We start from the raw sequence: 56564 nt of genomic DNA, 5'->3' as shown, positions 1-56564 counted from the left end.
GCCGAGGGCCATCGGCACCACCTCGTCGAGGTCGATCTCGCGGATCAGCGGGGTGACCGTGCCGGTCTGCAGGCGGGACATGTCCAGCAGATTGCCGACCAGGTGGTCGAGGCGGTCGGCGCCGTCCTCGATGCCTTCGAGGAGCTCCGCCCGGTCCTCCTCGGACCATTCGACGTCCTCGGAGCGCAGCGAGGAGACCGCGGCCTTGATCCCGGCCAGCGGGGTCCGCAGGTCGTGGCTGACGGCGGCCAGCAGCGCGGTGCGGATGCGGTTGCCCTCGGCCAGTTCCTTGGCCTGGGCCGCCTCGTGCTGGAGCCGCTGGCGGTCCAGGACCACCGCGGCCTGCGCGGCGAACGCGGCGAGCACCCGGCGGTCCGAGGCCGGCAGGACGCGTCCGGACAGGGCCAGCGCCATGTGGTCGCCGACCGGCATGTCCACGTCCGCGTCCTCGGGCCGGGTGGAGGGCTCGGGTCCCACGCTGCCCGCGCAGGTCCACGGGTCGACGTCGCTCTCCCGCTCCAGCAGGGCGACGGACTCCATCGAGAAGGTCTCCCGGACCCGCTCCAGGAGGGCCTCCAGACTCGTCTCGCCGCGGAGCACACTGCCCGCGAGGAAGGACAGGATCTCCGACTCGGCCCGCAGCCGGGCCGCCTGGTGCGTGCGGCGGGCCGCCAGGTCCACGACCGACGCCACCGAGACGGCGACGCCGACGAAGATCGCGATGGCGACGATGTTCTTGGGGTCCGCGATGGTCAGCCGGTGCAGGGGCGGCGTGTAGTAGTAGTTCAGCAGGAGGGTGCCGAAGGCCGCGGAGGCCAGTGCCGGGTAGAGGCCGCCGAGGAGCGCCGCCGCGACGGTCACCGTCAGGAACAGCAGCATGTCGTTGGCGAGGCCGAGGTCGACGGTGTTCAGCAGCAGGGCGAGGACGACCGGTCCGAGCACGCCGACCAGCCAGCCCCAGATGATCCGGGAGCGGCCGAGCCGTGCCCCGCGCGCCACCGGAAGGCCGCGCCCCTTGGCGACCTCTTCGTGGGTGACGATGTGGACGTCCAGGTCGGGGCCCGACTCGCGGGCGACGGTGGCGCCGACCCCCGGCCCGAAGACGTACTGCCAGGTCTTGCGGCGGGAGGAGCCGAGCACGATCTGGGTGGCGTTGACGCCCCGCGCGAAGTCCAGGAGCGAGGCGGGGATGTCGTCGCCGACGACGTGGTGGAAGGTGCCGCCGAGGTCCTCGACGAGGGTGCGCTGGACGGCCAGTTCCTTGGGCGAGGCGGAGGTCAGTCCGTCGCTGCGCGCGATGTAGACGGCCATCACCTCGCCGCCCGCGCCCTTCTCCGCGAGCCGGGCCGCGCGCCGGATCAGCGTGCGCCCCTCCGGTCCGCCGGTCAGGCCCACCACGATGCGTTCCCGCGATCCCCAGATCTTGGAGACCCGGTGCTCGCTGCGGTACTCGGTGAGGTATTCGTCGACCCGGTCGGCGACCCAGAGCAGGGCGAGCTCGCGCAGGGCGGTGAGGTTGCCGGGCCGGAAGTAGTTCGACAGGGCGGCGTCGACCTTGTCGGACTTGTAGATGTTGCCGTGTGCCATCCGCCGCCGCAGCGCCTGTGGCGACATGTCGACGAGCTCGATCTGGTCTGCCCTGCGCACCACCTCGTCCGGCACGGTCTCCCGCTGCCGTACGCCCGTTATGGACTCGACGACGTCGCCGAGTGACTCCAGGTGCTGGATGTTGACGGTCGAGACGACGTCGATGCCGGCCGCGAGGAGTTCCGCCACGTCCTGCCAGCGCTTGTCGTTGCGCGAGCCGGGCACATTGGTGTGGGCGAGTTCGTCCACCAGGGCGACGGCGGGGGCGCGCTCCAGCACGGCGTCCACGTCCATCTCGGTGAAGACGGAGCCGCGGTGTTGCAGTTCCCTGCGTGGCACCTGCTCCAGGCCGTGCAGCATCACCTCGGTGCGCGGCCGGTCGTGGTGCTCCACGAAGGCGACCACGCAGTCGGTACCGCGTTCGACGCGCCGGTGCGCCTCGGAGAGCATGGCGTACGTCTTGCCGACGCCCGGTGCCGCACCGAGGTAGATCCGAAGCTTGCCGCGTGCCATGAGCCCTATTGTCTTCCTGTCACTGCCGTGTACGCAGCGTCGACCTTACGGCCATGAATTCCGGCAAAGGGGGCGTCGGGGCAGGCGGGGGGCGTCTTTGACGCAACTCTGACGCGATCCGCGACGGCGCGCGGAGGTGGTGCGGGCGTGTGCCACCCTCCGCCCGGTGCCGGAGCGGCAGTCGCGGGGCCGGCGGTGACCCGCCGTGGAGGACGGTGCGCGCCCGTGGCGCGACGCGGCGGCGCCGTCAGTGTTCGACGATCTCGCCGTCGCTCAGCTCCAGCACCCGGTCGGCGAGGTCGAGCAGGGCCGCGTCGTGCGTGGCGACGAGGGCGGTGACGCGCTCGCTGCGGACGACGGCGCGCAGCAGTTCCATCACGGCGATGCCGGTCTCCGCGTCGAGCTGCCCGGTGGGCTCGTCGGCGATCAGGAGAGCGGGGTTGTTGGCCAGGGCGCGGGCGATGGCCACGCGCTGCTGCTGGCCGCCGGACAGCTCGCCGGGCCGCTGCGCCGCGTGGTCGGCGAGGCCGACGAGCGAGAGCAGCAGGTCCACGCGCTCCTCGCGCTCGCGCGGGTCGGCCCGGCGCAGCCGCAGCGGCACGCCGACGTTCTCGGCGGCGGTGAGGATGGGGATGAGTCCGAAGGACTGGAAGACGAAGCCGATGCGGTCGCGGCGCAGTCCCAGCAGTCCGTTCTCGTCGAGGCCCGACAGGTCGAGGCCGTCCACGGTGATGCGGCCCTCGTCCGGCTCGTCGAGACCGCCCACGAGGTTGAGCAGGGTGGTCTTGCCGGATCCGGAGCGGCCCTTGAGGGCGACGAGCTCGCCGCGCGGCACGTCGAAGGAGACCCCGCGCAGCGCGTGCACGGCAGCGGCTCCGGTGCCGTAGGAACGATGGACGTTCTCGACCCGCAGCATGGTGTCGGTGGCGACCTGACTCATGTTCCTCCCCCGTCGGCCGGGCGCCAGTATGTCCAGCGGGCGCCCGGCCGGGCAATGGGTCAGGCGAGGTTGTCACCGTGGGTCAGCGTCTCCCAGGCCACGAACAGGTTGTTGCTGCCGGCCGGGCGGTTCTGCTCGGTCAGCCGCTGGGTGTTGGTCATCGCGATGCCCAGGCGGTTGTGCAGGCCGTTGTAGCCGACCTCGGTGACCGGTCCGAGCCCGAGGTTCAGGGACCCGCCGCACAGCCAGCTCGGTGCGGCTTCGCCCAGCTGGTACTTGGACTGGAAGCCGAGTGCCTGTCGCAGCCGCTCGCCGACGTCGGTGCCGTACAGGTCCTGGCCCTGGATGCGGCTGGTCTCGGCGATGTGCGAGATGGCGGAGATGCCGTAGCCGGTGTGCGTGAAGTCGCGGCAGGTCTCCTGGGTGAGTCCGGTGACGAAGGTGGACTGCCCCTGCCAGTAGTTGACGATCTTCGCCCTGGTGTCGAGGTTCTGGCTCGGCACGGTCTTCGGCAGGTCGCCGTCCGAGGCGAGGTAGACGTAGGCGGCGGTACGCGTCCGGAACTTCGCCATGGCCTTGTCGTACGACGTCCTGTCCTCCAGGAAGACGGATATGCCGACGGCGGCCTCCATCATCGACAGCTCCCAGTTCCCGTTGGAGTTCGAGCCGTTGATGATCTCGGGCAGGTAGACGTCGCGCAGCATGGTCGCGAAGCGGCCGGAGTTGGCCCACGTCCCGGTGTACGTGTACTTGATGATCTCGGCGGCCTTCGGCCAGGAGGAGCCGGCCCAGCCGGTCTGCAGGGGCGCGTTGCTGTTGGTGTGGTCCTTGATCACCGCCGACCAGGCGTCCATCAGCTCGATGGCCTTCTTGGCGTACCGGTCGTCGCGCGTGATGTACCAGGCGAGCGCGTCGGTGTACGCGGCGATCGCGTCCTCGCGCTCGTCGGTGCACCCGTAGTTGGGGTTGGAGTACGAGCCGCACTCGACGGTCGCGCGGGGCTTGGCGGTGCGGCTCAGTGAGGCGTACTTGCTCGCCGTCATCTGGTCGAAGGCGCCCTTCCAGGGCTGGGCGCCCGCGTTGACCTTGGTGCGTGCGAAGTCCAGCTGGCTCTTGGAGACGGTGACTCCGGGGTGCGCGAAGACGGCGGGCGCGGCCTCGGCCCGATGGGCACCGGGCCAGGAGACGAGAGTGCCCACGAGCGCCGCGGTCGCGGCGGCGACGGTGGCGAGGACGAGGGGGCGCCGTCTGCGGTGGTGCCGTGTGGGGGTGTCGGGCATGTGGGGGCCATCCATTCTCGTATGTGAACGACACATGGAATGCTGAACACGCGCGTTGGCCGGTGACCATAGGTATGGACCAGGCTTCCGTCAAGGCCTGAAGTAAGACCCGCAGCTCAACTGCCGTTCATGGATGGGAACTTGGCCGGGGCCCGGACATGCGAAAGGGCCGTACCTCCCCTGGGGAGGTACGGCCCGAGCTCGTGTGCGTCCCTCGGCCGGCGGCGGCCCGGTGGTCCCGGGTCCGTCGGTCTCGGAGAACCCAGGTCAGCGGACCTCGGTGATCTCCGGCCCACGCTGGAGCTGTCCCATGCCGCCGGAGAAGCGGGAACCGCCCTGCTCCTCCTGCTGGACACCCTCGGGGACCATCTGCGCGTCGTTCGGCAGCTTCAGGACGATCGGGTCGCGGGGGGCCATCGGACCCTCGCCGCGGACGACGACCGTGTCCCGGAAGATCTGCTCCAGCAGACCCGCGGCCTGCGGCTGCACCGCGCCCTGCCCGGAGATCACTCCGCGCAGGAACCAGCGGGGACCGTCCACGCCGACGAACCGCACGACCTGGAAACCGCCCGTGCCGTCCGGCAGCTGCACCGGAACCTGCGCACGCAGCTCCCAGCCCAGCGGGCCCTCGACCTCGTCGATGACACCGCCCTGCTGGGTGATGCCGGAGGCGATCTCCTCGCGCACCTCGCCCCAGATGCCCTCGCGCTTGGGAGCGGCGAAGGCCTGCAACTGGACGGCACTGTCCTTGAGGACCACGGTCGCCGCGACGATCGCGTCACCCGCGACCTCGACCCGCAGTTCCATGCCGTCGACCCCGGGCACGAAAAGACCGCCCAGGTCCACCCGGCCCTCGGCCGGCTCACGGACCTCGGAGCTGTCCCAGGGTCCGTCGGGGCGGGGCTCGGGCTCGAGCCTCACGCGCTCCCGCTCCTCCGCCTCGTCCGCCTCAGTGTCGACGCCGTCGACGACCTGCTCGGCCTCGCCCGCCGCGTCCTCGGCGGCACTGCCCTTCTTGCGACGTCCGAACACGTCACTGTCCTTCCCGGTCGGATACGACCGAAGCGTATCGATTCCCACCCGTTGTGCTGCCCACGGCGGCATGACCGCCGGTGGACCCGAAGCCCCCTGCGGCCCGCGCCGTGTCGGGAAGCTCCGCCACCTCCTCGAAGCGGACCCTCTCGACCTGCTGGACGACCAGTTGAGCAATCCGGTCGAAGCGCTCGAACCGCACGGACTCGCGCGGGTCGAGATTCACCACGATCACCTTGATCTCCCCACGGTACCCGGCATCCACCGTCCCCGGGGCATTCACGAGGGCGACACCGCAGCGGGCGGCGAGCCCGGAACGGGGGTGCACGAAGGCCGCGTACCCCTCGGGCAGCGCGATGGACACCCCGGTGGGGAGCACGGCCCGCTCACCGGGCGCCAGTTCGCAGCTCTCGGTGGTGCGCAGATCGGCTCCCGCGTCACCCGGGTGTGCGTACTCGGGGAGCGGTACGTCGGGGTCCACGCGCCTGATCAGTACGGGGAGTTGTCCGCCGGGGTCACGGGTCACGGGTTCACCTCGAAGGCACGGGCCCGCCGGATCTGGTCCGGGTCGTTCATCGCCGCGTGGATCTCCTCAGGGCGGCCGTTCTCGATGAAGTGGTCGACCTTCACCTCGACGAACAGGGCGTCCGCGCGGACGGCCACGGGCCCGTCGGGGCCGCCGATCCGCCCGGTGGCGGTGGAGTAGATCTTCCGGCCGGCCACCGCGGTGACCTCGGCCTCCAGGTGGAGCACGGTGCCGACGGGCACCGGGCGCCGGAAGTCGGTCTCCAGCCGCCCCGTCACGGCGATGGTGCGCAGCAGCCAGTTCAGCGAGCCGAGCGTCTCGTCCAGCGCGGTGGCGAGGACGCCGCCGTGCGCGAGGCCCGGGGCGCCCTGATGGGCGGGCCGCACGGTGAACTCCGCGCTGATCCGGACACCTTCGCCGGCTCGGGCCTCCAGATGCAGCCCGTGCGGCTGCTCACCGCCACAACCGAAACACTGTTCGTAGTGGGCACCGAGGAGTTCCCCGGGGGCGGGCGCGTCGGGGTGCCGCACCGGCGCGACGGCGTCGGCGGGAGGCGTCAGAGCTGCGGAAGTACCACTCACAGGCGCAGACCTTACCCGCGAGTCGGCCCACCGTACGCACCGTGTCAAGCTTGGCTTCATGCAGCTCTCCGCCTCGCCGTACGAAGAACGCCTCACCGCACCCCGCTCCTGGTGGCTGGTGTGCTTCATGGTCGGGGTCGCGATGGCCCTGATCCTGCTTCCGTTCGGCACGCTCCCGTTGCTGGGCGGCCTGGTCGGCGGAACCGCGGTCTCGGCGGTCGTGGCCAGTTCGTACGGCTCGATCCGCATCCGGGTCGTCGGCGACTCGCTGATCGCGGGCGAGGCGAAGATCCCTCTCGCGGCCCTCGGCGACGCCGAGATCATGGACCAGGAGGAGGCGCGCGCCTGGCGCACCTACAAGGCCGATCCCCGCGCCTTCATGCTCCTGCGCGCCTACATCCCCACGGGCCTGCGTGTTCAGGTCACGGACCCCGAGGACCCGACGCCGTACCTGTACCTGTCGACCCGGGAGCCGGAGCGACTGGCGGCGGCCCTGAAGTCGTCTCGCGCCGAGGCGTAGCCCCCTCTTCCGCACCGTCGGCGGCGGCCGCGTACACGCGGCACGGCGGCCTGCTCCGTCGCGCCGGGCCCGGCGCACGCACGCGTGCCCTGAGGCGGCTCCAGGGGCCCCGGGACCGCGCAGTGCACGTCTTCCCGGCCCGATCGGCCGGGGCGCGCGGAGCGGACGTGCCTCAGCGGCCCAGCTCTCTGGGGATCTCGCCGAGGCGCAGGGGGTCCGCCGGCTTCTCCAGCGGCGGCAGTTCGGGCAGCGCGTCCCACGGCACCTGCATCTTCCGCAGGTCCTTGCGGATGCGGGACGCCAGGCGTCTGGTGTCGCGGCGGTTCATGAGCGCGCCGACCGCCGCCCCGACCATGAACGGCATCAGGTTGGGCAGGTCCCGCACCGTCCGCTTCATGATCTGCTGGCGCATCTCGCGCTTCATCTGGCCGCCCAACGCGGCGTTGACCGTCGACGGCTTCGTCACGTCGATACCGCGCTCCCCCGACCAGGAGTTCAGGTACGCCGTGCTGCGCTCCTTGAGGTTGCCGGGCGGTCGCAGACCGTAGACCTCGTGGAGCTCGGCGATCATCTTGAGCTCGATCGCGGCCACGCCGGTGATCTCGGCGGCGAGCTCGGTGGGCATCGCCGGTGGCACCGGCAGCATGGCGGCGGCACCGATCCCGGCGCCGACCGTGGACGTCGCGGCGGCCGCGCCCGCGACGAGCTTGTCCGCGAGCTCCTCGGGCCCGAGGCCCGGGAATTGCCTGCGGAGGGTCGCGAGGTCCCGTACGGGCACACGCGGGGCGTTCTCGATGATCCGGTCGGCGACATAGGCCAGCCCCGCCTTGGCGCGGCTGCTGCCCTTCTGGACGCCTTTCAGGACCCCGTCCCTGACAGCCGCCGCGCGGCGCCTGGCCGTGCGCGCGGGAGGACTCTGAGGAGCCTCCAGGGCGCCGCCTGAGGGCGGCTCGTCGAGCGAGGCTGATCCTGGTGCGGAAGAGCCTCGCTCGTCGTCACGTACGCCTTCAGAGCCGCCGTACGGCCCTTCGTCCGCTCCCCGCCGGGAGGAGCGGCGCTTCCAAGGAGGGGTCGAGCCAGTCACGGCCGACCCTGCCTCAGTCGCAGTCGCGGCAGATCGGCTGGCCGTTCTTCTCGCGGGCCAGCTGGCTGCGGTGGTGCACCAGGAAGCAGCTCATGCAGGTGAACTCGTCCTGCTGCTTGGGCAGGACCCGGACGGCGAGCTCCTCGTTCGAGAGGTCCGCACCGGGCAGTTCCAGGCCTTCGGCGGCCTCGAACTCATCTACGTCGACGGACGAGGTCGACTTGTCGTTCCGGCGTGCCTTCAGCTCTTCAAGGCTGTCCGAGTCGACGTCGTCGTCGGTCTTGCGTGGGGTGTCGTAATCCGTTGCCATGTCGCTCTCCCCCTCTGGGTGTCTGCGGTGTCTCCAGCGCACGTAACGCGTGAGAGGCCGGACTTGTGCCCGACCCGAGGCGGAGATTTTGCCTCACATCAAGGTCTGTTACTCAATCGACACCCAACCGGACTCCTCAAGAGTGATCGGCTTGGATGGCGATGCGGACCGTACACGGTCCTGATGGCGCACTTCAAAGGCGTCTCACCGTGTACTTCCCGTGATCAAGACCCCCGAAAACCCGGATTTTCCCGGCTTTCCGACAGCCTGCATGATCACGGAGAGTAGATGGCTTGAAAATCGCCCTTGTGATCGATCACACACGACCCTCCCGGACGAGTGACCGGAAAATTCCGCGCAAAGCGAACATCGCCGCGTGTGCGGGACATGCTCTCAGATCGGAAGGGTGACGCGCATCACGAGCCCACCTCCGTCACGCGGCTCCGCGGCGATGTGCCCGCCGTGCGCGCGGGCCACCGACCGGACGATCGACAGGCCGAGGCCCACGCCCTTGTCGCTGCCCGTGCGCTCGGTGCGCAGCCGTCTGAAGGGTTCGAAGAGGTTGTCGATCTCGTACGCCGGCACCACTGGACCCGTGTTCGACACGACCAGGACCGCCTGTCCGTGCTCGGCCGCCGTGGTGACCTCGACCCAGCCGCCCTCGGGCACGTTGTACCGGACGGCGTTCTGCACGAGGTTCAGGGCGACCCGCTCCAGCAGGACGCCGTTGCCCTGGACGACGGCGGGCTTCCGCTCGCCCCGGATCTCCACGCCCTTGGCCTCCGCCTCGGCGTGCACCTGGTCGACGGCCTGCTCGGCGACCTCGGCGAGGTCCACCGGCTTGCGCTCGACGATCTGGTTGTCGCTGCGGGCGAGCAGCAGCAGACCCTCGACGAGCTGTTCGCTGCGCTCGTTGGTGGCGAGGAGCGTCTTGCCGAGCTGCTGGAGCTCGACCGGCGCCCCCGGGTCCGAGAGGTGCACCTCCAGGAGCGTGCGGTTGATCGCGAGCGGGGTGCGCAGCTCGTGCGAGGCGTTCCCGACGAACCGCTGCTGTGCGGTGAAGGCACGCTGGAGCCGTTCCAGCATGTCGTCGAAGGTGTCCGCCAGCTCCTTCAGCTCGTCGTCCGGCCCGTCCAGTTCGATCCGCCGGGACAGGTCCGAGCCGGCCACCGCGCGCGCGGTGCGGGTGATCCGCCCGAGCGGCGAGAGCACCCGGCCGGCCATCGCGTAGCCGAAGGCGAAGGCGATGATGGCGAGGCCGAGCAGGGCGAGCAGCGAGCGGCTGAGCAGGTTGTCCAGGGCGGCCTGGCGCTGCTGGTCGATGCAGTGGCTGATCGCGGCGTTGAAGGCGTCGAGCGACAGGCCCGAGTTCACCGCGGGGCAGTTGTCGCTGGTGACCTTGATGTCGGTGCCGCCGGCGATCCTGAAGAGCGGCTCGTTGCCGGTGTTCAGCGCCTGCGCCGCGAGCAAGTAGATGATCGACAGCAGCATGATGCCGGCGATCAGGAACATGCCGCCGTAGAGCAGCGTGAGCCGTATGCGGATGGTCGGGCGCAGCCAGGGGAACGGGGGTTCCGGCCTTCTGGGTTCCCAGGTGGGCTTGGGGGGCGCCGCAGGGGGCGCCGGGGTCGCGGCCACGGCGGATCAGATCCTGTAGCCGGAGCCGGGCACGGTGACGATGACCGGGGGCTCGCCGAGCTTGCGGCGCAGGGTCATCACGGTCACGCGTACGACGTTGGTGAAGGGGTCCGTGTTCTCGTCCCAAGCCTTCTCCAGCAGCTGCTCGGCGGAGACGACGGCGCCCTCGCTGCGCAGCAGCACCTCCAGGACGGCGAACTCCTTGGGCGCCAGCTGGACCTCCTTGCCGTCGCGGAAGACCTCCCGGCGGTTGGGGTCGAGCTTGATCCCGGCACGCTCCAGGACGGGCGGCAGCGGCACGCTCGTGCGCCGCCCGAGGGCACGCACGCGTGCCGTCAGCTCGCTGAACGCGAACGGCTTGGGCAGATAGTCGTCGGCGCCGATCTCCAGCCCCTCCACGCGGTCGCTGACGTCACCGGACGCGGTGAGCATCAGCACACGCGTGGGCATCCCGAGCTCGACGATCTTCCGGCAGACGTCGTCGCCGTGCACGAGCGGGAGGTCGCGGTCGAGGACGACCACGTCGTAGTCGTTGACGCCGATGCGCTCCAGGGCGGCCGCACCGTCGTACACGACGTCGACGGCCATGGCCTCCCGGCGCAGTCCGGTGGCCACCGCATCGGCGAGCAGCTGCTCGTCCTCGACGACGAGTACGCGCACGTCGCTAGTCCTTCCTCTGTCCACCCGCGCGACGGCACTTGGGCGCACGCGGGCAGGGCTTGTCACGGGTGAGGGCTCCATCCTGCCCTTTTCGGCCGTAAACCGGCTGTAAGACAGTGGGAGGGGGGACGGGGCTCCGGTCCCGGTGCCCGGGAATGCCAGATTTTCTCGTCGGGTTGAGGTTTCCACGGAAGGAAGCGGGGGGAGGACGGCTTTACACCCCGCGATCACGCTCTGCACAGGGCAAGCCACCTTGTGGTACGTCCAACCGCTTCCGCAGAGCGGGCGTGGATGTCCGGCACCGTCGCCGCCCGGCCTGGGCAGCGCTGGGCACCCATCTGGAGACGTGATCGCCCCTTCCGAACGGCACACCCCCGTGCCACCCGACCCACGACCCAGGACGAGGGGGCGCAGCATGGACGCATTCACCGCAGGACTTCTGCAGCGCATAAGGGCGACCGAGTCCGACCTGACGCGGGCTCGCGAAACAGGCGACGACTTCCTCGCGGAGGTCGAGCAGGGCGAGCTCGACGACCTGCACCGCCTCGCCGCCGAGCACGGTGTGGAGGTCGGCGCGTCGCGCGTCTGAGCAGTTCGTAAGAGAGCGGGGCCCCGGTATCGATCCAGTGCCGGGGCCCCGCTCCTTTGTGCTCCCGCGTGCTGTCGGCACCGCTCGTGGTGCCGTGCGCGCGGCCGGGCTCAGTCGTGCCAGGCGCCGAAGTCCTCCAGGAGCCGCTGGAGGGGCTCGAAGACGCCGGGGGAGGCGGCGACCGCGAGATCGCGTGCGGGGCGCTCTCCGGGGCGTCCACCGGTCAGCGCGCCCGACTCCCTGGCGATCAGGTCGCCCGCGGCGAGGTCCCAGGGGTGCAGTCCGCGTTCGTAGTAGCCGTCGAGCCGGCCCGCGGCGACGTCGCACAGGTCGACCGCCGCGGAGCCGGAGCGCCGGATGTCCCGCAGCAGCGGGATCAACTGCTGGGCGACGTCGGCCTGGTGGGCCCGGACCTCGGCCACGTAGTTGAAGCCGGTCGAGACCAAGGCCTGGTCGAGGGGCGGCGCGGGACGGCAGGCCAGCCTGCGCTGCCCGGCCCAGGCGCCGACGGCGTAGGCGCCCCGGCCGCGCACCGCGTGATACGTCTCACCGCGCATCGGCACCGCCACCACCCCGACGACGGTCTCCCCGTCCTGCTCGGCGGCGACGGACACGGCCCAGGTCGGCAGTCCGTACAGGTAGTTGACCGTGCCGTCGAGCGGGTCGACGACCCAGCGGATGCCGCTCGTGCCGTCGCTGGAGGCGCCCTCCTCGCCGAGGAGACCGTCGTCCGGCCGGTGTTCGGCGATGAGGTCGGTGATCAGCTTCTCGGCGGCGATGTCCATCTCGGTGACGACGTCGATCGGGCTGGACTTGGTGGCGGCGACCGCGAGGTCCGCCGGACGGCCGTCCCTCAGCAGCTCGCCGGCGCGCCGCGCCGCTTCCTGGGCGAGCTGCAGCAGTTCGGTGTGCAGGGGCTCGGTCACGGGGCTCCTCACGCGTACGGGCTGTCGGCGCCCGCGGCGGCGGGCTTGGGGGTACGGGCCGGGCAGCAGCCCACCGGGCACACGTCGTGGCTCGCGCCCAGCGTGCCGAGCGCGCAGGGGGCGACGTGCCGCCCGCTCTCCGTCGCGGCGCGCTCCAGGACGAGGTCGCGGATCGCCGCCGCGAACCGCGGGTCGGCGCCCACGGTGGCGGAGCGGCGCACCGGCAGTCCGAGCTCCGCCGCCTTCGCCGTCGCCTCCGTGTCCAGGTCGTACAGGACCTCCATGTGGTCGGAGACGAACCCGATGGGGGCCATCACGACGGCCGGGACGCCGGCGCCGTGCAGCTCCTCCAGGTGGTCGCAGATGTCCGGCTCCAGCCACGGGATGTGCGGGGCACCGGAGCGCGACTGGTAGACGAGCCGCCAGGGGTGCTCGATGCCGGTCTGCTCGCGCACCGCGTCGGCGATGAGCCGCGCGACGTCCAGGTGCTGCCGGACGTAGGCGCCTCCGTCGCCGTGCCCCTCGACGGGGCCGGAGGTGTCCGCCGCCGTGTCCGGGATGGAGTGCGTGGTGAAGGCGAGGTGGGCACCGGCGCGCACGTCCTCGGGCAGGTCGGCGAGCGCCTTCAGGACGCCTTCGAGCATGGGCTCGACGAATCCGGGGTGGTTGAAGTAGTGCCGCAGCTTGTCGATCCTCGGCGGCTCCAGCCCCTCCGCCTCCAGGGTGGCCAGCGCCGCGGCGAGGTCCTCGCGGTACTGACGGCAGCCGGAGTAGGAGGCGTAGGCGCTGGTGGCGAGGACGAGGACGCGGCGGCGGCCGTCGGCGGTCATCTCACGCAGGGTGTCGGTCACGTACGGCGCCCAGTTGCGGTTGCCCCAGTACACCGGCAGGTCGAGGCCGTGGTCGGCGAAGTCCTTGCGCAGGGCGTCCAGCAGGGCGCGGTTCTGGTCGTTGATGGGGCTGATCCCGTCGAACAGGAAGTAGTGCTGCCCCACCTCCTTGAGCCGTTCCTTGGGGATGCCTCGCCCTCGCGTCACGTTCTCCAGGAACGGAACCACGTCGTCCGGGCCTTCCGGGCCGCCGAACGAGAGCAGGAGCAGGGCGTCGTAAGGGGTGGCATCGAGCGCATCTGGCATGCGTCCGATCCTGCCACCCGTCACTGACGGGCGGGAAACGGCGGGGCGGCGGGAGAGCAGGTGGCGGGCGTGAAGAGGGTCCGGACGGGCGCCCGGAGGGGGACGCGTGCAGGGGGCGTGCGTAAGGGTGACCTCACCCGTAAGCTGTATCGGCCACCTTCACGCCTTACAGAGTTCGCGTCGCCCGTGATGACCGGGCAGCCGAGCCGAGCCGACCGGAGACCCCCGTGCCCAGCCCGTACCGTGCCCTGTTCGCCGCCCCCGGCTCCAAGGGTTTCTCCGCCGCGGGCTTCCTCGGCCGGATGCCGCTGTCGATGATGGGCATCGGCGTCGTCACGATGATCTCCCAGCTGACCGGGCGGTACGGGCTCGCCGGTGCGCTGTCGGCGACCATGGCGCTGGCCGCGGCCGTCCTCGGCCCGCAGGTCTCGCGCCTCGTGGACCGGCACGGACAGCGGCGGGTGCTGCGGCCCGTGACGCTGTTCGCCCTCGTGGCGGCCGCCGGGCTGCTGTGCGCCGCCCGCTTCGAGTGGCCGGACTGGGTGCTGTTCGTGTGCGCGGCGGGCATCGGCTGCGTCCCGAGCGTCGGCGCGATGGTCAGGGCCCGCTGGGCCGCCCTGTACGGGGGCACCCCTCAGCTGCACACCGCGTACTCCTTCGAGTCCGTGGTGGACGAGGTCTGCTTCATCTTCGGGCCGATCATCTCCATCGGCCTGTCCACGGTGTGGTTCCCGGAGGCGGGGCCGCTGCTCGCCGCCTGCTTCCTCGCGGCCGGCGTCTTCTGGCTGACCTCCCAGCGCGCGACCGAGCCCGTGCCGCACCCGCGCGAGCACCACGCCGGCGGCTCCGCGCTGCGCTCGGCCGGGCTCCAGGTGCTGGTGGCCACCTTCGTGGCGACCGGCGCGATCTTCGGGGCCGTCGACGTGGTCACCGTGGCCTTCGCCGAGGAGCAGGGGCACAAGGGGGCCGCGAGCGTCGTCCTCGCGCTGTACGCGGCGGGTTCGTGCGTCGCCGGCGCCGTGTTCGGGCTGCTGCACTTCAAGGGGGCGCCCGAACGCCGGTGGCTGCTGGGCATATGCGCGATGGCCGTGAGTATGATCCCCCTCCTACTGGTCGGAAACTTGCCGTTCCTGGCCGTGGCGCTGTTCCTTGCGGGCCTGTCCATCGCTCCCACGATGATCACGACGATGTCCCTCATCGAGCAGCACGTACCACGCGCGAAACTGACCGAGGGCATGACCTGGGTGAGTACCGGACTCGCGGTCGGGGTCGCGCTGGGCTCCTCCGTGTCCGGCTGGGTGATCGACGCCGCCGGCGCGAAGGCCGGGTACGGGGTTCCGGCGGTGTCCGGGGCCGTCGCGGTCGCGGTCGGTTTCCTCGGGTATCGCCGGCTGAACAGGCCGGTTCCGCAGCGGGGAGGGTCCCATGAGCACCACAGTGAGCGGGAAGAGCGGCACGTGGCGTAACTGGGCGGGGAACGTCACCGCCCGACCCGTACGGGAGGTCACCCCCGCCTCGGTGGATGAACTCTCCGCCGCGGTGCGGAAGGCGGCCGACGACGGCCTGCGGGTGAAGGCCGTCGGCACCGGGCACTCCTTCACGGCCGCCGCCGCGACAGACGGTGTGTTGATCCGCCCTCAACTGTTGACCGGCATCCGCGGGATCGACCGCGAGGCGGGCACCGTCACCGTCGAGGCCGGCACTCCGCTCAAGCGGCTCAACATGGCTCTCGCCCGTGAGGGACTGTCGCTCACGAACATGGGCGACATCATGGAGCAGACCGTGTCGGGGGCGACCAGCACCGGCACGCACGGCACGGGCCGCGACTCGGCCTCGATCGCCGCGCAGATCAAGGGCCTTGAACTGGTCACGGCGGACGGCTCGGTCCTCACCTGCTCCGAGAAGGAGAACCCCGAGGTCTTCGCGGCGGCCCGTATCGGCATCGGCGCGCTGGGCATCGTCACCGCGATCACCTTCGCCGTGGAGCCCATATTCCTGCTCACGGCCCGCGAGGAGCCGATGACCTTCGACCGGGTCACCGCCGACTTCGACGAACTGTTCACCGAGAACGAGCACTTCGAGTTCTACTGGTTCCCGCACACCGGCAACTGCAACACCAAGCGCAACAACCGCAGCGCGGGTCCCGAGAAGCCGGTGGGGCAGATCGGCGGGTGGATCGAGGACGAGCTCCTCTCCAACGGCGTCTTCCAGGTGGCCAATCTGCTGGGCCGCGCCGTGCCCGCCACGATCCCGGCGATCGCGAAGATCTCCAGCCGTGCGCTGTCCGCGCGGACCTACACCGACATTCCCTACAAGGTCTTCACGTCTCCGCGCCGGGTGCGCTTCGTGGAGATGGAGTACGCCGTCCCGCGCGAGGCCCTGGTGGAGACGCTGCGCGAGCTGAGGACGATGGTCGACCGCTCGTCCCTGCGGGTCAGTTTCCCGGTCGAGGTGCGCACGGCTCCGGCCGACGACATCACGCTGTCGACGGCGTCCGGGCGGGACAGCGCCTACATCGCCGTCCACATGTTCAGGGGAACCCCCTATCAGGCGTACTTCACCGCCGCCGAGCGGATCTTCACCGCCCACGAGGGGCGCCCGCACTGGGGCAAGGTGCACACGCGCGACGCCGCGTACTTCTCCGAGGTCTACCCGCGCTTCGGCGAGTTCACGGCGCTGAGGGACCGGCTGGACCCGGACCGGCGCTTTGCGAACGACTACTTGCGTCGGGTGCTGGGCTCGTAGGCACGCTCGGGGTGGGGGTCGGGCTGTCGCTCCCGGCCTCCGCGTCCGGCGAGGTGCTGGCCTCGGGCGCCGGTGTGGCCGTCGCACCGACATCGCCGTCCCCCTTGGGGGTTCCGGTGTCGCCGCCTCCGGAGGACGGCCGCTTCGAAGGGGTGTCCGCCGAGGGCGTCGTGGCGGGCTCCGGCGTCGTGGCGCCGGAGCCGGAGCGGCTCCCCTTGAGGGCGTCACCGACGGTCGTGCTCCTGCCGGCACCGCTGAAATTCTGTCCCGAGACCAGCTCGTAGGTGGTGATTCCGGCCATCGTGACGCCGAAGACGAGTGCCGCGGCCACGACCGGCCGCCGCCAGTTCCTGACCCGCGCGCGGTAGACGGTCCCTTCGGTGAACTCCCCCGGCCCCGGCGTCCGCCGGGGCGCCGGTTTCGGCTTGGCCTGCACCGTCGCGTCCCGCAGCTGTTCTCCGGTGCGCTTGAGGAAGTGCTGGAAGAGGGTGCCTCCGCAGGTCGCGATCACGCTGACCAGGCCGGCGCCCAGGATCGTCCCGTAGACACCGAAGTAGGAGGCGAGCTTCGCGGCCACCACCGCGGCCACCGCGCTTCCCGCGACTTGAGGCAGGCTCAGATCGACCCGTTTCCTCCTCGGCCCCTCGTCGGCACCCGGCTCATGGACACCCGGCTTCTCGCCGACTTCGGACTTCTTACGCATCCCCGGACCTTGCCTGCCTTTCCCGAACTTGGTCGACCGACTGCACGAGAAGGGGACGTACGGGCGAAACGATTGGTTCCGTTTCCGACGATTAGGTGAAGTGCGCCACGTTCCATGGTCACGAATGCGGCGCTTCGGGCGGCCAACTACCACCCCTTGACCGAAGTTGGGCGGCGCGCCGATCCACGTAGGTGGCCCGAATGGAGTACTGTTGCGAGCCCTGGGTCCGGACTCCCGCCAGGGTGTCCGGGGCCTTGCAGGACCGCCGGGAGGGGGCTCGTTGCACAGGGTGATGAGGTTCGTCACTTAGCGTTGCGAAAAGGTAACCGTGCCATAACGGCGCTCCCGGGCCCATGCCCGACACGCCGGGCAACTCGGCAAGGTTGTGGCAGGCTGCACCCGGGCAGGCCACACTCGACTAGCGGAAGCAGCGACGCACGTGACGTCGGCAGGCACCACCCGGGAGGTCCCCATGCCCGAACTGCGTGTCGTGGCCGTCTCTAACGACGGCACACGGCTGGTGCTGAAGGCTGCGGACAGCACGGAGTACACGCTTCCGATTGACGAGCGTCTGCGCGCCGCCGTACGCGGCGACCGTCCCCGCCTCGGCCAGATCGAGATCGAGGTGGAGAGCCATCTCCGCCCCCGCGACATCCAGGCGCGTATACGTGCCGGCGCCTCCGCGGAGGAGGTCGCCCAGCTCGCCGGAATCCCCGTCGACCGCGTACGCCGCTTCGAGGGGCCCGTGCTCGCCGAGCGCGCCTTCATGGCCGAGCGCGCGCGGAAGACCCCGGTCCGCCGCCCCGGCGAGAACGCCGGTCCTCAGCTCGGCGAGGCCGTCCAGGAGCGACTGGTGCTGCGCGGGGCCGAGAAGGACACCGTGCAGTGGGACTCGTGGCGCCGCGACGACGGCACCTGGGAAGTCCTGCTGGTCTACCGGGTCGCGGGCGAACCGCACTCGGCGAGCTGGACGTACGACCCGCCGCGGCGCCTGGTCCAGGCGGTCGACGACGAGGCGCGCTCGCTGATCGGCGAGTCCGACGACCTCGCCGCGCCCGAGCCGAGCTTCCCGTTCGTCCCGCGGATCGCGCGGCTGCCCCGGGACCGTCCGCTGGACCGCGCCCTGGACCGGCAGATGGAGCGGCCGAGCCTGCCCGCCCCGTCCCCGGAGCCGGTCGAGGAGTCCGGCGACCGGGATTCGCTGACCAGCCTCCTGGAGGCGGTGCCCAGCTTCCGGGGCGACATGGTGGTGCCCGAGCGGCCCTCGACCACCGAGCGGCCCGCCGCGGAGGAGCCCGACCCCGAGCCCGAGGCGGAGGAGCCCCCGGCTCCCGCGGCGTCGGCCGGTGCCGGTTCGGCGTACGCGGACGTCCTGATGCCGCGTTCGGTGGGCAGCCATCGCGACCGTCTGGTCGGCGCGACAGACCGGCAGGCCGAGGCCGACGGCGTCCGGCCGGGCCGCCGAGCGGCGGTACCGAGCTGGGACGAGATCGTCTTCGGTACGCGACGGAAGAAGCAGGACTAGTCAGTTGTCCGACGAAGGGGCCCGCACCGGTTCGGCGCGGGCCCCTTCGCTGTCACTGGGGGTCGGGTCCCACCGCGACCGGACGGTTCCCGTCCCGGGACCACTCGGACCAGGAACCCACGTAAAGGGCCGAGGGGATGCCCGCCACGGCGAGGGCCAGGACCTCGTGCGCGCCGGAGACACCGGAGCCGCAGTAGACGCCCACCTCGGAAGTGGCGTCGGCGCCCAGCGACTTGAAGCGGCCGGCGAGTTCGGCGGCGGGCAGGAACCGTCCGTCGGCCTCGACGTTCTCCGTGGTCGGCGCGGACACGGCGCCGGGGATGTGCCCGCCGACCGGGTCGATCGGCTCGACCTCGCCGCGGTAGCGCTCACCCGCACGGGCGTCGAGCAGGACACCGGTACGGGCGAGAGCCGCCGCGCCGTCCGCGTCGAGCAGCGGGCGCGCACCCGGTGCCGGTACGAAGCTTCCGGGCTCCGGGGCCGGCCGCTCCGAGGACAACGGTCCGTTCCAGGCGGCGAACCCTCCGTCGAGGACGCGTACCGACGGATGACCCGAATAGCCCAGCAGCCACCAGGCGCGCGCGGCGGCCCAGCCCTGGCCGCCGTCGTACACGACGACATCGCGGTCCGCGGACACGCCGGCGGCTCGCATCGCGGAGCCGAAGACGTCGAGATCGGGCAGGGGATGCCGCCCGGCCGCCCCGGCCGGACCGGCGAGTTCGGAATCCAGATCGACGAAGACGGCTCCCGGGATGTGCGCCTTCTCGTACTCGTCGCGCAGGTTCGGGCCGCCCAACTGCCAGCGGACGTCGAGGAGGACCGGCGGGTTCGGTCCTGCCAGATCGCTCGCGAGTTCAGGTGCGGTGATGATGGCGTTCATGTCCACCATCCTCGCGCACGGGGTGGCCGCGTCGTCCAGCTCCGGCTACTCTGCTCGGCCGGACAGGTCCGATCACGAGGCGTACGGGATCGGGCACATGCTGTACAGCTGATGGACACCACCCGGCAATCACGCCGAAACGGATGAGGAACGACACTCCGGGCATCCTCCGGCCGGGGACCGCCGAGCGGCGGTGCGACCGGAGCGCGCGGTGTGACCGGTGGTGCGAACATCGGCACGGGGCTTGCACGGGTGCCGCTGCGGTACCCGTGTTCGTAGGCGGAAGGTGACCGGCCACCGCGAGGGGCCGAGAAGAGAGTGACGATGACCGAGGCACGGGGGTCGACCGGCCTGAACGGCACCACGCACGCTCGGCGCACACCCGGCACACCCTGCTGGGTGAGCCTGATGGTGCACGGGATGGCCGCGACCCAGGAGTTCTACGGACAGCTGTTCGGCTGGGAGTTCCGGCCGGGACCGCAGCAGCTCGGCCCGTACGTGCGGGCTCTGCTGGACAGTCACGAGGTGGCGGGGATCGGCCAGCTGCCACCCGACCGGCATCTGCCCATCGCCTGGACGCCCTACCTGGCCTCGGACGACGTGGACGTGACCGCGGAGACGGTCCGACACAGCGGCGGCACGGTGGGCGTGGGTCCCCTCGACGCCGGGGAGGCCGGGCGCATGGCGATCGCCTCGGACCCGACGGGCGCCGTCTTCGGCATCTGGCAGGCCGCCGAACACCTGGGCACGGGGATCACCGGGGTGCCCGGCACACCCGCGTGGAACGAGCTCGTGACCCGCGACACCGACAGCGTGGTCAAGTTCTATCAAGGGGTGTTCGGATACCGGCTGGAGCCGACCGTCTCGGCCGACTTCGACTATGTGACCCTGCACATCGAGGGCCACCCGGTGGCCGGCGTCCACGGCGTCGGGAACGCGCTGCCGCGCGACCGCGGACCGCACTGGCTGACGTACTTCGAGGTCGCGGACGTGGACGACGGCGCCCGGCATGTCGTCGAGCTCGGCGGGCATCTCCTCAAGTCCGCCCACGACTCGCCGTACGGGCGGGTGGCGACGGTGGTGGACCCCGAGGGCGCGATGTTCTCGCTCATCCACGCCGACCGCCGGGAATCCTGAGGCCGGCCCTTGTGACGTCCCGGGACTCACGCCCCGCGAGATCAGGCCGAGGCCACCGGCAGCACGTCCGGTGACAGGGCGCCCGCCCGTGCCGTCGCGGCCGTCATCCGACGGCGGTGGTGCCGACGGCACAGCACCTCGTACCCGATGTCCTCGGACTGGTTGACGTCGCCGACGACGACCTGGGCGCCCTCGACGACCATCTCGCCGCCTATGGTGCGGGCGTTGTGGGTCGCGCGGGCGCCGCACCAGCACAGGGCCTCGACCTGGAGGACCTCGACCCGGTCGGCCAGCTCCACGAGCCGCTGGGAGCCGGGGAACAGCTTGGACCGGAAGTCGGTGGTGATCCCGAAGGCGTAGACGTCGAGGCCCAGGTCGTCGACCACACGGGCGAGCTGGTCGATCTGCGCGGGGGCGAGGAACTGCGCCTCGTCCGCGATCACGTAGTCCGCCCGGCCGCCCTGGGAGAGATGGTCGACCAGGTATCCGTACAGGTCCTGGTCGTCCGCCACCTCGACGGCGTCCGTGACCAGGCCCAGCCGGGAGGAGAGCTTGCCCTCGCCCGCCCGGTCGTCACGCGTGAAGATCATGCCCTGCAGGCCCCGCGCCGAGCGGTTGTGCTCGATCTGGAGAGCCAGCGTCGACTTCCCGCAGTCCATGGTTCCGGAGAAGAACACCAGCTCGGGCATGGGGAGTTGAGCACCTTTCGGCAACGGGAGTACGGGGCGGGGGTACGTGATCAGCGTACGGGAACAGCCTAGGAGCGTACGTGCAGGAGGGGCACGAGCTGTTCGGCGGGGGTCATGGAGCCGTGGTTGCCGACCATCGCGGACTCCTTCGGCTCCCGCTCGGACGCGATGATCAGCACGTCGTCGCGGGCCGCCGCGACGACGTCGCCGATCCGGGCGTACACCCGCTCGTCGACCTGCGGGCCGAACCAGCCCGCGGCGATCGCCTCGTCCCGCGAGGCCACCCAGAACTGCTCGCCGAGCACCTCTCGCCAGCAGGTCAGGACGTCCGCCGCGGCGCCCGGCACCGCGTAGACGTGGCGGGCGCGGCCCTCGCCGCCCAGCAGGGCGACCCCGGCCCGCAGCTCCCAGTCCTCGTCGAAGTCGATGCGGTGCTGCTCGTCGAACGGGATGTCGATCATGCCGTGGTCGGCGGTCACGTACAGCGCCGTACGGGGCGGCAACTGCTCCGCGAGGCGCTGGACCAGCCGGTCGACGTACATGAGCTGGCCGCGCCAGGGGTCCGAGTCGACGCCGAAGCGATGGCCCTTGCCGTCCACCTCGGCGTAGTACGTGTAGACCAGCGAGCGGTCCCCGGCGGCCAGTTGCTCGGCCGCGAGGTCCATGCGCTCCTCGCCGGACAACCGTCCGTGGAACGTGCCGCCGGACAGCGCGATCTTCGTCAGGGGCGTGTTCTGGAAGGTGGGCGACGAGACCTGCGCGGTGTGCACGCCCGCCGCGTCCGCCAGCTGGAAGACCGTCGGATAGGGCTGCCAGGCGGTCGGCTCCGTCCACGGGTTCCAGCGGAGCTGGTTCATCAGCTCGCCGGTCGCCGGATTCCGGGCGGTGTAGCCGGGCAGGCCGTGCGCGCCGGGCGGCAGGCCGGTCCCGACGGAGGCGAGCGAGGTCGCGGTGGTCGCGGGGTAACCCGCGGTGATGGGGCGGCCCGTGCCCCCTCGGGACGACGCCAGGATCGACGCCATGAAGGGGGCCTCTTCGGGGTGGGCCTTGAGCTGCTCCCAGCCGAGACCGTCGATCAGGAAGACGCAGTTCCGGTCGGCCGCGTCCAGCTCCGGTATGGCGGCGGTCAGGCCGGGCACACCCATGCCCGCGGCGAGCGTGGGCAGCAGGTCCGCGAGGGAACCGGCGCCGTACTCGGGAACGGGCGCGGAGCCCACGGCGAGCGGCTCCGGCTGGTCCCAGGCGGACGGGGGCGGGGCGGGCGCGAAACGCCCGCCCTCGTGGGCTGCGGAGGGGAACGGATGCGACATCAGCGGGTGATGTCCGCGGTCGCCTCGGAGAGGGCCTGCGCGAAGGCCAGGGCCTGGCGCACCGTCTCCGGGCCGTCGCCGGCCTCGCTGACCCGCAGGCTCAGGTCGTCGGCCGTCGAATTGCCCGTGTAGCCGTGGTCCGCTTCGCAGTTGGGATCGCCGCAGGCGGCGGGCTCCAGGTCGATGCGGGAGACCGCGCCCCAGCCGATGGTCAGGACGACCTCGCGGGGCAGGGTGCCCGGTGTGTACGACTCCGGGTTCGAGACGACTCGGCTGACGACGACCGACGAGATCCGGCCGAGTTTCACCGACTCCGTCGACGTCGTGGCGTACGGCGTCGGGGAGGTGCTGTCGGCGGCCTGCTCGTCGGTGTGGCTCACGATGAAGCGGTTTCCGGTGAGGACGAGGACCGTGACGTGCCGGCGCACCTCATTGGCGTCGAACGTCGTCTCCTGGTGGACCAGGTACGACCGGATGGTCTCGCCGCCGATCGCGGCCTCCACCGCCTCGGCCACGAGGGCCGGGTAGTAGCCGCTGCGCTCGATCGCCGCTCGCAGCCCCTGGGTCGTCGTACTGGTCTTGGCCATGACGTCCATCCTACGGTGGCCCACTGACTGCGAGGCACCGCTCGTGGGTGTCCGTCGCGCGCGGACCGGGCACCGGGCGGGCGCGGCGCGGATCACCCGCCGCGGGCCCGGACGGCGGCCCGGCTCAGACCACGGGGAGCGTGCGAGGACCGAGATCGTCACGCACGGGGGCTCGGGCCAGCCGCACGGTGGCGCCGAGCACGCTGAGGCCGTGCGGGGCGACCACCACGGGCTCCAGCGACACGGCGACGACCTCGGGATGGTCGTCGACCAGCCGGGACACCCGCAGCAGCAGCTCTTCGAGGGCAGCCGTGTCGACCGGCGCGGAGCCCCGCCAGCCGAACAGCAGCGGCGCCGTCCTGATCGACCTGACCAGGGAGGTCGCCTCCCGGTCGGTGACCGGGACCAGCCGGTGCGCGGTGTCGCCGAGCAGTTCGGAGGCGGCCCCGGCGAGCCCGAAGGACAGGACCGCCCCGGCCGCCGGGTCGATGACGGCGCGTACGACGGTGTCCACTCCGCGCGGCGCCATCGCCTGGACGACGGGGCGCAGCTCGTGGGGCGTCCCGAACAGGTCGGTCAACTCCGTGTACGCCCGTCGCAATTGTTCCTCGTCCGCCAGGTCGAGCCGGACTCCTCCCAGGTCGGCGCGGTGCCGCAGGTGCGGGGCGGTGGTCTTGAGGGCCACGGGATAGCCGAGGGTGCGCGCGGCCTGCACGGCGTCGTCGACCGTGGGCGCGGGCAGGGCCCGGCGCACGTCGATGCCGTAGCGCCCGAGCAGGACGCAGGCCTCCTCCGCGCCGAGCGTCAGTCCCTCGCCTCGTGCGAGGAGGGCGTCGATCTGCGCGGCCGCTCCCTTCTCGTCGATGTCCTCGTACTCGGGCACCTTGCCGGGCTGGGCGGCGTCGCGTCGCCACTGGGCGTATCTGACGGCCTCGGCGAGGGCGCGGACGGCGCGCTCGGCCGCGGGGTAGGCCGGGATGAGGCGGCGGTCCGGCACCGACGCGGATCCCGTCGGCGCCGGCGGGCCCTCGCCGGGCGGACCGGGGGGCCGCGATGCGGGCGGGGCCGAGGCGGCGGGGGTGCGGGCGCTGTCCGCGGCTCCGGGAGCCGGGGCCGCAGCCTGGGGTGCGGCCTGGGGCGCGGTGCTCGCCGCCGCGGACAGCGCCTCGGCGAGTCCGCCGAGCTCGACGTGCACGACCAGCACCGGCTTCGTGGGGGCCTCGGCGGAGGCCGAGCGCAGGGCCTCGGCGAGGGCCGCGTCCCGGGCGGACGTCTCCCCCACCGCAGGGATCGCCGTCACCACGACGGCGTCGCAGCCACCCTCGGACAGGGCGTGGGCCAGCGCGCGCCGGAAGTCCTCCGCCGATGCCGCCGTGGTCAGGTCCAGCGGGGGCAGTGGGCGCAGCCCCTGGGCGAGGCACGCGTCGTAGGTGAGGAGTCCCAGCGACTCCGAATTGCCGAGGATGGCCACCCGGGGACCCTGGGGCAGCGGCTGACGGGCCAGGAGCAGGCCGGCGTCGACCAGTTCGGTGATGGTGTCCACGCGGATCACCCCGGCCTGCCGCAACAGGGCGGACACGGTGGCGTACGGCAGGCGGGTGGGCCGCACGGTGTGACCGAGGGGCGCCACTCCGCCGTGCCGCGCGCCCTGCACCACGACGAGCGGCTTGGCCGCCGCCGTCCGGCGGGCCAGGCGCGTGAACTTGCGCGGGTTGCCGATGGATTCGAGGTACATGAGGGCGACGTCGGTGTCCGGGTCGTCGTACCAGTACTGGAGGACGTCGTTGCCCGAGACGTCCGCGCGGTTGCCCGAGGAGACGAAGGTGGACACGCCGGTCACACCGGTGACACCGCCGCCGCGCCGGTGCAGCCGGGACAGCAGGGCGATGCCGATGGCCCCGGACTGGGCGAACAGTCCTATCCGCCCGGGGCGCGGCATCTCAGGGGCGAGCGAGGCGTTGAGGCGCACCTGCGGGGACGTGTTGATGACGCCGAAGGCGTTGGGGCCGATGATCCGCATGCCGTACGAGCGTGCCTGGCGCACCAGTTCGCGCTGGAGCCGGCGTCCTTCGGGGCCGCTCTCCGCGTATCCGGCGGAGACCACCACGAGTCCCTGCACCCCGTGCACCCCGCACTCCGCGACGACCTCGGGGACGTAGGGCGCGGGCACGGCGACGACCGCGAGGTCGACGGGCTCGGTGATGTCGCGCACGGAGCGGTAGGCGGGGACGCCGTCGAGTTCCTTCTCCTGGAGCGCCTTGTTGACCGCGAAGAGGCGGCCCGTGAAGCCGGCGTCGCGGAGGTTGGCGAGGACGCTGCGGCCGACGCCGCCGGGGGTGCGGCCCGCGCCGATGACGGCGACCGAGCCGGGGGCGAGCAGCCGCTGCACGGACCTGGCCTCGGCGCGCTGCTCGCGCGCCCACTGGACGGCACGCGAGCGGTCGGTGGGTTCGAGGTCGAACTCCAGGCGTACGACGCCGTCCTCGAAGCTGCGCTTCTGGGTGTACCCGGCGTCCGTGAACACCTTGATCATCTTGTTGTTCGCGGGCAGCACCTCGGCGGCGAAGCGGCGGATGCCTCGCTCACGGGCCACGGCCGCGATGTGTTCGAGGAGGGCCGAGGCGACACCGCGGCCCTGGTGGGCGTCCTGGACGAGGAAGGCGACCTCGGCCTCGTCGGCGGGGGCGGACGCGGGCAGGCCGTCGGCATTGATGCGGTCGTAGCGTACGGTGGCGATGAACTCGCCGCCCACTGTGGCCGCGAGACCCACCCTGTCCACAAAGTCGTGGTGCGTGAAGCGGTGGACGTCCTTCGCGGACAGGCGCGGATACGGCGCGAAGAAGCGGTAGTACTTCGACTCGTCGGACACCTGCTCGTAGAAGCTGACCAGGCGCTCGGCGTCATCGACGGTGATGGGCCTGATGCGTGCGGTGCCGCCGTCGCGCAGCACCACGTCGGCTTCCCAGTGAGCGGGGTACGCGTGCCCGTCCGGCGAGGTCTGCATGGGCCCCAGAGTACGGCTCGCGTCCGACAACGGCGCGAGGCAGTCTGTGGAGGACGGAAGCCGGATCGAGGCCGCGATCCGGCGACACTCGGGACGGGACTCCGGACCGCTCCGGGCAGTCTTCACGTTATGGGACACTGGTCTAGACAACCCTGAACACCTGAAGGGCAGCATCACATGGCTGAGCGCCGCGTCAACGTCGGCTGGGCTGAGGGCCTCCACGCCCGCCCCGCCTCCATCTTCGTCCGGGCCGCCACGGCCTCCGGCATCCCCGTGACGATCGCCAAGGCCGACGGGAACCCCGTCAACGCGGCCTCCATGCTCGCGGTCCTCGGCCTGGGTGCCCAGGGCGGCGAGGAGATCGTCCTCGCCTCCGACGCCGAGGGTGCGGACGCCGCCCTCGACCGCCTTGCCAAGCTCGTCGCCGAGGGTCTCGAGGAGCTCCCCGAGACCGTCTGAGCGCATTGCCGGCGACGGCGGCCTTCGCCCCGAAAGGCGAAAGAACGCCGTCCCGCACATCCGCCGAAGGGCTCGTCCGAGAATCTCGGACGAGCCCTTTGCTTTTCCCGTTTCCGGGCAGCAGAAATAATCCCCCGCGAATTACTCCTCTTTGTATACGGCGCCCGTGTTAATGCCGCACGCCCGTCATGTTTACGGGATGTTGCGAAGTCCTCACACGTTCCGCCCGGTCCCCGCCGCCGGGAAAACGCAGCCGGTGCGCGGCCGTCGCGCGCTCCGCGTGCAGAGCCGTGATCGACCGCGCCCGCTCGCTGTCGCCCCGCGCGACGGCGTCCACGATCCCGCCGTGCTCCGCCCAGGACTCCGCCGGGCCGGCCGACACCTCCACGGTGTACATCCAGGCGATCTTGTGCCGCAGCTGGGCGAGCGTGGAGGTCAGCGCCGGACTGCCGGAGGCTTGCGCGAGGGTCTCGTGGAACCAGCCGCCCAAGGAGCGCAGATCCTCGCTGTGCCCCCTCCTGGCGCGCTCCTGACCGAGCCTGACCAGGCCCCGGAGCACCTTCAGATGGGCTTCGGTGCGGCGCTGGGCGGCCCGCGCCGCACCCAGCGGCTCCAGCAGCATCCGCATCTCCAGCAGGTCCGACGCCTCCTGCTCGGTCGGCTCGGCGACACAGGCGCCCGCGTGCCGTCGGGTGACGACGAAGCCCTCGGCCTCCAGAGTGCGCAGGGCCTCGCGCACGGGGACACGCGAGACGCCGTAGCGGCGGGCGAGCAGTTCCTCGGTGAGCCGGCTGCCGCGCTCGTAGACGCCCGCGACGATGTCGTCACGGATCGCCGTGCATACCGAGTGCGCCGGAATACGCATGACCGGACCTCCGCTTTAATGCCCGCGAAACGCCATCGATTGACGCCTGTTCAGTGACTCTATTGCAGGCAGCCGGAATTTCCGACGGGAGGCCGGAATCCATGGATATTTTTTGGACAGATGACCGGCCGAAACGACGATGCCCCGGCTCGGTGAGCCGGGGCATCCAAAGTCGTGAAGAAGTCGCGGAGCGGACGTCGGAGGTCCGCACCGCGCGAGCGGCGGCGCGTCGGACGTCCGTGCCCCGCGGGCGGAGGTGCGTCAGACGCTCACACCGCGCGCGCGGAGGTAGCCGACGGGGTTCATGTCCGAGCCGTACTCCGCGGTCGTACGGGCCTCGAAGTGGAGGTGCGGTCCGGTGGTGTTCCCGGTGGACCCGGAGAGGGCTATCTGCTGCCCCGGGGTGACCGCCTGGCCGACGGAGACGCCGATGGACGACAGGTGGCCGTACATGGTGTACGTACCGTCGTGCATCTTGATCACGACCTGGTTGCCGTAGGCGCCGCCCCAGCCGGCCGTGACGACCGTGCCCGAGCCGACGGCGTGGACCGGGGTGCCGGACGCCGCGTGGAAGTCGACGCCGGTGTGGCTGCCGGAGGACCAGAGGCTGCCACCGGTCTTGTAGCCCGTGGAGACGTACGAGCCGGTGATCGGCAGGACGAAGGAGTTGAGGCGCTTGCGCTCGGCCTCACGGGCGGCGCGCTCCTTGGCCTCACGCTTCTTCTTGGCCTCCTCGGCGGCCCGCTTGCGGGCGGCCTCCTCCGCCTTCTTCAGCGCCGCGGCCTCGTCGGCGGCGCGCTGCTGCGCAACGGCCTGCTCGTCGATCTGCTCGGCGACCGAGTCGCCGAGGCTGACGACCGGGGTCAGTCCGGTCTGCTCGACGGAGGGCTCGGCGGCGAGCGCGGGTGCGGCCAGCGCCCCGACGACGCCGGTGGTGGTGAGCGCCGCGACGCCGACGGCGTTCGTGGTGGTGCGCTTCACGCGGCTCGGACGACGATGCTTCCCGGTGCCACAGGTGAACGCCATGTAGGGGCTGGTCCTTTCCTTCCTTCTCGCCTACCGGGTTAGCTGACGGGTTCGGAGCAGGAAGGTCTCCTACGGACCCCCTCCGGGAGGGTGTCCGATTCACCCCAGGGACTGCGTATGGGTCCCCGGCTCCCCTGGCTCGCGCCGTACGGGGACTCGGCGATGGCTGTCCGGTGCCGCGGGCGCGGCGCATTGCCTGGCGAACAGCCGGATCGACGCTAGACGGGGCGTCTTTCAAACAACAAACGGATCACGGTTTTTGTAGTGCATGCCACAGGGCAGACAGGCAACCTCCCTCCCAATACGGACAAATCGAGGAGAGAGTCCGGACAAAGCGAGACCCAGGTGACGTAAGCGTCACCTGGGCCTCCGAGACTTGGTGCCGTTCTACTCGGCCGTCACGACGGTCACTTCACCGATTCCGAGGGCCTGGACGGGCTCCTTGATCTGCTCGGCGTCGCCCACCAGGACCGTCACCAGCCGGTCCACCGGGAAGGCGTTCACGACGGCCGCCGTGGCCTCCACGGTGCCCGTCGCGGCCAGCTGCTGATACAGCGTCGCCTGGTAGTCGTCGGGCAGGAACTGCTCGACCTGGTCCGCGAGTGTGCTCGCCACGGCCGCCGCGGTCTCGAACTTGAGGGGCGCCACACCGACCAGGTTCTGCACGGCGACGTCCCGTTCCGCATCGGTCAGACCCTCCGCGGCGAGGGTGCGGAGCACCTTCCACAGGTCGTCGAGCGCCGGACCCGTGTTCGGGGTGTCCACGGAGCCGCTGATGGCGAGCATCGCCACGCCCGTGGTGCCCGCGGAGGACGACGGCGCGGCCCGCAGGACCTGGCCGAACGCCCGTACGCCGTAGGTGTATCCCTTCTCCTCGCGCAGGACCCGGTCCAGACGTGAGGTGAGGGTGCCGCCGAGGCAGTAGGTGCCGAGCACCTGGGCGGGCCACACACGGTCGTGCCGGTCGGCCCCCACACGGCCGATGAGCAGCTGCGTCTGGACGGCGCCGGGCCGGTCGACGATGATCACGCGGCCCGTGTCGTCGGCGCTCACCGGCGGCACCGGGCGCGGCTCGGCGGACGAGCCGGTCCAGGCGCCGAGCGTGTCGCCGAGCAGTTCGTCGACGTCGACGCCGGTGAGGTCACCGACGATGACCGCGGTGCCGGTCGCGGGACGCACGTGCTTCTCGTAGAAGGCGCGCACGGCCGCCGAGTCGATGCTCTCGACGGTCTCCTCGGTGCCCTGCCGCGGGCGCGACATGCGCGAGGTCGACGGGAACAGCTCCTTGGAGAGCTCCTTGGCGGCGCGGCGGGCCGGGTTGGCCGTCTCGTGCGGGATCTCGTCCAGCCGGTTGCGCACCAGCCGCTCGACCTCGCTGTCCGCGAACGCCGGTGCCCGCAGGGCGTCGGCCAGCAGACCGAGCGCCTTGGGCAGGCGGGAGACGGGGACTTCGAGCGACAGACGCACGCCGGGGTGGTCCGCGTGCGCGTCCAGCGTGGCGCCGCAGCGCTCCAGCTCCGCGGCGAACTCCTCGGCGGAGTGCTTGTCCGTGCCCTCCGAGAAGGCCCGCGCCATGATGGTGGCGACGCCGTCCAGACCGGCGGGCTCGGCCTCCAGGGGCGCCGCGAGCAGCACCTCGACGGCGACGACCTGCTGACCGGGGCGGTGGCAGCGCAGCACCGTCAGGCCGTTGTCCAGAGTGCCGCGCTCGGGGGCCGGGAACGCCCAGGGCTTGGCCTCGCCCGCCTGGGGCTGCGGGTGGAAATCCATGCTCGCGAGCTCGGTCACTTCGCCGACTCCTCGTCTTCGTCGGTGGTTTCGGCGGCCTGAGGGGCCTCGGCGATCGGCTCGTAGACGAGCACCGCGCGGTTGTCGGGGCGCAGCCGGGCCTTGGCGATCTCCTGGACCTCCTCGGCGGTGACGGCGAGGACGCGCTGCACGGCGGTCAGGGCGAGCTGCGGGTCGCCGAACAGGACGGCGAACCGGCACAGTTCGTCGGCGCGGCCCGCGACCGTGCCCAGCCGGTCCAGCCACTCGCGCTCCAGCTGGGCCTGCGCCCGCTCCATCTCCTCGGCGGTGGGCCCCTCCTCGGCGAACCGGGCGAGCTCCGCGTCGACGGCGGCCTCGATGACCGGGACCTCGACGTCTCCGGACGTCTTCACGTCGAGCCATCCCAGGGAGGGCGCTCCGGCGAGCCTGAGCAGGCCGAACCCGGCCGCGACGGCGGTGCGGTCGCGGCGGACCAGCCGGTTGTAGAGCCGGGACGACTCGCCACCGCCGAGGACGGTGAGGGCGAGGTCGGCCGCGTCGCACGCGCGCGTGCCGTCCTCCGGGAGCCGGTAGGCGGCCATCAGGGCGCGCGCCGGGACCTCTTCCTCGACGACCTCGCGCAGCTGCTCGCCGATGACGTCGGGCAGCGAGCCGTCGCGCGGCGCGGGCTTGCCGTCGTGTCCGGGGATCGAACCGAAGTACTTCTCGATCCAGGCGAGCGTCTGCTGCGGATCGATGTCACCGACGACCGACAGGACCGCGTTGTTGGGCGCGTAGTACGTGCGGAAGAACGCACGCGCGTCCTCCAGGGTGGCGGCGTCCAGGTCCGCCATCGACCCGATGGGGGTGTGGTGGTACGGGTGGCCCTCGGGGTACGCCAGCGCGGTCAGCTTCTCGAACGCGGTGCCGTACGGGACGTTGTCGTAGCGCTGACGACGCTCGTTCTTCACGACGTCGCGCTGGTTCTCCATCGACTCCTCGTCGAGCGCGGCGAGCAGCGAGCCCATGCGGTCGGCCTCCAGCCAGAGCGCGAGCTCCAGCTGGTGGGTGGGCATGGTCTCGAAGTAGTTGGTGCGCTCGAAGCTCGTCGTGCCGTTGAGCGAACCACCGGCGCCCTGGACGAGCTCGAAGTGGCCGTTTCCGTGGACCTGCTTGGAGCCCTGGAACATCAGGTGCTCGAAGAGGTGAGCAAGTCCGGTACGGCCGTTGACCTCGTGGCGCGAGCCGACGTCGTACCAGAGGCACACCGCCGCGACCGGGGTCAGGTGGTCCTCGGAGAGCACCACGCGCAGGCCGTTGGCCAGGCGGTGCTCGGTCGCTGTCAGGCCGCCGGAGCCTGCCTCGGCTGTGGCCGTGTGACCCATGGGCATGTACGTCCCTTCGATCGCGGAAAACTGCCTTTTCCTGTCGGTCCTGCCACTGTATGCAAGCGCGCGGAAAGCTGGCGAAGTTCCCGCACCCCGTACGCCGAGAGCGAGACTCACGTGTACTACGGTCCCTGCCGGGCGAGTCGGCGGGACACGCCGCGGACGGAAACCCCGGTGTGCCGCGAGCAGGTCTCCCGGCGTGCCGTGGACGCGGCCCGGAATTCGGCGAGGGCAGGTCCGGGACCGGTCGTGGACAGGTCCGGGGATCTGTCGTGGACAGGTCCGGTGATTGTCTTCGCGAGGGCCGGGGACTCGTCACCGACCGGGTCCGGGGCCTGTCGCGGAACGCGGCCGGGACCCTCCTCGGACCGGGTCCGGGACCTGTCACGGAAGGGTCGCGAGACCCGCTACGGACGGGTCGCGGTCCACGATGTCAGTGGGGCGGTCCACAATGGTCCGCGTCAGAACCCGTTCATGCCCCGGCAGAGACTGTGAAGGAGCCGCAGCAGCGATGGCCCGCCGCAGCACGAAGACCCCGCCGCCCGACGACTCGTACGAGGAGAAGATCCTCGACATCGACGTCGTGGACGAGATGCAGGGCTCCTTCCTTGAGTACGCGTACTCGGTCATCTACTCGCGAGCCCTGCCGGACGCCCGGGACGGGCTCAAGCCCGTGCACCGCCGCATCGTCTACCAGATGAACGAGATGGGCCTGCGCCCCGACCGCGGCTACGTGAAGTGCGCCCGCGTCGTCGGCGAGGTCATGGGTAAGCTCCACCCGCACGGCGACGCGTCGATCTACGACGCGCTGGTGCGCCTGGCCCAGCCCTTCTCGATGCGCCTGCCGCTGGTCGACGGCCACGGCAACTTCGGCTCGCTGGGCAACGACGACCCGCCGGCCGCGATGCGCTACACCGAGTGCCGGATGGCCGACGCCACGTCACTGATGACCGAGTCCATCGACGAGGACACGGTCGATTTCACGCCGAACTACGACGGCCAGGAGCAGGAGCCCGGGGTCCTCCCCGCCGCGTATCCGAACCTCCTGGTCAACGGCTCGCAGGGCATCGCCGTCGGCATGGCCACCAACATGCCGCCGCACAACCTCGGCGAGGTGATCGCCGCCGCCCGGCACCTGATCCGCCACCCCGGCGCCGACCTCGACACGCTGATGAAGTACGTCCCGGGCCCCGACCTGCCCACGGGCGGCCGGATCGTCGGCCTGTCCGGCATCAGGGACGCGTACGAGAACGGCCGGGGCACCTTCAAGATCCGCGCCACGGTCTCCGTGGAGAACGTGACCGCGCGCCGCAAGGGCCTCGTCGTCACCGAACTGCCCTTCACCGTCGGCCCGGAGAAGGTGATCTCGAAGATCAAGGACCTGGTCGGCTCCAAGAAGCTCCAGGGCATCGCGGACGTCAAGGACCTCACCGACCGTGCGCACGGACTGCGCCTGGTCATCGAGGTCAAGAACGGCTTCGTGCCGGAGGCCGTCCTCGAACAGCTCTACAAGCTGACGCCGATGGAGGAGTCCTTCGGCATCAACAACGTGGCGCTGGTGGACGGTCAGCCGCTCACCCTGGGCCTCAAGGAGCTCCTGGAGGTCTACCTCGACCACCGCTTCGAGGTCGTCCGCCGTCGCAGCGAGTTCCGTCGCGGCAAGAAGCGCGACCGGCTGCACCTGGTCGAGGGTCTCCTCGTCGCCCTGCTGGACATCGACGAGGTCATCCGCCTCATCCGCTCCAGCGAGAACTCCGCGCAGGCCAAGGAGCGCCTGATCGAGCGGTTCTCGCTCTCCGAGGTGCAGACGCAGTACATCCTCGACACGCCGCTGCGCCGGCTCACCAAGTTCGACCGCATCGAGCTGGAGTCGGAGCGCGACCGGCTGAACGGCGAGATCGACGAGCTGACCGGGATCCTGGAGTCGGACACGGAGCTGCGCAAGCTCGTCTCCGCCGAACTGGCCGCGGTCGCCAAGAAGTTCGGCACCGACCGGCGCACCGTGCTCCTCGAGTCCGCGGGCGCGCCCGCCACGACGGTCCCGCTCCAGGTGGCGGACGACCCGTGCCGGGTGCTGCTGTCCTCCACGGGCCTGCTGGCGCGCACGGCGAACGGCGACGCGTTCGCGGACGCCGCGGAGGCCCGGCGCACCAAGCACGACGTGATCGTCTCCGCGGTGCCCGCGACCGCGCTCGGCGAGGTGGGCGTGGTCACGTCCTCCGGCCGCCTCCTGCGGCTGAACGTGATCGACCTCCCGCAACTGCCGGAGACGGCCACAGCGCCCAACCTCTCCGGAGGCGCGCCCATCTCGGAGTTCCTGTCCTCCCTGGAGGCGGACGAGACGGTGGTGTGTCTGACGACGCTCGACGAGTCGTCGCCGGGACTGGCCGTCGGCACGGAACAGGGCGTCGTCAAGCGTGTGGTCCCCGACTACCCCTCGAACAAGGAGGAGTTGGAGGTCATCGCGCTCAAGGACGGCGACCGCATCGTCGGCGCCGCGGAGCTGCGCACCGGCGAGGAGGACCTCGTCTTCATCACGGACGACGCCCAGCTGCTGCGCTACCAGGCCTCGCAGGTCCGCCCGCAGGGCCGGGCCGCGGGCGGCATGGCGGGCATCAAGCTCACCGACGGCGCCAAGGTGATCTCCTTCACCGCCGTCGATCCCGCGGTCGACGCGGTGGTGTTCACGGTCGCGGGATCCCGCGGCACGCTGGACGACTCCGTCCAGACCACGGCCAAGCTCACCCCGTTCGACCAGTACCCGCGCAAGGGCCGCGCCACGGGTGGTGTGCGCTGCCAGCGGTTCCTGAAGGGCGAGGACTGCCTGTCGCTGGCCTGGGCCGGCGCGACGCCCGCTCGGGCCGCGCAGAAGAACGGCACACCGGTCGAGCTGCCGGACGTCGACCCGCGCCGCGACGGCTCGGGCGTGTCCCTCGCGAAGACGGTGGCCGTGGTGGCGGGCCCGGTGTAGTCCGCGGGCCCTGTCCGCTCAGAGCTCAGGGGCCCTGGCCGCCGCGTCTCAGCGGTCGGGGTCCGTGTCGTCGGGGGCCTGTACGTAGCGGAGGACGCCCCACATGCTGTGCTCGTCGGCGTGTGGGGCGTCCTCCTTGCATGCCTCCAGCTCCTTGGCCAGTGCCGCCGCGTCGATGCCGGAGCCGATCAGGACGAGCTGGGTGAGGCGCTCCTCGGCGCGGCCCCAGGGTTCCGGGTAGAAGCGCAGAAACCTTCCGACGGCGTGGACGGCGTAGCGGTTGGCGGTGTCCTGCACGCCGAAGTCGACGTACCCCTTGATGCGGTAGAGACCCTCCGGCCGGCTGTCGAGGAAGGCCATCAGCCTCCGCGGGTCGAGCGGCACCTCGGAGCTGAAGGAGACGGATTCGTAGGCGGAGTGCAGATGACCGGTGTGACCGGGCGCCGCGTGCCCGTGGCCGTCATGCCCCTCCTCGTGCTCCTGCCCGTGCTCGCCCTCGTCGTGCAGATCGTCGAAGGACAGCTGTCCGACGCGTTCCTCGCTCGGCCGGCAGTCGAAGAGGAACTCCGGATCGATACGACCGTACGTGGCGGGGACGACGGCGGCGCGGCCGGCGAGCTCCCGGACGGTGCGCAGCACTCGTTCGCCGTCGGCGGCACGGTCGACCTTGTTGACGACGACGAGGTCGGCGATGCCGAGGTGCCGTTCGATCTCGGGATGCCGTTCCCGGGTGGAGTCGAACTCGGCCGCGTCGACGACCTCGACGAGCCCCCCGTACACGATCCCCGGGTGCTCGCCGGCGAGCACCATCCGCACGAGCTCCTGGGGCTCGGCCAGGCCGCTCGCCTCGATGACGATGACGTCGACACGCGCCGAGGGCTGGGCGAGCCGTGTCAGGTACTGGTCGAGCTCGCCGGCGTCGACGGCGCAGCAGAGGCACCCGTTGCCCAGGGAGACGGTCGAGTCGCCCAGCGCCCCGGCCACCGCCATGGCATCGATCTCGATCGCCCCGAAGTCGTTGACGACGGCCGCGATACGGCTGCCGCCGCTGCGGTGCAGGAGGTGGTTGAGCAGCGTGGTCTTGCCCGAGCCGAGAAACCCGGCGAGCACGACGACGGGAATCTGCCCGGGCACACCCTGCGCGTTCGGGGGACGCTCGGGACTGGACGGCTGGCTCAACGGGCGACCTCTTTCACACCGGTACGTGCACCGGCTCGCGGACCGGCTCCCGTACGAGCGCGGCTCACACACCGGCACTCGTAGGGACAATCAATGCCGACCCAGCATACGAGTGGGGGGAAACGCCCCGAAGTGAACGATTGTTAGCGGCGCTCGCGGGGCACACGTTGGACATGGCGCCGGGATACACGACCCGCACTTCCCTCCGTGCGCCTCCTCTCCGCCTCCCTGCCGATCAGAGCCGCTCGGCAACACTGGGAGACGGCAAGCGCGCCGCCCACCGCTCGCCGGTCCGCTCCCTGTCGCCCCACCACCGACGACCGGCGCAAGGTCGCCTGATTCGGGGGTTGACATGACCACACAGAGGACCGGCATACGGGGCTTGCGTGCCGTCGCCGCAGCGGGGATGGGCGTGGTGACGGGAGTCGTCACCACGCTGGCCGCGCAGCGGCACGCACTCGACGCGCTGCGCCTGCGCATCGAGTACCTGGAGCAGCAGGCGCAGACCCAGCGCGACACCAATCGCGCCCTCCAGCAACGCCTGCACTGGGAACTGCTGAGCAAGGCCATGGACGACCCCGAACTGGCGGAGGTGCTGGACACCTACGACGAGCCCTTCTCGACGAAGAAGCAGCGTCAGTTCCTCTTCGCCAACGCCCTCTACACGAACGCCCTCTGCTACTACCGGATCGGCAACATCAGCCGGGAAGAGTTCTTCGGCTTTGTCCGCGGCATCCTGCAGAATCGCATCTTCCGTGAGTACTGGTACGCCACCCGGCCGCACCGCGCGACCCTCATCGACTCGTCCGAGGAGGCCGAGCTGGGACGCATGGTCGACGACCTGCTGCGTCAACTCGAAGAGACCGACATGGACGAGTGGTGGGTCGTGGGGGAGCCTCCCTCGACGTAGTGCGAACCACGACGCGCCGTGGATTCCTTCCACGCGCCGGGGAATCACACCACCGTGCCAGGGGATCACACCGTCGGGCGATAACGAACTCGTAAATTGAGCCGTTGCTGCTGTTGCCAACAGGGTTGACTGCTCGCGATCGCGAAAGGGTCACCCCCACCGAACAGTCGCTCCATGCCGCCGGTCGTCGAGGTAGCAGCCCCACAGGGTCGCATCGCGCCGCGCAGCCACAGCGCGCAGGCCAAAGCCTTGAGACCAAGGGGAACTTGAACAGTGAGTCAGATCAACCGTCGGCTGGGTGCTCCTCCGAGACTTCGAGGGAGTGTATCCGGGCAGAACTGCCCAGATATTTTCGAGTTGACCGACGGGAACTTCGCGGTAATCGGCACGGATGCCACAGAAGCTCTGGACGCCCTGCTCCCCGCCGACGCAACCCGCGGCGAGGACGGACGGATTGTGCTGCTCACCCGCGAAACCCTGATTTACGCCAAGGCCGACATTCCCGTGGCCTCTACAGACTTTGACGCGTCCCGCGTGCTACCCGGCGCAGCCCCCTCGGGGGTAGCCATGACCAGGCCTGCGCCACAACCCGCATCCAGGGAAGGTCGACAACAGGTGAAAATCGAACGACGTCTCGGCGTGCCGCCTCAGAAGCGAGGCAGTCTGACGGGGCAAACCTGCCCTGACATCTTCGAACTGGAGGACGGCAGCTTCGCCGTCATCGGCACCGAGGCCACAGCGGAGCTCGACCACGAGCTGCCCGCCGACGCCTCGCGTGCGGACTACGAACGCATCGTCATCATCAGCCGTGAAACGTTGGTGCGCGCCAAGGCCGACATCCCGGACACCTGACGACACCGCGCTCTCACCACCTGATGTGAATTTCCGGGCTCGGCACCAGACTTGGGTGCCGAGCCCTTTCTGATTCCGCCGGCCGCCGAGCCCGCAGCCGGCCCGGCTCAGACCATCTGCGGCACGGCCGCCGGCGCCCCCGGCCCCACATACCGTGCCGCCGGACGGATGATCTTCGAGTCCTCCGACTGTTCCAGGATGTTGGCGCTCCAGCCGACCACGCGGGCGGCGGCGAAGGTCGGGGTGAACATCTCCCGGGGCAGGCCGCAGAGTTCCATGACCACGCCCGCGTAGAACTCCACGTTCGTGTGCAGCTCCCGGCCCGGCTTGAGCTCGGCGAGGATCGCTTCCACCTGGCGTTCGACCTCGACGGCGAAGTCGACCAGCGGGCCGCCGAAGGACTGTGCGATGCCCCGGAGCATGCGCGAGCGGGGATCCTCCGTGCGGTAGACCGGGTGCCCGAATCCCATGATGCGATCGCCGGCCAGGACGCGTTCACGGATCCATGGGTCGATGCGCTCGGGGGTGCCGATCGCGTCGAGGGTGTCCAGGGCCCTGCTGGGAGCACCGCCGTGGAGAGGTCCGGACAGGGCGCCGACCGCTCCCACGAGGCACGCCGCCACGTCCGCTCCCGTGGACGCGATCACGCGTGCCGTGAAGGTTGATGCATTGAAACCGTGGTCAATGGTTGAGATGAGATATTGCTCGATCGCACGGGCCCGCCTGACATCGGGTTCGGAGCCCGTCAACATGTACAGATAGTTGGCGGCGTATCCGAGATCCTCGCGCGGCTCCACCGGGTCCAGGCCCTGGCCGAGGCGGTACAGCGCGGTGAGCAGCGTCGGGACGGCCGCGGTGACCGTGAGCGTGTCCGCGAGGCGCCGCTCGGCGTCGATGTCGTACACAGGCCGGAATCCGGCTGCGGCACCGAGGAGCGACAGCGCCGTCCGCAGCCCGGCGAGCGGCCCCGAGAGGCGCGTCGCCGCTGCGATCGCGGGCAGCGCGGTGCGGACCTCGTCCGGCAGCCGGCGCAGCCGCGCCGTCCGCGCGGCGAACGCCGCGCGCTGTGCCGCGTCGGGCAGTTCGCCGTGGACGAGCAGATGCCAGACGTCCTCGAAGCCGCGGGTCTGCGCGAGTTCGACGGCCGAGTACTGGCGGTAGTGGTAGAAGCCCTCCAGCCCCCTGACGTCACCCAGTCGAGTGTCGGTGACGACGACGCCCGCGAGTCCTCGCGGTACGTCGACGGAGGTGGTGGACGCGGCCCGGTTGATCGACATGTTTCCTCCCTGGACTTGACCCGACTGTCCATGCTTGACTCAATCACTGTCAATATTGATCCAATCAATACACTCATCCATGGATACGGTGGCGCCATGAGGGATCAAGAAGCGGCAGCGTCCGGGCACGAGGGCCGACGGCTCAGCACCAAGGAGACCGCCGAGCTGCTCGGAGTGAAGCCCGAGACCGTGTACGCCTACGTGAGCCGCGGCCAGCTGAGCAGCCGGCGCGAACCGGCCGGCCGCGGCAGCACCTTCGACGCCAAGGAGGTGGAGGCGCTCGCACGCCGCAACAGGCGTGACACCGGGGCGAGTTCGAGCACGGGCGACGAGTTGTCCGTGCGCACCCGCATCACCCTCATCGACAAGGACCGGTACTACTTCCGCGGGGTCGACGCGACGGAGTTGGCCGCGGTGTACTCCTACGAGGAGATCGCCGAGTGGCTCTGGACCGGACAGCTGCGCCCTGGCGTCACCTTCACCGCCCCCGAGGCGTCCGTCGCCGTCGCGCGCCGCGCCGTGGACGCGCTGCCCGAGCACAGCGGCCCGACCGACCGGCTGCGCGTGGCGGCGATCGCCGCGGCCGCCGCCGATCCACTGCGCTTCGACCTCACCGAGAACGCCGTCCTGGGCACCGGACGGACCCTGATCCCCACGCTCGTGGCGGCCCTTCCGCCCCTGCGTCACGACCACCGCGACGACGGCCCGCTCGCCCACCGCCTGTGGGGGCGGCTGACCGGACGTACTCCGGACGACGCGTCACTGCGTGTGCTGGACACGGCACTTGGCCTTCTCGTGGACCACGACCTCGCCGCCTCGACGCTGGCGGTCCGGGTCGCGGCGTCGGCCCGCGCCCACGCGTACGCCGCGGTGTCGGCGGGCCTCGGCGCACTCGAAGGCCCCCTTCACGGCGCGGCCAGCAGGCTCGCCCACCGGATGCTCCTCGACGTCCTGGACCGCGGCACGGCCGCCCCCGTCGTCGCCGACGAACTGCGCGCCGGGCGCCGTGTCCCCGGGCTCGGTCACCGGCTCTACCCCGGCGAGGACCCCCGCGCGCGTGCTCTGTTCGCCCTGCTGGAGGACGTCCCCGCCGCCGGGCCCGCGCTGGCGGCGGCCCAGGACGTCGTGACGACGACCGCCCGTCACGCGCCCCTGCACGCCAATGTCGACCTGGCGCTGGCCGTCCTCACCGTCTCGTCCGGCATGTCCGCCTCCGCAGGGGAGACGGTCTTCGCCGTCGCCCGTACGGCGGGCTGGATCGCCCACACCCTGGAGGAGTACGCGGAGCGCCCCCTGCGCATGCGCCCGAGCGGCCGGTACGTGGGGGAACGCCCGCCGCAGCCGCTCCCCCGCTAGGAGATGCGCTCCCGTCCCGAGCCGCACACGCCCTCATGTGCGCCTGTACCACCCCAAGTGCGCCCCCATCGGCGGGGCCGGAAGTCGCCCCGGCTCAAGTCAGGTTAGGCTCACCTCTGTGAGTATGTGCACGACCGCGTCGCGGCACCTCGACGAGCCCCTTGCGGGGACTGCGGCCACCGCGAGGACATGGCTGCTGATCGAGCAGCCCGGCCCCTGGGGTGCGAAGGCGCTCACTTCGAGCCACCTGGACCCCACGATCGGTCGTGCCCTCGAAGCGGCGGCGAAAGGCACGGGCGTGCGGATCGCGCTGATCCGCCGCCCCGGACGGCACGCCGACTGCGGGACGCTCGCGGAGCGCCATGTGTACGCCGCGCACACCGCTCCCGGAAACGTGTGGCTGCACAGCGCCATGACGACCGATCCCGAGGACCTGCTCGACCTCGACTTCGCCGCTCTCGGCATGGGCGACCGCCACACCTTCGACAGTGTTCTCCAGGGCGGGCCGCACACGGGCGACCCGCTCGCGCTCGTCTGCACCAACGGCAAGCGCGACCGCTGCTGCGCCCTGCTGGGACGCCCCCTCGCCGCCGAACTCGCCATGTCCGGCGCGGCCGGCGTCTGGGAGGTCACCCATCTGGGCGGACACCGCTTCTCACCGACCGTGCTCGTCCTGCCGTACGGATACGCCTACGGCCGCGCCGAGGCGCACGCCGTCAAGGAGATCGTCCAGGGCGCCCGTGAGGGCCGGATCGTCACCGAGGGATGCCGCGGGAACTCCGCGTGGGAGCGGCCGGGCCAGGCCGCCGAACTGGCCGTGCGCACGGCCCTGGGAGAACACGCGGCCGAGGCCCTGACCGTGGTCCGCACGGAAGGCGCCGCTCCCCGCTGGGAGGTCACCGTCGCGCACACGGACGGCCGTCTGTGGCGCGTCTTCGTCGCCCAGGGCGCCGCTCTGCCGCCGCGCCCGGAGAGTTGCGGTTCGGTGCTGGGCTCGCCCGCCCGGATGGACGTCGTGGCGGTGCGGGCGATGGGGCGGGCGACCGTCGCCGTGGCCTGCTGACGCCGGACCGGCGCATTCGCCGACGCTCGCCGGCCTCGTACCGGGGCACCGTGACCCGGTCCCCACGGCTCCCCCACCCGACGATCAAGAGATCCGTGCCACACTCCCTTCGGCCGGGTGCGCCCGCCCCCGTACCGTCATAGCCATGAGCCCCACTCCCCCCGCACGACGACTGCGCCTCGGTCTGCCGCGGCGGGTGTTCTCGCAGGTGCTGCTGATGCAGGTGGCGATCGCCGCGGGAGTCGCCGTCCTCGCCACCGGGCTGTTCCTCGCACCGCTCAGCGCGCAGCTCGACGACCAGGCGATGCGCCGCGCGCTGGCGATCGCGCAGACCACGGCGGCACAGCCGCAGATCGCCGACGATCTGCGCACGACACGGCCGTCCGCGGCCGGCCCGGTGCAGACCGAGGCGGAGCGGATCCGGACGGCCAGTGGGGCCGAGTACATCGTGGTGATGGACATGCAGGGCATCCGGTGGTCGCACACCGATCCCTCGGAGATCGGCCGGAAGGTCTCCACGGATCCCCGCCAGGCGCTGCGCGGCGAGGATGTCATGGAGATCGACACGGGCACCCTGGGCCGCTCCGCGCGGGGCAAGGTCCCGCTGCGCGACGCCGACGGGAAGATCATCGGCGCGGTCTCGGTCGGCATCAGGTACGACAGCGTGCGGGCACGGCTGGTCGACGCGATCCCCGGCCTGTTCGCGTACGCGGGCGGGGCGATGGCCGTAGGCGCGCTGGCCGCCTATCTGATCTCCCGGAGGGTGCAGCGGCAGACCCGCGATCTGGCCTTCTCCGACATCTCGGCACTGCTCGCGGAGCGCGAGGCGATGCTGCACGGCATCCGGGAGGGCGTGGTCGCGCTCGACGGCGCCGGCCGCGTACGTCTCCTCAACGACGAGGCGCAGCGTCTGCTGGGCCTCGGCTCGGAGGCCATCGGGCAGTCCCTGGACGACGCGCTCGGTCCGGGACGCACGACCGACGTGCTCGCCGGGCGCGTGACCGGGACCGATCTGCTCACCGTGCGCGGCCAGCGCGTCCTGATCGCCAACCGGATGCCCACCGACGACGGCGGCGCCGTCGCCACCCTGCGCGACCGTACGGAGCTGGAGCAGCTCGGCCGGGAGCTCGACTCCACACGCGGCCTGATCGACGCCCTGCGCGCCCAGGACCACGAGCACGCCAACCGCATGCACACACTCCTCGGACTGCTCGAACTGGAGATGTACGACGACGCCGTCGACTTCGTCGGAGAGGTCGTCGGCGACCACAAGGTGACCGCGGAACAGGTCACCGAGAAGGTCCACGACCCGTTGCTCGCGGCCCTGCTGGTCGGCAAGGCGACCGTGGCCGCCGAGCGGGGCGTGGCCCTGTGGATCTCGGACAGGACGCTGCTGCCGGACCGCCTTGTCGACCCCAGGGGACTGGTCACCGTCGTCGGGAACCTCGTCGACAACGCGCTCGACGCCGTCGCGGGCAAGCCTCACGCGCGCGTGGAGGTGGAACTGCGTACCGAAGGCCGCACCGCCGTGCTCCGCGTGCGGGACACCGGGCCCGGGATCCCGCAGGAACAACGGGAACTGGTCTTCACGGACGGATGGACCACCAAGAAGCCCCCGGCGCACGGGAAGCGCGGCATCGGGCTCCCCCTGGTGCGCCGGCTGGCCGAGCGGCAGGGCGGCAGCGCGCGGGTCGCCGAGGCGGACGGCGGGGGCGCGGAGTTCACGGTGGTGCTGCCGGAGGCGCTGACCGAACCCCTGCCGGACGAGGCGGCCGGGCGGGAGGAAGGCCCCGTCCCCGCGCCGGGACCGCGTCTCGTACGGCAGTCCCCGTCCCCCGAGGCCGCAGACCCGGGAGCCACCGCCGCCCCGGACGCCGAGGAGGAGTCGCGATGATCGAGGTACTGGTCGTGGACGACGACACCCGGGTCGCTCGGGTCAACGCCGCCTACGTCGGGAAGGTGCCCGGCTTCCACGTCGCGGGCGAGGCGCACAGCGCGGCGGAGGCCTTGAGCCGGATGGAGGCGCTCCCCCGGGTGGACCTGGTCCTCATGGACCACTACCTGCCGGACGACACGGGTCTCGCCGTGGTCCAGGAGATGCGCCGCCGCGGCCACCAGACCGACGTGATCATGGTGACCGCGGCCCGGGACATCTCGACCGTGCAGGCCGCGATGCGGCAGGGCGCCCTGCAGTACCTGGTCAAGCCGTTCGCCTTCGCGGGGCTGCGCGCCAAGCTGGAGGCCTACGCGGCGCTGCGGCGCACCCTGGACGGCGGCGGTGAGGCCGAGCAGCCCGACGTGGACCGGATCTTCGGCGCGCTGTCCGCCGCCGCGGAGCCGGATCTGCCCAAGGGGCACTCCCCCTCGACCGCGGAGCTGGTGCGCCGCGCGCTGGTGAACGCGGAGGGGCCCCTGTCGGCCCAGGAGATCGCCGACGAGACCGGGCTGAGCCGGCAGACCGCGCAGCGCTATCTGAAGCTCCTGGAGCGCACCGGGCGGGCCAGGCTGACCCTCAAGTACGGCGACGCGGGCCGCCCGGAACATCGCTACGTCTGGGCGACCCGCGTCTGAGCTGCGTGCGTCGGCGGATCAGCCCGCGGCCTTCTTCACGAACTCGGTGGTGTACGTCTTGCTCAGGTCCACATCGGCGTTCTTGATGTTGGGGTTGAACGCCTTGAGGACCTTCTCGACGGTCTCGGGACCGTTCTCGGGCATCACGCCGTCCTTGGTGAACATCGGCAGCGTGCTCTGGATCGCGCCCGCGTACAGCGTCTTGTTGCCCTGCGAGTAGTCGGCGGGCATCTTGTCGGCGATGTCCGCGGCACTGTGCGTGGACATCCACTTGAGGGTCTTCACGAAGGCGTTGGCCAGCTTCTGGACCGTGTCCTTGTGGCTGTTCACCCAGTCCGTCTGCATGTACAGACTGGACGAGGGGTACGGCCCGCCGAGCGCCTCCTCGGAACCCTTCGGCGTCCGCATGTCGACGAGCACCTTGCCGAGGTTCTTCTCCATGACCGTGGCGACGGTGGGGTCGGTCGTCATGCCGCCGTCGATGGCGCCCTTCTGGAGGGCGGAGATGAACGTGGGGCCGGCGCCGACAGCGACGGGCGTGAACTCGCTGACCTGCACGCCGTTCTTGACCGCGAGGTACTTGGTGAGGAAGTCCGTCGAGGAGCCCAGACCGGTGATGCCGAGCTTCCTGCCCTTGAAGTCCTTGGGCGAAGTGATGTCGTCCTTGCGCTTGTTGGAGACGATCTCCACCTCGCCGGGCGCGTGCGAGAACTGCACGACGGACTCCACAGACTTGCCCTTGGTCTGCAGGTCGAGGGTGTGGTCGTAGAAGCCGACGGCCCCCTGCACCTGACCGGAGACGAGGGCGGTCTCGGCCTGAACACCGGCGGGCTCGCTCAGGAGTTGGACATCCAAACCCTCCTCCTTGAAGTAGCCGAGCCGCTGCGTGAGCATCGCCGGCAGGTAGATGACCTTGTCCAGTCCACCGACCATGATCTTGACGTGCTCACCGCCGCCACCTCCGTTGTCGCCGGAGTCGGCCGTCGTGCTTGCCGCGTCGTTGGCGCAGGCGGTGAGCGAGGTGAGAGCGAGCAGACCGGCGGCTGCCAGGGCGGAGTATCTGGCGGTCTTGCGCATGATGGTTCACGTCCTTGTGAGAGAAGAGCGGGTGCGGTGCGCGGGTGCGACGGGTTCAGCGGTCGGAGTCCGACGGCTTCCACCGGAAGATGCGGCGCTCGGCGAAGGTGAGCAGTCCCTCGGCCAGCAGGGCGACAACGGCGAGGATGACCATCGCCGCATAGACACCGGCGGCGTTGAAGGTGCCCTGCGACTGCGCGACGAGCAGGCCGATGCCCTTGGTCGCGCCGATGTACTCGCCGACGATCGCGCCGATGAGCGCGAAACCGAAACTGACGTGCAGGCTGGTGAAGATCCACGAGGTGGCGGACGGGATGACCACCTGGAGCGTCACCCTGCGGTCGCTGGCCCCGAGAATGCGGGCGTTGGCCACCAGGTTGCGGTCGACCTCCCGCGCACCCTGGAAGGCGTTGAAGAAGACCGGGAAGAAGACGAGGACCACGGCCGACGCCACCTTGGAGGCCGGCCCGAGTCCGAACCAGATCACGAATATGGGTGCGAGGACGATCCTGGGTATGGAGTTGAGCACCTTGATGTAGGGCCCCAGGACGTCGGCGAGGAACGTGATCCGGCCCAGCGCGATACCGAAGACGACACCGGCGACCACACCGATGATCCAGCCGAGCAACGCCTCGTGGAGCGTGAACCAGATCTGTTCGCCGAGCGAGCCGAGCGCCGTGCCGTGGGTCGTCCACGTGTAGATCTGGTCCCAGATCTTCGACGGCATCGAGAAGTTGAACGGATCGATGACCTTGGCCCGGGAGAGCCCCTCCCACAGGCCGAGCACGGCGACCAGGAGCAGCGCGCGGGCGGCGGTCACGACGATCTTGCGACGGCGAGCGGCCCGCGCGCGGGAATGCGTACGGTCCTGCTTGACGGGCTCGGCGTCCCTCGGGGCGACGACCGTCTCGGGAAGGGTGTCAGGCGACATGGGCCGCGCCCCTCTCCCGGGTGATGCGGACCTCTTCGCCCAGCGACTCCCAGATCTCGCGGTAGATCTCGATGAACCGCGGCTCCAGACGCACCGACTCCACCTTGCGCGGGCGCGGCAGGTCGATGTCGAAGACGTGCTTCACGGTCGCGGGGCCCGCGGTCATGACGACGACCTTGTCCGCGAGCGCGATGGACTCCTCCAGGTCGTGGGTGACGAAGACGACCGAGGCGCCGGTGCCCTCCCAGAGTTCCAGCAGTTCGTCCGACATGAGCGCCCTGGTCTGCACGTCGAGCGCCGAGAAGGGCTCGTCCATCAGCAGGATCTCGGGGTCGTTGACGAAGGTGGCGGCAAGGGCGACGCGCTTGCGCTGACCGCCGGAGAGCTGGTGGGGATAGCGGTCCTCGAAGGCCGCGAGCCCGACTCGGGCCAGCCACTCGCGGGCCCGCTGCTTCGCCTCCGCCTTGGGCACGCCCCGGAAGCGGGGGCCGGCCATCACGTTCGACAGGACCGTGCGCCAGGGGAAGGTGGCGTCCTGCTGGAAGACGAAACCGACCTTGTCGCCGACGCCCGCGACGGGCTCCCCGGCGACCAGGACCTCGCCCTCGGTGGGCTCTTCGAGCCCGCTGACCAGGGTCAGCGTGGTGGACTTCCCGCAGCCGGTGGGGCCCACGACGGCGACGAACTCACCCCGGCCGATCGTGAGGTCCAGCTCCCTGACCGCCGTGTGCAAACCCCCCGACGGCGTCTTGAAGATCTTGCTCGCGCCCCGCAGCTCGATGGCGGGGCTGATGTCTGTGCTCATGGCCCGGGACCGTAGGTGTGGCGGGGGCCACAGCATCAGTCTTCTGGGCGCAAGGCCTTCTTCTGCTTGCAAGAGTCTGTTGTGCTCATTTTGCTCGCGCTACAACAGCGGAGCCGAAACACGGGCTTAACGCCCGCCAGGCCTTGAGGGAAAGAGGCCCGATGATTGACGTCCTGGTCGTGGACGACGACTTCCGCGTCGCCGAGATCAACGCGAAGTACGTGGGGAAGGTTCCCGGTTTCCGGGTGACCGCCCGCGCGCACAGTGCTGCCCAGGCGCTGGCCGCGGTCGAACGCGCCCCCGTCGACCTGGTGCTGCTGGACCACTACCTGCCCGACCAGACGGGCCTGGAACTGGTCCACCGGATGCGCGAACGCGGCCATGGCACCGACGTCATCATGATCACCGCGGCCAGCGACGTGGTGACCGTGCAGGCCGCGATGCGTCTCGGCGCCCTGCACTATCTCGTCAAGCCGTTCACGTTCGCCGCCCTGCGCGCCCGTCTCGACTCGTACGCCGCCCTGCGCCGCACCGTGGACCGGGTGGGCGGTCACGGTGTGGCGGGCCAGGAGCAGGTCGACCGGATCTTCGGCGCCCTGCGCACCACGCCCGTGCCGTCGTCACCGGGGCTGCCCAGCGGTCACTCCGAGCCGACCACCGACCTCATCTGCGACGTGCTGCACCGTGCGGACCATCCTCTGTCGGCTCACGAGGTGGCCGCCGAGACCGGCCTCAGCCGCTCCACGGCACAGCGCTATCTGCGCCACCTCGAACAGGCCGGGCGCCTCAGCCTGTCGCTCAAGTACGGCGACACGGGCAGGCCGGAGCACCGGTACGCGTGGGTGGCGCCCTAGATCCCGCACGCGCGGGCCGGACCGCCCGGCTGCCGGGACTGCCGGACACGCCCGGCAGAGGGCTGGCGGACACGCCCGGCCGGCGGATGAGACGTGCGAGTGCGTCGGTCGACGAGACGGGCGCATGCGTCGGCCGGAGCGTCGCACGGACGCACCGGCCGAAGGGGTACGTGAACGCACCGGCCGAAGGGGTACGTGAACGCACCGGCCGACGGGGGCAGGCGGACTCACCGCCGAAGGGGCACGCGGACGCACTGGCCGGCCCCGGCAGCAGCCGCCCTCGCCCCGAGGAACCGACAGGTGCCGTCCCTGTTCGACGATCGGCGGGTACGCCTCCGCCGGCCCTCAGACGGCCCCGGCGCCGGTGAGTGCCCGCACCTCGGTCTCCGCGTGCTTGGCCTCGTCCGGTTCCTCCGCCGACGTGACCGTGCCGAGCCAGCCCGCGAGGAAGCCCAAGGGGATCGACACCAGGCCCGGGTTCTGCAGCGGGAAGTACTGGAAGTCCACGCCCGGGAACAGCGATTCGGGGCTCCCCGAGACCACCGGCGAGAGCACGACGAGCACCAGCGCGGGCACCAGGCCGCCGTATACGGCCCAGACCGCGCCGCGCGTGGTGAACGACCGCCAGAACAGCGAGTACAGCAGCACCGGCAGGTTCGCGGACGCCGCGACCGCGAAGGCGAGACCCACCAGGAAGGCCACATTGAGGTCGCGGGCGAGCAGCCCCAGCGCGATCGCCACCACGCCGACGCCGACGGCAGCCGCCCGCGCCACGGCCACCTCGCTGCGCGGCTTCGCGTGCCGACGCCGCAAGGACGTGTACAGGTCGTGGGCCACGGACGCCGAGGAGGCGAGGGTGATGCCGGCGACGACCGCCAGGATGGTCGCGAAGGCGATGGCGGCGACCACCGCGAAAAGGACCGTTCCACCCGTCGAGTCGGCGCCGCCGCCCAGGTCGAGCGCCAGGAGCGGGACCGCTGTGTTCCCCGCCGCGTTGGACGCGCGCACTGTCTCCGGACCTACGATCGCCGCGGCCCCGAAGCCCAGCACGATCGTCATCAGGTAGAAGCCACCGATGAGCCCGATCGACCAGACCACCGAACGCCGCGCCGCCCGGGCCGTCGGCACGGTGTAGAACCGGGCCAGGATGTGCGGCAACCCGGCCGTGCCGAGGACCAGCGCGAGCCCCAGGCTGATGAAGTCGAAGCGCGCGGTCCAGTCGCCGCCGTACTTCAGTCCGGGCGCGAGGAACGCCATGCCGTGCCCGCTGCGGTCCGCCGCCGAACGCAGCAGCTCATTGACATTCCCGTGGAACCGCACCAGGACGAGCACCGTCAGCGCGACGGCTCCCCCGAGCAACAGCACGGCCTTGACGATCTGAATCCATGTGGTGGCCCGCATGCCGCCCAGCGACACATAGATCACCATGAGCGCGCCGACGCCGATCACCGTCCAGTTCCGCGCGGCGTCGCTCGTGCCTCCCAGCAGCAGCGCGACCAGGCTGCCCGCTCCCACCATCTGCGCCACGAGGTAGAGCACGGACACGGTCACCGAGGACGTTCCCGCCGCGATCCGTACCGGCCGCTCGCTCATCCGGGCCGCGACGACGTCGGCGAGCGTGAAACGCCCGCAGTTGCGCACCAACTCGGCGACCAGGAACAGCACGACGAGCCAGGCGACGAAGAACCCCACGACGTACAGCAGGCCGTCATAGCCGTAGAGCGAGATCAGCCCCGTGACACCCAGGAAGGATGCCGCCGACATGTAATCACCTGAAATGGCAAAACCATTCTCCATCGGCGAGAACAACCGCCCGCCGGCGTAGAACTCCTCCTCCGAACCGTGCCGGTTGCGGCTCACCCACGTCGTGATCGCCAGCGTCACCGCCACGAACGCGCTGAACAGCAGCAGCGCCAGCGTCTGATGGTTGCCGGTCACCGCTCACCGCCTCTGACGTGCCGTGTCAGTTCCTGTGTGTCCCAGCGGAGATCCAGCGCTGCCCGGTCCCGGCGCAGCCGCGCGTGGCGCGCGTACGCCCATGCGAGCAGGAACGTCGTGAGGAACTGTCCGAGTCCCGCGAGCAACGCCACGTTCACCGCTCCGGCGACGGGCCGCGCCATGAACCCCGGCGCTGTCGTCGCCGTCACCACATAGCCCACGTACCAGGGGAAGAAGACGGCGACGGCCGGGATCACGAACCGCCGGTACCGGCTGCGCACTTCCTGGAACGCAGCGCTGCGCTGCACCTCCAGATAGACGTCGGCCGCTCCGCCCGCCCGCGGTTCGTGCTGCGCGCGCGCCGCCGGCACCGCGGGTGCGGGCGCTCCCGTGCCGTCCAACTCACCCCAGCCGGAGGCGAGCGCGTCGTACCAGGGGTCGTCGAACCGGACCTCTCCGGTATCGCCGCCGTCGTGCTTCTCCACCGATCTCTCCTTGTCCGCGGGCCGATGTCGCCGCGTGCTCAAGGATGGGCAGATCGGGAAGATCCCGGACTCTTCTCTCCGTGCTCTTCACCCCATCAGGTGACTCAGTCCACCGGTGGCCGGACGAGTCCCTTCCCGAAGGCGTAACGCACCGCCTGAGCACGGTCCTTCAGCCCCGTCTTCGCGAACAGGTTGTTGATGTGGGTCTTCACGGTGGCCGTGGAGACATGCAGCTTGCGGGCGATCTCCTGGTTGGTGAGCCCCTCGGCGATCAGCAGCAGCACCTCGGTCTCGCGCGCGGTCAGCCCGTCCGGCCCCTCCGTCGGCGGCAACGGCTCCGCTGCCGGCTCCGACAGCCGCTCCAGGAGCCGCCGTTGAATGCTCGGCGAGAGCCCCGCGTCCCCCGAGAGCACGCTCTCCACCGCCCGTACGATCTCGTCCCCGCCCGCGTCCTTGGTGAGATAGCCGCGCGCTCCCGCTCTCAACGCGGGAAACAGTGACTCGTCGTCTGCGTACGTCGTGAGGATGACCACCTGTGTGCCCGGGTACTCGGTCCGGATGCGGCGAGTGGCCTCCACGCCGTCGCAGCGGGGCATGCGCAGGTCCATCAACACGACGTCCGGAGCCAGTTCGGCGACCAGCGCCACGGCTTCGTCCCCGTCGCCCGCCGCTCCGACGACCTCGACCCCGGGCAACAGGCCCAGCAGCATCACAATGCCCTCGCGCACGACCGTCTGGTCGTCCGCCACCACGACCCGCGCCGGCTTCCTGCCCGTCTCCTCCGTCTCCGTCATACGGGCACCCTCAGCGTCACCACGAATCCCTCCTCCTCCGGCCCGGCCTCCAACGAGCCGCCCAGCAACTCGGCACGCTCCCGCATGCCCAGCAGACCGTACCCGGCTCCCGAGCCGCTGAGATCGCCCGCCGGGCCGCCCGAATCCCGTACGTCCAGCGTCACTTCGCTCTCGCCGTAGTCAAGATGCATGTGCACCTTGGCTCCCCGGGCGTGCTTGCGCACGTTCGTCAGGGCCTCCTGCGCGACCCTGCGCACGGCCTGCGAGGTCTCGGCGGACAACGGCTGCCGTTCGCCCGTCACGGTGACGTCCGCTCCGTCCGCCGTGGCGACGAGTTCGCTCAGGAAGTCCTCCAGGGGGGACATCTCACCTCGCAGAGCGGAGAGCGCCTGCCTGGTCTCCGCGAGCCCTTCCCGGGCCATCCCCCGCGCCGCCACGACCCGTTCGAGGATCGCGTCCCGGTCAGCGCCCCGCTCGATCAGCAGGCGGGCCGCTTCCAGATGCACGAGTTGCGCCGACAGACTGTGGGCCAGCACGTCGTGGATCTCCCGCGCGATCCTCGTCCGCTCGGCCAGTGCCGCCGACTCCGCCTCGGCCGCACGCGCCGCGCGCTCCTGCGCCAGCAGTCGCTGTGCGCTCCCTCGTGCCTCCGCGTCCAGGCGCAGCACATACCCGGCGAGGGCGAGTCCCGCCGTGGTGGCCGCGGTGGTCAGCCACACGTCGTCGTTGACCGCGGCATACGCACTCAGCGCCACGGAGGTGACGGGCAGTGCCGCGGCGAGGGGCAGCCGCTCGATGGCACTGACGGCGCACCCGCACCACAGCACGAGGGCCGGCACTCGGAAGCCCACACCATGCCCCACCGTCGCGATCGCCAGCAGCAGGGTCAGCAGCCCCAGGGAGGGCAACAGGCGGTGTTCGAGCGTGGTCCGCCAGAAGGCCCACAGCAGGAACACGCTCACCATGATCCCTGCGATGCCCGCGGCGATCCCCCATCCGCTCAGGCCCGCCTTCGTGAAGGTCGTCGCGATGAGGACGCCCAGGGCGACGATCCTCGAGACCCATCCGAGCACGCGCCTCGGCTTGGACACCCCGACCTGCAGGAGCGCCTCGCGGGACGGCCACCGAGTCCAAGCGTTCTCGCTCACACGCGCTCCTTCCACGAGGCGGGCACGCCGTCACCGTACGCCGGGGTCTGCGCCTGCGTCGGGGGCAGGAGCTGAGTCCGCCAGGCCAGGAACCCGGCGCGGACCAGCAGAGTCGCGGCGAGGCCCAGCAGCAGCGCCGAGGACTCCTGATGCACGCCGAACAGCACGCCCGTCCCGAAGAGGCCGGCACGCAAAGCGATGCCCCCGATCCAGACGGCCACGCTGGCCTTGGTGCTCCGGCTCCACACCGAGCCGTCCGGCTCCGTCCATATGCGCGTCGTCCACGCCCAGCCGGCACCGGTCGCCAGGGCCACCAACAGCTCCGCGCCCAGCAGCACGATCGCCCCCGCTCGATGGTGCGGGTCGATCAGCCCGGGATTGCGCAGCGCCATGACCGCGAGGACGACGGGCACGATCCACCAGCGCTTGTCGTCGCTGATCCTGCGGGTGCGGAACTGGCGGCCGATCACCAGTGCGGCAACGGCGCAGATCAACAGAGCATCGACAAGCCCGGACATCACGGCCTCCGTGGGCGAGGGGAGCGACAGCGGGTGCTGTCGACGCCTTCGACGCTACGGAAATCTGCAGGTCAGCAGATCGGAGCCGGGGTGGATCCCGGGTGGATCTCCCACCACCCCTTACCTCCACCCACGGGTGGAGCCCCCATCACGGCCCCGCGACAAACGCCCCTCGCCCCTACCCAGCCCAAACCCCTGAGGGCTCCGCCCTCAGACCCCCATTCGGCCTGAACGGCCACGTCCTCAATCGCCGGACGGGCTGAAAGGTGGCTCTCTGCCCTCAGGCCGGACGGGAAGGGAGCTACGTCGGACGGGACGGGAGTTGCCGCCGGACGCGCCAGCGGCCGGACCCCGGCCCCACCCACACCCGCAGTCGCCCTCTCACAGAAGGGGCCGTGCCGGTGCATCAAATGCCCGTTGCGGACGGCAACGCGAACCCACCGCACTGACTCGCCGGACCACACAAGGGCTGCAACGGGCGGATCACCGGCACGGACCCGACCCACCCACCGGACCGGAGGCGGGGCCCACCCACCGGCGGAACGCGCACGGCCCCGACCCACCCACCGGACAAACGGCGCCCCACCCACCGGACACACGGCGAAACGGCCCGGCAGACAGCCCCGACCCGCCCCGCCCCACTACGCGTCGATCCGCGACCGATCCAACGTCGCCGCCGAGCTCGCGATGAACTCCTTGCGCGGCGCCACATCGTTCCCCATCAACAGGTCGAACACCTGCTCGGACGCTTCGAGGTCGGAGATGTTGATGCGGCGCAGGGTCCGGTGGCGCGGATCCATCGTCGTCTCGGCCAGCTGGTCGGCGTCCATCTCGCCGAGACCCTTGTAGCGCTGGATCGAGTCCTTGTACCGCACGTTCTTGCGCTGGAGCTCCAGCAGCGTCTCCCGCAGCTCCCGGTCCGAGTACGTGTACAGGTACTTGTCCTGGCCCTTCTTGGGCTGGCTGAGCTCGATCCGGTGCAACGGCGGCACCGCCGCGAACACGCGCCCCGCCTCGACCATGGGCCGCATGTACCGCTGGAACAGCGTCAGCAGCAGAATCCGGATGTGCGCCCCGTCGACATCGGCGTCGACGAGCAGAATGATCTTCCCGTACCGCGCCGCGTCGATGTCGAAGGTCCGGCCCGACCCCGCCCCTATGACCTGGATGATCGCGCCGCACTCGGCGTTCTTCAGCATGTCCGTCACGGACGCCTTCTGAACGTTGAGGATCTTGCCGCGAATCGGCAGCAGCGCCTGGAACTCGGAGTTCCGCGCGAGCTTGGCGGTGCCGAGCGCGGAGTCGCCCTCGACGATGAACAGCTCACTGCGGTCCACGTCGTCGCTGCGGCAGTCGGCGAGCTTGGCGGGCAGCGACGACGACTCCAGAGCCGTCTTGCGGCGCTGCGCGTCCTTGTGCTGGCGGGCGGCGATCCGCGTACGGGCGGCTGCGACGGCCTTCTCGAGGACGACCCGGGCCTGCGCGGCGGCATCCCTTTTCGTGGAGGTCAGGAACGCCTTCAGTTCCTTGCTGACGACGTTCGTCACGATCCGGCGGGCCGCGGAGGTGCCGAGGACCTCCTTGGTCTGCCCTTCGAACTGCGGCTCGGCGAGACGCACGGTGACGACCGCGGTGAGCCCCTCCAGGGCGTCGTCCTTGACGATGTCGTCCTCGGCGACGCGCAGCAGCTTCTTGGCCCGCAGCACCTCGTTGACGGTCTTCATGACGGCCTGCTCGAAGCCGGCCACGTGCGTGCCGCCCTTGGGGGTGGCGATGATGTTCACGAACGACTTCAGAGTCGTGTCGTACCCCGTGCCCCAGCGCAGCGCGACGTCGACGCCGAGCTCGCGCGTGACCTCGGTGGGCGTCATCTGGCCGTGCTCGTCGAGGACCGGGACGGTCTCCTTGAACGTGCCCTGGCCCGAGAAGCGGAGGACGTCGCAGACCGGCTTGTCGGTGGCGAGGTACTCGCAGAATTCGCTGATGCCGCCGTCGAAGCGGAACGACTCCTCACCCTTGCTGCCGCCCTCGCCGAGCCCGTACTCGTCACGGACGACGATGGTGAGGCCCGGCACCAGGAAGGCGGTCTGACGGGCGCGCTGGTGCAGGTTCTCGAGGGAGAGCTTGGCGTCCTTCAGGAAGATCTGCCGGTCGGCCCAGTAGCGCACGCGCGTGCCGGTGCGGGTCTTGGGGATGCGCTTGAGCTTGCGCAGCCCGCCCGTCGCGTCGAAGGCGGCTTCGGGCCCGTCCGCCTTGAACGTCCCGGGGGTACCCCGCCGGAAGCTCACCGCGTGGGTGTTGCCACCGCGGTCGACCTCGACGTCGAGGCGGGCGGAGAGCGCGTTCACCACGGAGGCGCCCACGCCGTGGAGGCCGCCGGAGGCCGCGTAGGAGCCGCCGCCGAACTTGCCGCCGGCGTGCAGCTTGGTCATGACGACCTCGACACCGGAGAGGCCGGTCTTGGGCTCCACGTCGACAGGGATGCCGCGGCCGTTGTCCCGCACCTCGACGGAGCCGTCGTCGTGCAGGACGACGTCGATGTGGTCGCAGTAGCCTCCGAGGGCTTCGTCGACGGAGTTGTCGATGATCTCCCAGAGGCAGTGCATCAGACCGCGACTGTCGGTCGATCCGATGTACATGCCCGGACGCTTGCGTACCGCTTCGAGCCCCTCAAGGACGAGCAGGTGCCGCGCGGTGTAGTTGGAACCGTCCCGGTCTGCTCCGGTCAGCAGGGCTGTGGACGGCACGGACGTCTCGGCGGTCACGCGGTTCGCTCCTCGCTGAATTTCAGATGGGACCCATTTGGGTAAGGCCCCGGCTTCGGTCGCCGCTCAGAGGGTACCGAGGCCTGGTAGAGCCGATGTAACGCCACCCTCGCATGAACTCAGACTAGTCCAGAGTCGCATGCGTGTTCGATCCCTCGATTGAGTGAAGTACATATCACGTTCCCTTCCAGGCATGAACCATTTAGGCTCCGGGCACGTCCTCATGAACAACCGGCAACCCAGCCGGGAGGGCAGACCACCTAACAAACTGCGCGAACCCGTACGACACGAAGACTTGCGATACGGCTCATTCGCCGCCACCCGGCAGCAGACAGCCGCCCCGGAGAGAAATTTTCGAGGAAAAGCCACGAGCGGGAACGTTTTCGGCCTGGTTGGATGTTGACCCTGGTACGACAGCTCGTCGAGCTAGAGAAGAGGCGACGTGACTACTGTTCTGACCCCCGCGAGCCCACTGACGGCCGCTGACCGCTGCGACCGTTGCGGCGCCCAGGCATATCTGCGCGTCGTCCTCCTGAGCGGCGGAGAACTGCTCTTCTGCGCCCACCACGGTCGCAAGTTCGAGCCGGAACTCAAGAAGATCGCCGCCGAGATACAGGACGAGACGGAGCGGCTCACGACCGTTCCAAGCGCCAACGAAGAAGAGCGCTGACACTTCGCGTCGACGACGAGTGAGTGCCGGCACAGGCCGGACGCCGGGCGGCCACCCCCTGGACACAGGGAGTGGCCGCCCGAACTCGTAGCGCGCCGTCCGCGGCGCTCAGCGGCGCTTGGCGAGCACCCGGGCGACGTCCGCGACCCGCGTGTAGACGCCAGGGTTGCCAGGCTGCCCACAGCCGCTTCCCCAGGACACCAGGCCGATCAGCTTCCCCTGGGCGACCAGCGGCCCTCCGCTGTCCCCCTGGCAGGCGTCGTGGCCGCCTGCGGCCTCTCCGGCGCACAGCATCGACGCCGACCGGTACGTGCCTTCCTCGCCACCGGGGTAGGCCGCCTCACAGGCGCTGTCGGGGAGCACCTGCACCCCTGCGGCCCTCAGGCTGTGCGGATAGGTCCCGAAGCCCGTCGTGTCCCCCCAGCCGTAGACCTCCGCGTCCGTACCCGGCTGGTAGGCGGAGTCCCCGGACGGAGCCATGGGGATGACCGAACTCTCGGGAAGCGGTGAGGTCAGTGTCACCACGCCGTAGTCCCCCGCGTTCGTATAGCTGTCGTAGTCCGGATTGACCCAGACGTCACGTACAGCGATCTCCTTGCCGCTGTCCGACAGCAGGTCGCCGCGACCCGCGATGACCTTCAGATCGGTCACCTGCCGAGGCGGGGTCCCCAACACGTCCGCACCGAGGCAATGGGCCGCGGTCAGGACCTTGGACGGACTGATCACCACTCCCCCGCAGAACTGTCCCGCCCGCGTACCCCCGAACCGGTCACGGCTGGCCAGCGCCACCGTCCACGGACTCTTCGAGATCTCGACGGGATACCCGCCTATGACGACGCTGTCGGCAGCGGCGGGGACGGGGGAAGCCAGCGGTATCACGGCCGCGGCGGCCACAAGGGCCAGCGCTGAGGCAAAAGGACGGCGCATGCGCACTCCTCACTCTGGGATGGTCATGGGAAACCCAGAGTGATCCAGCAGCCGGAAGCACGCACTCCGCACAGACGCCGAGGG

The 56564-nt window shown here is 70.8% G+C and carries 50 protein-coding genes, 1 pseudogene and 1 riboswitch (1 of these 52 running past the window's edge); of the genes and pseudogenes, 17 read left to right on the top strand and 34 right to left on the bottom strand.

Annotated elements, in window-relative coordinates; all coding sequences use genetic code 11:
* The 6 genes from BKI49_RS28580 to BKI49_RS28555 all read right to left on the bottom strand — a co-directional run.
* Positions 1 to 2100: the 5' portion of a sensor histidine kinase gene (locus tag BKI49_RS28580; RefSeq protein ID WP_095937144.1), read on the bottom strand. Its footprint begins 447 nt before the window's first position; the window shows 2100 of its 2547 coding nt (coding positions 1–2100); the start codon lies at positions 2098 to 2100; its stop codon lies beyond the left edge, outside the window.
* Between the two features lie 247 nt (positions 2101 to 2347).
* A complete protein-coding gene (locus BKI49_RS28575; protein ID WP_095937143.1) occupies positions 2348 to 3040 on the bottom strand; it encodes an ABC transporter ATP-binding protein in 693 nt (230 codons plus the stop codon).
* A 59-nt stretch (positions 3041 to 3099) separates the two neighbouring features.
* Entirely contained in the window at positions 3100 to 4320 is a 1221-nt protein-coding gene (locus BKI49_RS28570) for an alginate lyase family protein (RefSeq protein ID WP_095937142.1), read from the bottom strand.
* Positions 4321 to 4587: 267 nt separating this feature from the next.
* Positions 4588 to 5352, bottom strand: a complete 765-nt coding sequence (locus BKI49_RS28565) for a DUF3710 domain-containing protein (RefSeq protein ID WP_028802252.1) — start codon at positions 5350 to 5352, stop codon at positions 4588 to 4590.
* Between the two features lies 1 nt (position 5353).
* Positions 5354 to 5878: a dUTP diphosphatase gene (dut, locus tag BKI49_RS28560; protein ID WP_095937141.1), complete on the bottom strand. Its 525-nt coding sequence runs from the start codon at positions 5876 to 5878 to the stop codon at positions 5354 to 5356.
* A complete protein-coding gene (locus BKI49_RS28555; protein WP_095937140.1) occupies positions 5875 to 6459 on the bottom strand; it encodes a PaaI family thioesterase in 585 nt (194 codons plus the stop codon). Before BKI49_RS28555 ends, dut begins: the two co-directional genes overlap by 4 nt.
* Positions 6460 to 6517: 58 nt before the next feature.
* Here BKI49_RS28555 and BKI49_RS28550 point away from each other — a divergent pair, with 58 nt between their 5' ends.
* Positions 6518 to 6979: a DUF3093 domain-containing protein gene (locus tag BKI49_RS28550; protein WP_095937139.1), complete on the top strand. Its 462-nt coding sequence runs from the start codon at positions 6518 to 6520 to the stop codon at positions 6977 to 6979.
* 172 nt (positions 6980 to 7151) lie between these two features.
* Here BKI49_RS28550 and BKI49_RS28545 read toward each other — a convergent pair whose 3' ends face one another.
* The 4 genes from BKI49_RS28545 to BKI49_RS28530 all read right to left on the bottom strand — a co-directional run bounded on the left by BKI49_RS28545 (position 7152) and on the right by BKI49_RS28530 (position 10671).
* Positions 7152 to 8063, bottom strand: a complete 912-nt coding sequence (locus tag BKI49_RS28545) for a hypothetical protein (protein ID WP_095937138.1) — start codon at positions 8061 to 8063, stop codon at positions 7152 to 7154.
* Between the two features lie 13 nt (positions 8064 to 8076).
* Entirely contained in the window at positions 8077 to 8373 is a 297-nt protein-coding gene (locus BKI49_RS28540; protein ID WP_003997302.1) for a DUF4193 domain-containing protein, read from the bottom strand.
* Between the two features lie 393 nt (positions 8374 to 8766).
* Complete coding sequence (locus tag BKI49_RS28535) at positions 8767 to 10011, bottom strand: sensor histidine kinase (RefSeq protein WP_095937137.1); 1245 nt, start codon at positions 10009 to 10011, stop codon at positions 8767 to 8769.
* Positions 10012 to 10017: 6 nt separating this feature from the next.
* The gene (locus BKI49_RS28530; protein WP_010983842.1) at positions 10018 to 10671 is read right to left on the bottom strand and encodes a response regulator transcription factor; all 654 of its coding nucleotides are present in this window, start codon (positions 10669 to 10671) and stop codon (positions 10018 to 10020) included.
* Positions 10672 to 11086: 415 nt separating this feature from the next.
* On the opposite strand from BKI49_RS28530, the gene BKI49_RS35435 reads away from it, so the two are divergent.
* The gene (locus BKI49_RS35435) at positions 11087 to 11260 is read left to right on the top strand and encodes a hypothetical protein (protein ID WP_179332611.1); all 174 of its coding nucleotides are present in this window, start codon (positions 11087 to 11089) and stop codon (positions 11258 to 11260) included.
* 110 nt (positions 11261 to 11370) lie between these two features.
* Here BKI49_RS35435 and BKI49_RS28520 read toward each other — a convergent pair whose 3' ends face one another.
* A complete protein-coding gene (locus tag BKI49_RS28520) occupies positions 11371 to 12186 on the bottom strand; it encodes an inositol monophosphatase family protein (RefSeq protein ID WP_095937136.1) in 816 nt (271 codons plus the stop codon).
* An 8-nt stretch (positions 12187 to 12194) separates the two neighbouring features.
* Positions 12195 to 13322, bottom strand: a complete 1128-nt coding sequence (locus tag BKI49_RS28515; RefSeq protein WP_095937135.1) for a ferrochelatase — start codon at positions 13320 to 13322, stop codon at positions 12195 to 12197.
* A gap of 227 nt (positions 13323 to 13549) precedes the next feature.
* Here BKI49_RS28515 and BKI49_RS28510 point away from each other — a divergent pair, with 227 nt between their 5' ends.
* Together BKI49_RS28510 and BKI49_RS28505 are read left to right on the top strand one after the other, a co-directional pair.
* Entirely contained in the window at positions 13550 to 14788 is a 1239-nt protein-coding gene (locus BKI49_RS28510) for an MFS transporter (RefSeq protein WP_095937134.1), read from the top strand.
* On the top strand, positions 14748 to 16067 hold the full coding sequence (locus BKI49_RS28505) for a D-arabinono-1,4-lactone oxidase (RefSeq protein ID WP_095937133.1): 1320 nt from the start codon (positions 14748 to 14750) through the stop codon (positions 16065 to 16067). Before BKI49_RS28510 ends, BKI49_RS28505 begins: the two co-directional genes overlap by 41 nt.
* Here BKI49_RS28505 and BKI49_RS28500 read toward each other — a convergent pair.
* The gene (locus BKI49_RS28500) at positions 15991 to 16770 is read right to left on the bottom strand and encodes a hypothetical protein (RefSeq protein ID WP_095937132.1); all 780 of its coding nucleotides are present in this window, start codon (positions 16768 to 16770) and stop codon (positions 15991 to 15993) included. The two genes, BKI49_RS28505 and BKI49_RS28500, sit on opposite strands and share 77 nt — an antisense overlap.
* 472 nt (positions 16771 to 17242) lie before the next feature.
* Between BKI49_RS28500 and sepH the strand changes: the two genes are divergently transcribed.
* Positions 17243 to 18295, top strand: a complete 1053-nt coding sequence (gene sepH, locus BKI49_RS28495) for a septation protein SepH (RefSeq protein ID WP_095937131.1) — start codon at positions 17243 to 17245, stop codon at positions 18293 to 18295.
* 52 nt (positions 18296 to 18347) lie between these two features.
* On the opposite strand, the gene BKI49_RS28490 is transcribed toward sepH, so the two are convergent.
* A complete protein-coding gene (locus tag BKI49_RS28490) occupies positions 18348 to 19175 on the bottom strand; it encodes a sulfurtransferase (protein WP_095937130.1) in 828 nt (275 codons plus the stop codon).
* A 324-nt stretch (positions 19176 to 19499) separates the two neighbouring features.
* Here BKI49_RS28490 and BKI49_RS28485 point away from each other — a divergent pair, with 324 nt between their 5' ends.
* Complete coding sequence (locus BKI49_RS28485) at positions 19500 to 20312, top strand: VOC family protein (protein WP_095937129.1); 813 nt, start codon at positions 19500 to 19502, stop codon at positions 20310 to 20312.
* 41 nt (positions 20313 to 20353) lie between these two features.
* Here the strand turns inward: BKI49_RS28485 and BKI49_RS28480 are convergent, their stop codons facing one another.
* The 4 genes from BKI49_RS28480 to BKI49_RS28465 all read right to left on the bottom strand — a co-directional run bounded on the left by BKI49_RS28480 (position 20354) and on the right by BKI49_RS28465 (position 25902).
* A complete protein-coding gene (locus BKI49_RS28480; protein ID WP_028802266.1) occupies positions 20354 to 21001 on the bottom strand; it encodes a thymidine kinase in 648 nt (215 codons plus the stop codon).
* 68 nt (positions 21002 to 21069) lie between these two features.
* On the bottom strand, positions 21070 to 22311 hold the full coding sequence (locus tag BKI49_RS28475; RefSeq protein ID WP_179332610.1) for an alkaline phosphatase family protein: 1242 nt from the start codon (positions 22309 to 22311) through the stop codon (positions 21070 to 21072).
* Positions 22311 to 22907, bottom strand: coding sequence for a DUF5998 family protein (locus BKI49_RS28470; protein WP_095937128.1), 597 nt, complete (start codon positions 22905 to 22907; stop codon positions 22311 to 22313). The genes BKI49_RS28475 and BKI49_RS28470 overlap by 1 nt, the downstream gene beginning before the upstream one ends.
* 115 nt (positions 22908 to 23022) lie before the next feature.
* Positions 23023 to 25902, bottom strand: a complete 2880-nt coding sequence (locus BKI49_RS28465) for a bifunctional acetate--CoA ligase family protein/GNAT family N-acetyltransferase (protein WP_095937127.1) — start codon at positions 25900 to 25902, stop codon at positions 23023 to 23025.
* A gap of 177 nt (positions 25903 to 26079) precedes the next feature.
* On the opposite strand from BKI49_RS28465, the gene BKI49_RS28455 reads away from it, so the two are divergent.
* On the top strand, positions 26080 to 26361 hold the full coding sequence (locus tag BKI49_RS28455) for an HPr family phosphocarrier protein (protein WP_028802270.1): 282 nt from the start codon (positions 26080 to 26082) through the stop codon (positions 26359 to 26361).
* A gap of 169 nt (positions 26362 to 26530) precedes the next feature.
* On the opposite strand, the gene BKI49_RS28450 is transcribed toward BKI49_RS28455, so the two are convergent.
* From BKI49_RS28450 to BKI49_RS28435, 4 genes are all read right to left on the bottom strand, one after another.
* Positions 26531 to 27226, bottom strand: a complete 696-nt coding sequence (locus tag BKI49_RS28450; RefSeq protein WP_095937126.1) for a GntR family transcriptional regulator — start codon at positions 27224 to 27226, stop codon at positions 26531 to 26533.
* A gap of 261 nt (positions 27227 to 27487) precedes the next feature.
* On the bottom strand, positions 27488 to 28252 hold the full coding sequence (locus tag BKI49_RS28445; protein ID WP_095937125.1) for a M23 family metallopeptidase: 765 nt from the start codon (positions 28250 to 28252) through the stop codon (positions 27488 to 27490).
* 13 nt (positions 28253 to 28265) lie between these two features.
* Positions 28266 to 28424, bottom strand: a riboswitch (cyclic di-AMP (ydaO/yuaA leader).
* Positions 28425 to 28639: 215 nt separating this feature from the next.
* On the bottom strand, positions 28640 to 30040 hold the full coding sequence (locus BKI49_RS28440; RefSeq protein ID WP_095937124.1) for a M16 family metallopeptidase: 1401 nt from the start codon (positions 30038 to 30040) through the stop codon (positions 28640 to 28642).
* A complete protein-coding gene (locus BKI49_RS28435; protein ID WP_095937123.1) occupies positions 30037 to 31392 on the bottom strand; it encodes a M16 family metallopeptidase in 1356 nt (451 codons plus the stop codon). Before BKI49_RS28435 ends, BKI49_RS28440 begins: the two co-directional genes overlap by 4 nt.
* A gap of 508 nt (positions 31393 to 31900) precedes the next feature.
* Here BKI49_RS28435 and BKI49_RS28430 point away from each other — a divergent pair.
* Positions 31901 to 34360, top strand: coding sequence for a DNA gyrase/topoisomerase IV subunit A (locus tag BKI49_RS28430; RefSeq protein ID WP_095937122.1), 2460 nt, complete (start codon positions 31901 to 31903; stop codon positions 34358 to 34360).
* Positions 34361 to 34408: 48 nt separating this feature from the next.
* Here the strand turns inward: BKI49_RS28430 and BKI49_RS28425 are convergent, their stop codons facing one another.
* On the bottom strand, positions 34409 to 35539 hold the full coding sequence (locus BKI49_RS28425; protein ID WP_257004997.1) for a CobW family GTP-binding protein: 1131 nt from the start codon (positions 35537 to 35539) through the stop codon (positions 34409 to 34411).
* A 352-nt stretch (positions 35540 to 35891) separates the two neighbouring features.
* Between BKI49_RS28425 and BKI49_RS28420 the strand changes: the two genes are divergently transcribed.
* The 3 genes and pseudogenes from BKI49_RS28420 to BKI49_RS28410 all read left to right on the top strand — a co-directional run bounded on the left by BKI49_RS28420 (position 35892) and on the right by BKI49_RS28410 (position 37301).
* On the top strand, positions 35892 to 36449 hold the full coding sequence (locus BKI49_RS28420) for a DUF6082 family protein (RefSeq protein WP_095937120.1): 558 nt from the start codon (positions 35892 to 35894) through the stop codon (positions 36447 to 36449).
* A gap of 273 nt (positions 36450 to 36722) precedes the next feature.
* Positions 36723 to 36959, top strand: a pseudogene (locus BKI49_RS28415) (hypothetical protein); the annotation flags it as partial.
* Positions 36960 to 37064: 105 nt separating this feature from the next.
* A complete protein-coding gene (locus tag BKI49_RS28410; RefSeq protein WP_095937163.1) occupies positions 37065 to 37301 on the top strand; it encodes a hypothetical protein in 237 nt (78 codons plus the stop codon).
* Positions 37302 to 37408: 107 nt separating this feature from the next.
* Here BKI49_RS28410 and BKI49_RS28405 read toward each other — a convergent pair whose 3' ends face one another.
* Positions 37409 to 38578, bottom strand: a complete 1170-nt coding sequence (locus BKI49_RS28405) for a citrate synthase/methylcitrate synthase (protein ID WP_095937119.1) — start codon at positions 38576 to 38578, stop codon at positions 37409 to 37411.
* 96 nt (positions 38579 to 38674) lie between these two features.
* On the opposite strand from BKI49_RS28405, the gene BKI49_RS28400 reads away from it, so the two are divergent.
* From BKI49_RS28400 to BKI49_RS28385, 4 genes are all read left to right on the top strand, one after another.
* On the top strand, positions 38675 to 39934 hold the full coding sequence (locus BKI49_RS28400) for a citrate synthase (protein ID WP_095937118.1): 1260 nt from the start codon (positions 38675 to 38677) through the stop codon (positions 39932 to 39934).
* 118 nt (positions 39935 to 40052) lie between these two features.
* The gene (locus BKI49_RS28395) at positions 40053 to 40997 is read left to right on the top strand and encodes a sucrase ferredoxin (protein ID WP_095937117.1); all 945 of its coding nucleotides are present in this window, start codon (positions 40053 to 40055) and stop codon (positions 40995 to 40997) included.
* Between the two features lie 145 nt (positions 40998 to 41142).
* On the top strand, positions 41143 to 42891 hold the full coding sequence (locus BKI49_RS28390) for an ATP-binding protein (RefSeq protein ID WP_257004996.1): 1749 nt from the start codon (positions 41143 to 41145) through the stop codon (positions 42889 to 42891).
* Entirely contained in the window at positions 42888 to 43568 is a 681-nt protein-coding gene (locus BKI49_RS28385; protein ID WP_095937115.1) for a response regulator, read from the top strand. Before BKI49_RS28390 ends, BKI49_RS28385 begins: the two co-directional genes overlap by 4 nt.
* Before the next feature lie 18 nt (positions 43569 to 43586).
* Here BKI49_RS28385 and BKI49_RS28380 read toward each other — a convergent pair whose 3' ends face one another.
* Genes BKI49_RS28380 through BKI49_RS28370 form a run of 3 tightly spaced genes read right to left on the bottom strand, consistent with a single transcriptional unit; the run spans position 43587 to position 46381 of the window.
* Positions 43587 to 44645 carry an ABC transporter substrate-binding protein gene (locus BKI49_RS28380; RefSeq protein WP_095937114.1) on the bottom strand — a complete coding sequence of 353 codons (1059 nt, stop codon included), beginning with the start codon at positions 44643 to 44645 and terminating at the stop codon, positions 43587 to 43589.
* Between the two features lie 55 nt (positions 44646 to 44700).
* Positions 44701 to 45576 (bottom strand): ABC transporter permease, encoded by an 876-nt coding sequence (locus tag BKI49_RS28375; RefSeq protein ID WP_095937113.1) that lies wholly within the window; start codon positions 45574 to 45576, stop codon positions 44701 to 44703.
* The gene (locus tag BKI49_RS28370) at positions 45566 to 46381 is read right to left on the bottom strand and encodes an ABC transporter ATP-binding protein (protein ID WP_095937112.1); all 816 of its coding nucleotides are present in this window, start codon (positions 46379 to 46381) and stop codon (positions 45566 to 45568) included. Before BKI49_RS28370 ends, BKI49_RS28375 begins: the two co-directional genes overlap by 11 nt.
* Before the next feature lie 161 nt (positions 46382 to 46542).
* On the opposite strand from BKI49_RS28370, the gene BKI49_RS28365 reads away from it, so the two are divergent.
* Positions 46543 to 47235 carry a response regulator gene (locus tag BKI49_RS28365; RefSeq protein WP_095937111.1) on the top strand — a complete coding sequence of 231 codons (693 nt, stop codon included), beginning with the start codon at positions 46543 to 46545 and terminating at the stop codon, positions 47233 to 47235.
* A 345-nt stretch (positions 47236 to 47580) separates the two neighbouring features.
* Here BKI49_RS28365 and BKI49_RS28360 read toward each other — a convergent pair whose 3' ends face one another.
* The 6 genes from BKI49_RS28360 to BKI49_RS28335 all read right to left on the bottom strand — a co-directional run bounded on the left by BKI49_RS28360 (position 47581) and on the right by BKI49_RS28335 (position 54883).
* Positions 47581 to 49173 carry a solute symporter family protein gene (locus BKI49_RS28360; RefSeq protein ID WP_095937110.1) on the bottom strand — a complete coding sequence of 531 codons (1593 nt, stop codon included), beginning with the start codon at positions 49171 to 49173 and terminating at the stop codon, positions 47581 to 47583.
* On the bottom strand, positions 49170 to 49658 hold the full coding sequence (locus BKI49_RS28355) for a DUF485 domain-containing protein (RefSeq protein ID WP_257004995.1): 489 nt from the start codon (positions 49656 to 49658) through the stop codon (positions 49170 to 49172). Before BKI49_RS28355 ends, BKI49_RS28360 begins: the two co-directional genes overlap by 4 nt.
* A gap of 104 nt (positions 49659 to 49762) precedes the next feature.
* On the bottom strand, positions 49763 to 50452 hold the full coding sequence (locus tag BKI49_RS28350; RefSeq protein ID WP_095937108.1) for a response regulator transcription factor: 690 nt from the start codon (positions 50450 to 50452) through the stop codon (positions 49763 to 49765).
* Positions 50449 to 51600, bottom strand: a complete 1152-nt coding sequence (locus BKI49_RS28345; RefSeq protein ID WP_095937107.1) for a sensor histidine kinase — start codon at positions 51598 to 51600, stop codon at positions 50449 to 50451. Before BKI49_RS28345 ends, BKI49_RS28350 begins: the two co-directional genes overlap by 4 nt.
* Positions 51597 to 52118 (bottom strand): DUF1453 domain-containing protein, encoded by a 522-nt coding sequence (locus tag BKI49_RS28340; RefSeq protein ID WP_095937106.1) that lies wholly within the window; start codon positions 52116 to 52118, stop codon positions 51597 to 51599. Before BKI49_RS28340 ends, BKI49_RS28345 begins: the two co-directional genes overlap by 4 nt.
* A 641-nt stretch (positions 52119 to 52759) precedes the next feature.
* Entirely contained in the window at positions 52760 to 54883 is a 2124-nt protein-coding gene (locus tag BKI49_RS28335) for a DNA gyrase/topoisomerase IV subunit B (protein WP_095937105.1), read from the bottom strand.
* 442 nt (positions 54884 to 55325) lie between these two features.
* Here BKI49_RS28335 and BKI49_RS28330 point away from each other — a divergent pair, with 442 nt between their 5' ends.
* Positions 55326 to 55553 (top strand): DUF7455 domain-containing protein, encoded by a 228-nt coding sequence (locus BKI49_RS28330; protein WP_095937104.1) that lies wholly within the window; start codon positions 55326 to 55328, stop codon positions 55551 to 55553.
* A 108-nt stretch (positions 55554 to 55661) separates the two neighbouring features.
* Here the strand turns inward: BKI49_RS28330 and BKI49_RS28325 are convergent, their stop codons facing one another.
* On the bottom strand, positions 55662 to 56480 hold the full coding sequence (locus tag BKI49_RS28325; protein ID WP_095937103.1) for a serine protease: 819 nt from the start codon (positions 56478 to 56480) through the stop codon (positions 55662 to 55664).
* Between the last annotated feature and the right edge of the window lie 84 nt (positions 56481 to 56564).

This window comes from Streptomyces sp. Tue6028, from assembly GCF_002300165.1.
In the GTDB taxonomy this organism is placed as follows: domain Bacteria; phylum Actinomycetota; class Actinomycetes; order Streptomycetales; family Streptomycetaceae; genus Streptomyces; species Streptomyces siamensis.
This window is presented reverse-complemented; position numbering and strand designations above follow the sequence as displayed.

Coding starts and splice junctions, on each gene's coding strand:
- BKI49_RS28575 (WP_095937143.1), bottom strand. CDS start 3,040: ATGAGTCAGGTCGCCACCGACACCATGCTGCGGGTCGAGAACGTCCAT.
- BKI49_RS28570 (WP_095937142.1), bottom strand. CDS start 4,320: ATGCCCGACACCCCCACACGGCACCACCGCAGACGGCGCCCCCTCGTC.
- BKI49_RS28550 (WP_095937139.1), top strand. CDS start 6,518: ATGCAGCTCTCCGCCTCGCCGTACGAAGAACGCCTCACCGCACCCCGC.
- BKI49_RS28540 (WP_003997302.1), bottom strand. CDS start 8,373: ATGGCAACGGATTACGACACCCCACGCAAGACCGACGACGACGTCGAC.
- BKI49_RS35435 (WP_179332611.1), top strand. CDS start 11,087: ATGGACGCATTCACCGCAGGACTTCTGCAGCGCATAAGGGCGACCGAG.
- BKI49_RS28515 (WP_095937135.1), bottom strand. CDS start 13,322: ATGCCAGATGCGCTCGATGCCACCCCTTACGACGCCCTGCTCCTGCTC.
- BKI49_RS28505 (WP_095937133.1), top strand. CDS start 14,748: ATGAGCACCACAGTGAGCGGGAAGAGCGGCACGTGGCGTAACTGGGCG.
- BKI49_RS28500 (WP_095937132.1), bottom strand. CDS start 16,770: ATGCGTAAGAAGTCCGAAGTCGGCGAGAAGCCGGGTGTCCATGAGCCG.
- sepH (WP_095937131.1), top strand. CDS start 17,243: ATGCCCGAACTGCGTGTCGTGGCCGTCTCTAACGACGGCACACGGCTG.
- BKI49_RS28490 (WP_095937130.1), bottom strand. CDS start 19,175: ATGAACGCCATCATCACCGCACCTGAACTCGCGAGCGATCTGGCAGGA.
- BKI49_RS28485 (WP_095937129.1), top strand. CDS start 19,500: ATGACCGAGGCACGGGGGTCGACCGGCCTGAACGGCACCACGCACGCT.
- BKI49_RS28480 (WP_028802266.1), bottom strand. CDS start 21,001: ATGCCCGAGCTGGTGTTCTTCTCCGGAACCATGGACTGCGGGAAGTCG.
- BKI49_RS28475 (WP_179332610.1), bottom strand. CDS start 22,311: ATGTCGCATCCGTTCCCCTCCGCAGCCCACGAGGGCGGGCGTTTCGCG.
- BKI49_RS28470 (WP_095937128.1), bottom strand. CDS start 22,907: ATGGACGTCATGGCCAAGACCAGTACGACGACCCAGGGGCTGCGAGCG.
- BKI49_RS28465 (WP_095937127.1), bottom strand. CDS start 25,902: ATGCAGACCTCGCCGGACGGGCACGCGTACCCCGCTCACTGGGAAGCC.
- BKI49_RS28455 (WP_028802270.1), top strand. CDS start 26,080: ATGGCTGAGCGCCGCGTCAACGTCGGCTGGGCTGAGGGCCTCCACGCC.
- BKI49_RS28450 (WP_095937126.1), bottom strand. CDS start 27,226: ATGCGTATTCCGGCGCACTCGGTATGCACGGCGATCCGTGACGACATC.
- BKI49_RS28445 (WP_095937125.1), bottom strand. CDS start 28,252: ATGGCGTTCACCTGTGGCACCGGGAAGCATCGTCGTCCGAGCCGCGTG.
- BKI49_RS28435 (WP_095937123.1), bottom strand. CDS start 31,392: ATGCCCATGGGTCACACGGCCACAGCCGAGGCAGGCTCCGGCGGCCTG.
- BKI49_RS28430 (WP_095937122.1), top strand. CDS start 31,901: ATGGCCCGCCGCAGCACGAAGACCCCGCCGCCCGACGACTCGTACGAG.
- BKI49_RS28420 (WP_095937120.1), top strand. CDS start 35,892: ATGACCACACAGAGGACCGGCATACGGGGCTTGCGTGCCGTCGCCGCA.
- BKI49_RS28405 (WP_095937119.1), bottom strand. CDS start 38,578: ATGTCGATCAACCGGGCCGCGTCCACCACCTCCGTCGACGTACCGCGA.
- BKI49_RS28400 (WP_095937118.1), top strand. CDS start 38,675: ATGAGGGATCAAGAAGCGGCAGCGTCCGGGCACGAGGGCCGACGGCTC.
- BKI49_RS28390 (WP_257004996.1), top strand. CDS start 41,143: ATGAGCCCCACTCCCCCCGCACGACGACTGCGCCTCGGTCTGCCGCGG.
- BKI49_RS28385 (WP_095937115.1), top strand. CDS start 42,888: ATGATCGAGGTACTGGTCGTGGACGACGACACCCGGGTCGCTCGGGTC.
- BKI49_RS28380 (WP_095937114.1), bottom strand. CDS start 44,645: ATGCGCAAGACCGCCAGATACTCCGCCCTGGCAGCCGCCGGTCTGCTC.
- BKI49_RS28375 (WP_095937113.1), bottom strand. CDS start 45,576: ATGTCGCCTGACACCCTTCCCGAGACGGTCGTCGCCCCGAGGGACGCC.
- BKI49_RS28370 (WP_095937112.1), bottom strand. CDS start 46,381: ATGAGCACAGACATCAGCCCCGCCATCGAGCTGCGGGGCGCGAGCAAG.
- BKI49_RS28365 (WP_095937111.1), top strand. CDS start 46,543: ATGATTGACGTCCTGGTCGTGGACGACGACTTCCGCGTCGCCGAGATC.
- BKI49_RS28350 (WP_095937108.1), bottom strand. CDS start 50,452: ATGACGGAGACGGAGGAGACGGGCAGGAAGCCGGCGCGGGTCGTGGTG.
- BKI49_RS28340 (WP_095937106.1), bottom strand. CDS start 52,118: ATGTCCGGGCTTGTCGATGCTCTGTTGATCTGCGCCGTTGCCGCACTG.
- BKI49_RS28325 (WP_095937103.1), bottom strand. CDS start 56,480: ATGCGCCGTCCTTTTGCCTCAGCGCTGGCCCTTGTGGCCGCCGCGGCC.